The 57671-nt window shown below is 72.9% G+C and carries 42 protein-coding genes (2 of these 42 running past the window's edge); 19 read left to right on the top strand and 23 right to left on the bottom strand.

Translation table 11 applies throughout. The features are described 5' to 3' along the window. Positions 1 to 304: the final stretch of an alpha/beta hydrolase gene (locus tag FGE12_RS20755; protein ID WP_194798114.1), read on the top strand. Its footprint begins 578 nt before the window's first position; 304 of the gene's 882 nt are visible here — the last part of the coding sequence; its start codon lies off the left edge, out of view; its stop codon occupies positions 302 to 304. Here the strand turns inward: FGE12_RS20755 and FGE12_RS20760 are convergent. From FGE12_RS20760 to fusA, 6 genes are all read right to left on the bottom strand, one after another. Next, positions 237 to 3344 (bottom strand): serine/threonine-protein kinase, encoded by a 3108-nt coding sequence (locus tag FGE12_RS20760; protein ID WP_153868270.1) that lies wholly within the window; start codon positions 3342 to 3344, stop codon positions 237 to 239. The genes FGE12_RS20755 and FGE12_RS20760 overlap by 68 nt on opposite strands. Before the next feature lie 108 nt (positions 3345 to 3452). Then, positions 3453 to 5387, bottom strand: a complete 1935-nt coding sequence (locus tag FGE12_RS20765; RefSeq protein ID WP_153868271.1) for a M57 family metalloprotease — start codon at positions 5385 to 5387, stop codon at positions 3453 to 3455. Positions 5388 to 5616: 229 nt separating this feature from the next. Next, a complete protein-coding gene (locus tag FGE12_RS20770; protein WP_153868272.1) occupies positions 5617 to 7239 on the bottom strand; it encodes an ABC-F family ATP-binding cassette domain-containing protein in 1623 nt (540 codons plus the stop codon). Next, on the bottom strand, positions 7236 to 9170 hold the full coding sequence (locus tag FGE12_RS20775) for an ABC-F family ATP-binding cassette domain-containing protein (protein WP_194798115.1): 1935 nt from the start codon (positions 9168 to 9170) through the stop codon (positions 7236 to 7238). The genes FGE12_RS20770 and FGE12_RS20775 overlap by 4 nt, the downstream gene beginning before the upstream one ends. 113 nt (positions 9171 to 9283) lie before the next feature. After that, a complete protein-coding gene (locus FGE12_RS20780) occupies positions 9284 to 10723 on the bottom strand; it encodes a DEAD/DEAH box helicase (protein WP_153868273.1) in 1440 nt (479 codons plus the stop codon). A gap of 212 nt (positions 10724 to 10935) precedes the next feature. Next, complete coding sequence (gene fusA / locus FGE12_RS20785; RefSeq protein WP_194798116.1) at positions 10936 to 13050, bottom strand: elongation factor G; 2115 nt, start codon at positions 13048 to 13050, stop codon at positions 10936 to 10938. Between the two features lie 183 nt (positions 13051 to 13233). Here fusA and FGE12_RS20790 point away from each other — a divergent pair, with 183 nt between their 5' ends. Both FGE12_RS20790 and FGE12_RS20795 read left to right on the top strand, forming a co-directional pair. Beyond that, the gene (locus tag FGE12_RS20790) at positions 13234 to 13626 is read left to right on the top strand and encodes a nuclear transport factor 2 family protein (RefSeq protein WP_153868275.1); all 393 of its coding nucleotides are present in this window, start codon (positions 13234 to 13236) and stop codon (positions 13624 to 13626) included. A gap of 99 nt (positions 13627 to 13725) precedes the next feature. Continuing rightward, positions 13726 to 14049, top strand: a complete 324-nt coding sequence (locus FGE12_RS20795; protein ID WP_153868276.1) for a hypothetical protein — start codon at positions 13726 to 13728, stop codon at positions 14047 to 14049. Here the strand turns inward: FGE12_RS20795 and sthA are convergent. The 3 genes from sthA to FGE12_RS20810 are packed head-to-tail and all read right to left on the bottom strand — an operon-like array spanning position 14033 to position 16538. Beyond that, positions 14033 to 15475 carry a Si-specific NAD(P)(+) transhydrogenase gene (sthA, locus tag FGE12_RS20800; protein WP_153868277.1) on the bottom strand — a complete coding sequence of 481 codons (1443 nt, stop codon included), beginning with the start codon at positions 15473 to 15475 and terminating at the stop codon, positions 14033 to 14035. The two genes, FGE12_RS20795 and sthA, sit on opposite strands and share 17 nt — an antisense overlap. 34 nt (positions 15476 to 15509) lie before the next feature. Further along, on the bottom strand, positions 15510 to 16310 hold the full coding sequence (locus tag FGE12_RS20805) for a pseudouridine synthase (protein ID WP_194798117.1): 801 nt from the start codon (positions 16308 to 16310) through the stop codon (positions 15510 to 15512). 36 nt (positions 16311 to 16346) lie between these two features. Then, on the bottom strand, positions 16347 to 16538 hold the full coding sequence (locus tag FGE12_RS20810) for a hypothetical protein (RefSeq protein ID WP_153868391.1): 192 nt from the start codon (positions 16536 to 16538) through the stop codon (positions 16347 to 16349). A gap of 179 nt (positions 16539 to 16717) precedes the next feature. On the opposite strand from FGE12_RS20810, the gene FGE12_RS20815 reads away from it, so the two are divergent. After that, positions 16718 to 17386, top strand: coding sequence for a hypothetical protein (locus FGE12_RS20815; protein WP_153868278.1), 669 nt, complete (start codon positions 16718 to 16720; stop codon positions 17384 to 17386). A 72-nt stretch (positions 17387 to 17458) separates the two neighbouring features. On the opposite strand, the gene FGE12_RS20820 is transcribed toward FGE12_RS20815, so the two are convergent. Then, positions 17459 to 18172 carry an RNA methyltransferase gene (locus FGE12_RS20820; protein WP_153868279.1) on the bottom strand — a complete coding sequence of 238 codons (714 nt, stop codon included), beginning with the start codon at positions 18170 to 18172 and terminating at the stop codon, positions 17459 to 17461. 112 nt (positions 18173 to 18284) lie between these two features. Here FGE12_RS20820 and FGE12_RS20825 point away from each other — a divergent pair, with 112 nt between their 5' ends. The 7 genes from FGE12_RS20825 (at position 18285) to pbpC (ending at position 31242) form a co-directional block, all read left to right on the top strand. After that, complete coding sequence (locus FGE12_RS20825) at positions 18285 to 18878, top strand: GNAT family N-acetyltransferase (RefSeq protein ID WP_153868280.1); 594 nt, start codon at positions 18285 to 18287, stop codon at positions 18876 to 18878. Positions 18879 to 18890: 12 nt separating this feature from the next. Beyond that, entirely contained in the window at positions 18891 to 19253 is a 363-nt protein-coding gene (locus tag FGE12_RS20830; RefSeq protein WP_153868281.1) for a MazG nucleotide pyrophosphohydrolase domain-containing protein, read from the top strand. Positions 19254 to 19347: 94 nt separating this feature from the next. Beyond that, positions 19348 to 21036, top strand: coding sequence for a hypothetical protein (locus FGE12_RS20835; RefSeq protein ID WP_153868282.1), 1689 nt, complete (start codon positions 19348 to 19350; stop codon positions 21034 to 21036). A gap of 13 nt (positions 21037 to 21049) precedes the next feature. Next, a complete protein-coding gene (locus FGE12_RS20840) occupies positions 21050 to 22606 on the top strand; it encodes a hypothetical protein (RefSeq protein WP_153868283.1) in 1557 nt (518 codons plus the stop codon). Between the two features lie 110 nt (positions 22607 to 22716). Then, positions 22717 to 22890: a hypothetical protein gene (locus FGE12_RS20845; RefSeq protein WP_153868284.1), complete on the top strand. Its 174-nt coding sequence runs from the start codon at positions 22717 to 22719 to the stop codon at positions 22888 to 22890. 282 nt (positions 22891 to 23172) lie between these two features. Further along, a complete protein-coding gene (locus tag FGE12_RS20850) occupies positions 23173 to 28881 on the top strand; it encodes an alpha-2-macroglobulin (RefSeq protein WP_153868285.1) in 5709 nt (1902 codons plus the stop codon). 3 nt (positions 28882 to 28884) lie between these two features. Next, positions 28885 to 31242, top strand: coding sequence for a penicillin-binding protein 1C (gene pbpC / locus FGE12_RS20855; protein ID WP_153868286.1), 2358 nt, complete (start codon positions 28885 to 28887; stop codon positions 31240 to 31242). A gap of 1 nt (position 31243) precedes the next feature. Here the strand turns inward: pbpC and FGE12_RS20860 are convergent, their stop codons facing one another. Further along, positions 31244 to 33034, bottom strand: a complete 1791-nt coding sequence (locus FGE12_RS20860; RefSeq protein WP_228530959.1) for a CotH kinase family protein — start codon at positions 33032 to 33034, stop codon at positions 31244 to 31246. Between the two features lie 303 nt (positions 33035 to 33337). Between FGE12_RS20860 and FGE12_RS20865 the strand changes: the two genes are divergently transcribed. After that, positions 33338 to 33805, top strand: a complete 468-nt coding sequence (locus tag FGE12_RS20865; RefSeq protein WP_153868287.1) for a hypothetical protein — start codon at positions 33338 to 33340, stop codon at positions 33803 to 33805. Positions 33806 to 33871: 66 nt separating this feature from the next. On the opposite strand, the gene FGE12_RS20870 is transcribed toward FGE12_RS20865, so the two are convergent. Further along, positions 33872 to 37492 (bottom strand): PD40 domain-containing protein, encoded by a 3621-nt coding sequence (locus FGE12_RS20870; protein WP_153868288.1) that lies wholly within the window; start codon positions 37490 to 37492, stop codon positions 33872 to 33874. Positions 37493 to 37663: 171 nt separating this feature from the next. Here FGE12_RS20870 and FGE12_RS20875 point away from each other — a divergent pair, with 171 nt between their 5' ends. Next, positions 37664 to 39187 (top strand): LVIVD repeat-containing protein, encoded by a 1524-nt coding sequence (locus FGE12_RS20875; protein WP_194798118.1) that lies wholly within the window; start codon positions 37664 to 37666, stop codon positions 39185 to 39187. Continuing rightward, positions 39184 to 40272, top strand: coding sequence for an EAL domain-containing protein (locus tag FGE12_RS20880; RefSeq protein WP_194798119.1), 1089 nt, complete (start codon positions 39184 to 39186; stop codon positions 40270 to 40272). Before FGE12_RS20875 ends, FGE12_RS20880 begins: the two co-directional genes overlap by 4 nt. Here the strand turns inward: FGE12_RS20880 and FGE12_RS20885 are convergent. From FGE12_RS20885 to FGE12_RS20920, 8 genes are all read right to left on the bottom strand, one after another. After that, positions 40259 to 41353, bottom strand: a complete 1095-nt coding sequence (locus FGE12_RS20885; protein WP_153868290.1) for a hypothetical protein — start codon at positions 41351 to 41353, stop codon at positions 40259 to 40261. The two genes, FGE12_RS20880 and FGE12_RS20885, sit on opposite strands and share 14 nt — an antisense overlap. 83 nt (positions 41354 to 41436) lie before the next feature. Continuing rightward, positions 41437 to 42792, bottom strand: coding sequence for an NAD(P)/FAD-dependent oxidoreductase (locus tag FGE12_RS20890; protein WP_153868291.1), 1356 nt, complete (start codon positions 42790 to 42792; stop codon positions 41437 to 41439). A gap of 19 nt (positions 42793 to 42811) precedes the next feature. After that, a complete protein-coding gene (locus FGE12_RS20895; RefSeq protein WP_153868292.1) occupies positions 42812 to 44428 on the bottom strand; it encodes a hypothetical protein in 1617 nt (538 codons plus the stop codon). After that, positions 44425 to 45231 carry an outer membrane lipoprotein-sorting protein gene (locus FGE12_RS20900; RefSeq protein WP_153868293.1) on the bottom strand — a complete coding sequence of 269 codons (807 nt, stop codon included), beginning with the start codon at positions 45229 to 45231 and terminating at the stop codon, positions 44425 to 44427. The genes FGE12_RS20895 and FGE12_RS20900 overlap by 4 nt, the downstream gene beginning before the upstream one ends. A gap of 14 nt (positions 45232 to 45245) precedes the next feature. Next, the gene (locus FGE12_RS20905; protein ID WP_153868294.1) at positions 45246 to 46547 is read right to left on the bottom strand and encodes an FtsX-like permease family protein; all 1302 of its coding nucleotides are present in this window, start codon (positions 46545 to 46547) and stop codon (positions 45246 to 45248) included. Positions 46548 to 46551: 4 nt separating this feature from the next. Then, positions 46552 to 48672 carry an ABC transporter permease gene (locus tag FGE12_RS20910; protein WP_153868295.1) on the bottom strand — a complete coding sequence of 707 codons (2121 nt, stop codon included), beginning with the start codon at positions 48670 to 48672 and terminating at the stop codon, positions 46552 to 46554. Beyond that, positions 48672 to 49397 (bottom strand): ABC transporter ATP-binding protein, encoded by a 726-nt coding sequence (locus FGE12_RS20915; protein ID WP_153868296.1) that lies wholly within the window; start codon positions 49395 to 49397, stop codon positions 48672 to 48674. The genes FGE12_RS20910 and FGE12_RS20915 overlap by 1 nt, the downstream gene beginning before the upstream one ends. A gap of 248 nt (positions 49398 to 49645) precedes the next feature. Continuing rightward, positions 49646 to 50395, bottom strand: coding sequence for a hypothetical protein (locus FGE12_RS20920; protein ID WP_153868297.1), 750 nt, complete (start codon positions 50393 to 50395; stop codon positions 49646 to 49648). 186 nt (positions 50396 to 50581) lie between these two features. On the opposite strand from FGE12_RS20920, the gene sctL reads away from it, so the two are divergent. Genes sctL through FGE12_RS20935 form a run of 3 tightly spaced genes read left to right on the top strand, consistent with a single transcriptional unit; the run spans position 50582 to position 52998 of the window. Beyond that, positions 50582 to 51196, top strand: coding sequence for a type III secretion system stator protein SctL (sctL, locus tag FGE12_RS20925; RefSeq protein ID WP_194798120.1), 615 nt, complete (start codon positions 50582 to 50584; stop codon positions 51194 to 51196). A 3-nt stretch (positions 51197 to 51199) separates the two neighbouring features. Next, positions 51200 to 52513: a type III secretion system ATPase SctN gene (sctN, locus tag FGE12_RS20930; RefSeq protein ID WP_153868299.1), complete on the top strand. Its 1314-nt coding sequence runs from the start codon at positions 51200 to 51202 to the stop codon at positions 52511 to 52513. Next, complete coding sequence (locus FGE12_RS20935) at positions 52510 to 52998, top strand: flagellar assembly protein FliH (RefSeq protein ID WP_153868300.1); 489 nt, start codon at positions 52510 to 52512, stop codon at positions 52996 to 52998. The genes sctN and FGE12_RS20935 overlap by 4 nt, the downstream gene beginning before the upstream one ends. A gap of 65 nt (positions 52999 to 53063) precedes the next feature. On the opposite strand, the gene FGE12_RS20940 is transcribed toward FGE12_RS20935, so the two are convergent. From FGE12_RS20940 to FGE12_RS20950, 3 genes are all read right to left on the bottom strand, one after another. After that, entirely contained in the window at positions 53064 to 53456 is a 393-nt protein-coding gene (locus tag FGE12_RS20940; RefSeq protein ID WP_153868301.1) for a hypothetical protein, read from the bottom strand. A 196-nt stretch (positions 53457 to 53652) separates the two neighbouring features. Then, complete coding sequence (locus FGE12_RS20945) at positions 53653 to 53850, bottom strand: hypothetical protein (protein ID WP_153868302.1); 198 nt, start codon at positions 53848 to 53850, stop codon at positions 53653 to 53655. Positions 53851 to 54077: 227 nt separating this feature from the next. Next, entirely contained in the window at positions 54078 to 56168 is a 2091-nt protein-coding gene (locus FGE12_RS20950; protein WP_153868303.1) for a sodium-translocating pyrophosphatase, read from the bottom strand. Between the two features lie 327 nt (positions 56169 to 56495). Between FGE12_RS20950 and FGE12_RS30075 the strand changes: the two genes are divergently transcribed. Continuing rightward, a complete protein-coding gene (locus FGE12_RS30075; protein ID WP_194798121.1) occupies positions 56496 to 56858 on the top strand; it encodes a response regulator in 363 nt (120 codons plus the stop codon). A gap of 86 nt (positions 56859 to 56944) precedes the next feature. Further along, positions 56945 to 57671, top strand: the 5' portion of a protein-coding gene (locus FGE12_RS20960) for a 2-oxoglutarate and iron-dependent oxygenase domain-containing protein (RefSeq protein ID WP_153868305.1). Its footprint extends 377 nt past the window's final position; the window shows 727 of its 1104 coding nt (coding positions 1-727); the start codon lies at positions 56945 to 56947; its stop codon lies off the right edge, out of view.

Consider the following 57671-nt stretch of genomic DNA (forward strand, 5'->3'; position numbering starts at 1 on the left):
CCCCTCGCCCCTCGCGCGCCTGCTGCCCGGAGACCGCTACGACGCGCGCCCCGCGCTCGCCCGCGTGCTGAGCCCCGCGCTCGTCGTGCACGGGGACGCGGATGCCTCGCTGCCGGTGCAGATGGGGCGCGCGGTGCACGCGGCGCTGGGCCCCACGGCGCGCTACCTCGAGCTGCCGGGGGCGGGCCACGTGGCGCTGCTCTCCGACCCGCGCGCGCTGCAGGCCGTGCGCGACTTCATCGGGGAGGCCCACGTGAAGGCTCGGGCGGGGGCCCGGACCCGCGCGGCGGCGGCGTCACCCTAGGGCTCGGCACCGCGCCGCTTCCCTGCGGCGCAGGAGCGGGCGTGGGCGCAGCGCCGTCGGGCGGCGGCTGCTTGCGGCCGTGGGCCACCGCGGGCGCCGGGTGCTGGGCGAGCCAGTGCTCCGCCTCCGCGTGCAGCGCCTCCCCGCCGGGACGCGAGAGTTCCGCGCGCGCCTGCAGCGCGAGCGCCTGCGCCCGGGCCCGCTGGCGGCCCACCTGCCACAGGGCCTCGGCGAGCAGGAGGTGCGTCTGCGCCGTCTCCAGCGTGGCCACGTTGGCGTCCGCGCGGATGCGCGCCGCGCGCTCGAGCAGGGGCAGGGCCTGCTCGGGGTGGCCCTGCTGCAGGTGGGCCTCGCCCAGCGCGGTGAGGGCGTCCGCGGCGAGCGGGTGGTCCGCCTTGTGGGCGCGCGCGTAGAGCGCGAGCGCGCGCTCCAGGTGCGGCCGGGCCTCGGCCGGCCGGTGCATCGCGAGCAGCGTGCGCCCCATGTTGGTGCTGGGCGTGGCGGTGTCCGGGTGCTCGGGGCCCAGCGCGGCCTCCACTTGGCGCAGGGCGCGGCGGTAGGTGTCCAGCGCCTCGTCGTAGCGGTGCAGCCGGCGCAGCGCGCTGCCCAGGTTGTTGAGCCCCATGGCCACGTGCGGGTGCGTGGGAGGCAGGGCGCGCACGAGGATGGCGTAGCCGCGCTGCGCGTCCGCGAGCGACTCCTCGAGCCGGCCCACCTCGCCCAGGGTGGGCGCCATGTTGAGCAGGATGATGCCGACGCGCGGGTGCTCCGGGCCGAGGGTGCGCTCGAGCAGGGCGAGCGCCTGCGCGTTGGTGGCGAGCGAGTCCTCGTACTTGCCCTGCCGGGCGAGCGCGTTGGACAGGCGCTGCAGGATGAAGGCCTCGAGCTCCGGCGAGGGCGCCGGGGCGCCGCGCGCGAGCGCGAGGGCGCGGCGCGCCTGGGCCTCGGCCTCCACGAAGTTGCCCTCGGTGGTGAACGCCGTGGCGTGCGCGCTGTGCAGGCGCGCCGCGACGGCGCCGTCCGGGGGCAGGCGCGGGATGAGCGCGCGGCCGAACTCGAACCAGTCGTGGGCCTCGGCCGTGCGCTCGGTGTCCGAGCCCGTGAGCAGGGTGAGGGCGGTGAAGGCGGCGACCTGCAGCTCGGTGCGGCCCGCGCTCAGGGCGCTCCACGCCGCCTGCTTGTCGCTGCGCTCGGCGCGCGCCGCCTCCCCGAGCCCCTGCTGCGCCTCGCCCAGGCGCAGCAGCGCCTCGGCCTGCAGCGCCTCGTCTCCCAGCTGCACTGCCTCGGCCCGCGCCGCGTCCACCGGCGCCAGGGCCTCGCGGAACTTGCCGGACTCGATCAGCGCCTTGCCCTGCAGCAGCTTCCCGCGCGCGTCCTCGTGGCGGCGCGACTCCTCCTCCGAGGTGGGCGCCCAGACGCCCGCGCTCGCCCCCTCCGCGGTCGCGCAGTCCTCGGGCGGGGAGAGCGCCAGCGCGGCGGACACGGAGCGCTCCACCACCTGCGCGTCCGCGTGCATCAGCACGTCGCCGAGCGCGCGCACCTCGTCGCGGCGGCGCTCGAGGCAGGCGGTGCGCAGCGCGAGCGCCCGCTCCGTGCTCTGCGCGCGCACCCGCGTGGCGAGGCACACCTCCTCGCGCTGCTCCGCCCAGCGCTCGCGGTAGCGCTCGAGCGCGGCGTGCACCCCCGTCCACGCGTCGCGCGCGAAGGGGGCGCGCGTGGCGAGGAGGGCCCGCTGAACCTCCGCCTGCCGCGCGGCACTCCACACCTGGCCGAAGTCCTGCGCCTCCTCGCGGCAGGCGAGCTGCCGGCGCGACGCCGCGTACAGCGCTGCCACCACGCCGCCCACCAGCAGCAGCGCGAGCGCGGCGCCCACCGCGATGCGGCGGTGGCGCGCGGTGGGGTTGTCCTCGAGCACCGCGAGCAGCGCGTCCATGTCCGCGAAGCGCTCGTCCGGCAGGGGGCTGAGGCCGCGCAGCACCGCGCGCTCGAGCCAGCCCGGCACCCGGCGCTCGCGAGGCGGTGGGGTGACGCGTCCCGCGGCCGCCGCGCGCAGGAGCGCCCGGGGGCTCGCACCCCGGAAGGGGCGCTGCCCGTAGAGCGCGGTGTAGAGCGTGGCGCAGAAGGCGAACTGGTCCGCGCGCGCGTCCACCGGACCCGCCTCGTACTGCTCGGGGGCCATGAAGCCGGGCGTGCCCACCAGTCTCCCGTCCAGGGTGAGCGAGGCGTGGAGCAGGTCCTCCGCCTCACTCCCGAAGGACCCGTCGAAGGGCTCTTCGGAGGGAAGCGCCGCGTCCAGCAGCGCCGCGGGCAGCGCGGGCGCGCTCTCGCCTGCGCGCGCGAGCCCGAAGTCGGTGACGAACACCCGGCCGTCGTCGCGCACCAGCACGTTGTCCGGCTTGAAGTCGCGGTGCACGAGGCCCGCCGCGTGCGCCGCCGCGAGCCCCCGTCCCGCCGCCACCAGCACCCGCAGCACCTCGGGCCAGCGCCGCTCGCGCACGCGCAGCCAGCGCCCGAGCGTGGCGCCGCGCTCCACCAGCTCCATGGCCACGAAGATGCGTCCCTGGGCCTCGCCCACGTCGTGCACGGGCAGCACGTTGGGGTGGGAGAGTTGGGCCATCGCCTGCGCCTCGCGCAGGAGGCGCGCGCGGCCGTCCGCCCCGTCCGCGTGCGGCAGCAGCAGCTTGAGGGCCACCTTGCGGTTGAGCTGCGGGTCGAAGGCCGCGTACACCTCGCCCATCCCGCCGAAGCCCAGCCGCTCCACCACGAGGTAGCGGCCCACGGGCGTGCCGCGCGGCAGAACCTCGTGCACCGTGCGCGAGCGCAGCTCTCCCAGCTCCGGCGCCCGCTCCTCCGCAGAGACGGCGGAAGGGCGGAGGCCCGTCAGGCCCTGTGAGGTGGGAGTGGGCTCCTGGGCGAGCGACTCGAGCTCGCGGCTGCACTTCGGACAGCCCTCGAGGTGGCGGCGCGCCTGCTCCGTGAGCGCGGGAGGCAGTGCTCCCCGGAGCCATGCGCGCAGCGTCTCCTCGCCAAGGCAGTCCATGCGGCCCGCGCCCGGTGGGCGCGCGCCGCCCTCCCGGCCCGCGCGCCCCTCACCCCTCTGGGATGGGGACGGGGCCGGGAGAAGGCAAGCGGGCTTGCGGTGCAGGGCTCAGCGCCCGAAGTCCTGCGTCCAGTACACGCGGTAGGTGGAGGCGCTGTTCGCGCCGTAGCCCACGCCGATGAGGCGGTAGTTGGGGTTCATGATGTTGGTGCAGTGGCCGGCGCTGGCCATCCACCCCTGCATCACGGACTCGGGCGTGGTCTGGCCCGCGGCGATGTTCTCGCCCCAGGTGCCACCCGTGTAGCCCGCGGCCGCCATGCGATCCCCGGGGCTGCGCCCGTCCAGGCTGGTGTGCGAGAAGTAGTTCTGGTCCGCCATGTCCTGGCTGTGCAGGCGCGCCGCGGTGCGCAGGCGCGCGTCCAGGGCGAGCGCCGGCGCGGGCGCGTAGGCGGTGGTGCCGCAGGTGGCGCCCGCGGCACGCGCCTGGTTCACCAGCTCCAGCACGCGGTCCTCGAAGGCCGCGTTCGGGTCCGTGGGCGTCGGCGTCGGCTGCGCGGTGGTGGCGCTGCGCACCACGGTGTTCGCGTCGCGGTTGCCCGCGGCGTCGCGCGCACGCACCACGAAGGAGTAGGCCGTGCCGGGGCTGAGGCCGGTCACCTGGGCGGAGGTGGCCCCGGGGGCGGTGCTGAAGGTAGGCGGGGTGGTGGGCACCGTGCTCGAGGTGGACACGTACACGTCATAGACGAGCGCTCCTTGCGCGCTGAGGTCGTCCGTCGCGGCGGCCCAGGCGAGGTTCACCTGGCTGCTGCCCACCGCCGTGGCCGAGGCGAGGCCCGCGAAGGTGGGCGCCTGCGTGTCCGCGGTGGAGGTGCCCGGCCGCGTGTAGCGCACGGTGAGGGCGTAGGTGCCGGACGCGTAGCCGTTCACCATCACGTACGCGCTGCTCTGGCCCGAGGGGACGGTGAGGCTGCAGGTCTCCGAGGCGCCGGTCTTGTAGGGGCGGCACGCGTAGCTGGTGAGCGTGGGCGCGGCGCCGAAGCGCACGTAGAGGTCCGGGTCACCCGAGCCCGTCATCACCACCTCGAAGGTCGTGCCGGCCACCACGCTGAAGGGGCCGTGGGCCGCCTGCTGGCCGCGTGCGAGGCTGCCGGAGAAGGTCTCGGTCTGCGCAGTGCCGGGAGCAGGCGCAGGCGTGGGGGCGGGGGCCGTGCCGGGGGCGCCGTAGAGCGAGCGCGCGCCGTCCACGTCCTTCTGGGTCAGCTCCAGCGTGTTCGCGGTGCCGTTGCACTGCGGGTAGTGCATGACGGAGGCGGAGTCGTAGGGCGTGAGGCCGCGCCAGTTGTTGTCCTCGAAGCAGGTGGCGGCCTCGGGGCGGGTGTGCTCGTGGCGAAAGCCCAGCGTGTGGCCGAGCTCGTGGCGCAGGATGCCGGTGAGGGTGGGGCGCGTGGAGGCGAAGGCGCTCGCGTCGATGAGCACGTTGCGCGCGGAGCGCGAGGTGCTGGGGAAGAAGGAGCGCGCCGCGTACTGGCCGTTCGCGTTGACGGGGTTCACGTCGAAGAGGACGGCCGTGTTGCTCGCCGTGCAGCCCGCGTCCTGCGCGGGCACGTAGGTGAACTTCACGTTCGCCGCCGCCGCCCACGCCGCCGCGGCGCTCGCCATCGCGTTCACCACCGCGGCCTTGTTCGTGCCGAAGGTGTTGGACACGCAGTAGGTGAGGTTCAGCTTCTGCGCGTCCGACCAGCGGTCGTCCCCCGAGTAGATGCGGTTGACGATGAGCTGCCCCTCGCGCACGTACGTCCCGTAGAGCTCCTGCAGGTGCTTCTCGTCGCAGTCCACCATCGGCTCGTCGCCGTTGAGGATGCAGAGGCCCGAGTCCGGCTCCCGGTAGACCTGGGCGAGGAAGGCCTCGTAGCTCATCCCCGTGCCCGTCCGGACGGCGTCCTGCTCGGGCCCGGTCGTCGAGCTGCCGCCCTCCGGCGCTCCGCACGCCGAGCCGAGCACTGCGAGTCCCACCGCGAGCACACCGCGCTTCTTCCGTTGCATGTGTCGTCGTCTCCAGAGGTGTTGCTGCGGCGGAGACGATAGCGGAGGGCGCTGGAGACCGTTTGAGCGCCAACTAACAAAGCGACCGCGCGGTGTAGAGGTGCGCTGGGCTTGCTCGGACGCGGCTGCGGCACGCACCGGCGCGCTGGTGCTCGCACATGAAAAAAGCCGCTCGCGTTGGGGGCGAGCGGCTTCGTTCCGGGGCACGGACCCTCTGAGGGGGAGGGTGTTAGCTGCGCAGGCCGGGGGCCTCGTGACCGCTGCGGGCCACGTACTCGGTGTAGCCGCCGCCGTACTGGTGCAGCCCCTCGGGGGTGAGCTCGAGCACGCGGTTGCTCAGGGCGGCGAGGAAGTGCCGGTCGTGGCTCACGAAGAGCATGGTGCCCTCGTAGTTGCGCAGCGCCTGGATGAGCATCTCCTTCGTCGCCATGTCCAGGTGGTTCGTCGGCTCGTCCAGCACGAGGAAGTTGGGCGGGTCGTAGAGCATCTGCGCGAGCACGAGCCGCGCCTTCTCTCCACCGGAGAGCACGCGCACCTTCTTCTCGATCTCGTCGCCGGAGAAGCCGAAGCAGCCCGCGAGCGCGCGAAGGCTTCCCACGGAGGCGCGCGGGAAGCGGTCCTGCAGGCTCTCGAACACGGTGCGCTCGCCGTCCAGCAGCTCCATCGCGTGCTGGGCGAAGTAGCCCATCTTCACGCTGCCGCCCACGACCACGTTGCCCGCGTCCGGCTGGCTCTCGCCCGAGATCAGCTTGAGCAGGGTGCTCTTGCCCGCGCCGTTCACGCCCATCACGCACCAGCGCTCGCCGCGTCGCACGAGGAAGTCCAGCCCGTCGTAGATGCGGCGCTTGCCATAGCCCTTCACCACGTTGGTGAGCTTGGCCACGTCGTCACCCGAGCGCGGGGGCGGCTGGAACTCGAACACCTGCGTCACGCGGCGCTTGGGCGGCTCCACCTTCTCGATCTTCTCGAGCTTCTTCACCCGGCTCTGCACCTGGGCGGCGTGGCTCGCGCGCGCCTTGAACCGCGCGATGAAGGCCTCCTCCTTGGCGAGCATGGCCTGCTGGCGCTCGTACTGCGCCTGCTGCTGCTTCTCGTTCTGCGCGCGCTGCTTCTCGTAGAACTCGAAGTCGCCCGAGTAGGTGGTGAGCGTGCCGCCGTCGATCTCGATGATCTTGGTCACGATGCGGTTCATGAACTCGCGGTCGTGGCTGGTCATCAGGATGGCGCCCTCGTAGCCCTTGAGGAAGCCCTCGAGCCAGATGAGCGACTCCAGGTCCAGGTGGTTGCTCGGCTCGTCCAGGAGCATGGCGTCCGGGCGCATGAGCAGGATGCGCCCCAGCGCCACGCGCATCTTCCAGCCGCCGGACAGGGCGCCCACGTCCCCGTCCATCATCTCCTCGCTGAAGCCGAGGCCCGCGAGGATCTCCCGCGCGCGGCCCTCGAGCGCGTAGCCGCCCAGCTCCTCGTAGCGGCCCTGCACCACGCCGAAGCGCTCCACCAGCTTGTCGATCTCGTCCAGGCGCTCGGGGTCCGCCATGGCGGCCTCCAGCTGCTTGAGCTCGGCGGCCACGGTGGACACCGGGCCCGCGCCGTCCATGACCGCGGCGACCGCGCTCTGGCCGTGCATCTCGCCCACGTCCTGGTCGAAGTAGCCGATGGTCACGCCGCGGTCGACGGAGACCTGGCCTTCATCGGCCGTCTCGCGGCCGGTGATCATCCGGAACACGGTGGACTTGCCGGCGCCGTTGGGGCCCACGAGCCCCACCTTCTCGCCCTTGTTCAGGGCGGCGGAGGCTTCCACGAAGAGGATCTGCTGGCCGTGCTGCTTGCTGACGTTGTCGAGACGGATCATGCGCTTTGGGGGGCTGCGAGGTTCTGGAGCTCCTGCCAACGGGCATAGAGCCGCTCTACTTCCCGGGACGCAGGCTCCAGCTGCTGCTGCAGCTCCTGCACCTTCGAGGGACTGCTGAAGACGGCGGGGTCGGCGAGCTGCGCCTCCAGCTCGCTCTTTCGGGCCTCGGCCGCCTCGATGGCGGCCTCCATCCCGTCCAGCTCGCGCTGGTCCTTGTAGCTGAGCTTCGTCGCCGGCTTCCGGGGCGGGGCGGCCGGCACCGGCACCGAGGCGGCGGGCCGGGACTCGCTCTTCGCCGGCGCGGGGGGCTCGCCCGCCTTGCGCGCGGTCTGCTCCTTGAGGCGGCGGTAGAACTCGAAGTTGCCCGGGTAGCGGGTCGCCTTGCCCTCGCCCTCGAAGGCGAGGATGGAGGTCGCGACCTTGTCGAGGAAGTAGCGGTCGTGGGTGACGAGCAGCACGCTGCCGCCGAAGCCCAGCAGCAGCCCCTCGAGCACGTTGAGGGTGACGATGTCCAGGTCGTTGGTGGGCTCGTCCAGCACCAGCACGTTCGCGCCCTCGAGGAAGAGCCGCGCGAGCAGCAGGCGGTTGCGCTCGCCGCCGGACAGCGCCTTCACCTTCATGCGCTGCATGGGCACGGGGAAGAGCAGGTCGTCCAGGTAGTCGCGCAGGGCGATCTTCTGCCCGCCGATCTCCACCCAGTCCTCGCCCCAGCTCGCCGCGTCGTACACCGTGAGCTCGGGGTCCAGCTGGGCGCGGTTCTGGTCGTAGTAGGCGACCTTGGTGTTCTTGCCGATGATCACCTCGCCGGAGTCCGGCGGCAGCTCACCGAGCAGGGTGCGCAGGAAGGTGGTCTTCCCCACGCCGTTGGGCCCCACGATGCCCACGCGCTCTCCGCGCTGCAGCAGGAAGTCCACGCCGCGCAGCACCTCGCGGTCGCCGAAGCGCTTGTGCACCTTCTTGGCCTCCGCGATCGTGTGGCCCAGGCGCGGGGCGCTCACGGTCTGCAGGGCGGCCACCTTGGGGCGCTGGAAGGCCTTCTCGGCCATCAGCTTGCGCGCGCGCTCGATGCGCGCCTTGCTCTTGGTGCGCCGCGCCTCGGGGCCGCGCCGCAGCCACGCGACCTCCTGGGAGATCCACCGCTCGCGCTTGTGCTGCGCGACGGCGCCCTCCTCCTCGGCCACCAGCTTCTGCTCCACGTAGGCCTGGTAGTTGCCCGGGTAGCTCTTCACGCCCGCGCCCGGGTTGATCTCCACGATGCGGTCCACGAGCCCGTCGAGGAAGTAGCGATCGTGCGTGACGAGCAGGAGCGCGCCCGGGAGCTTGTCCAGCTCGTCCTCGAGCCACTCGGTGGTGTCCGCGTCCAGGTGGTTGGTCGGCTCGTCGAGCAGGAGCAGGTCGGGGCGGGTGAGCAGCGCGCGCGCGATGGACACGCGCTTGCGCAGGCCACCGGAGAGCTCCGCGACCGGGCGGTCCCAGTCCTTCACCCCGAGCCGGTCCAGCAGCGTCTTCGCGTGGTGCTCCGTGTCCCAGCCGCCCAGCTGCTCGATGCGATCCGAGAGCTGCGACATCTGCTCGAGCAGCTTGTCCGCGTTGCCCTCGCCCACCTCGAGCTTGCGGCCCAGCTCCGCCTGCAGCGCGAGCGCCTCGCGCAGCGGGGCCTGGGCCACGCTCAGCTCGCTCGCCACCGTGGCGCCGGGCGGGAACTCCGCCTCCTGGGGCAGGTAGGTGACGCGGGTGCCGCGGCGCAGCTGCAGCTCGCCCGCGTCCGCGGGCTGGGCGCCCGCGAGGATCTTCATCAGCGAGCTCTTGCCCGAGCCGTTCACCCCCACCAGGCCCACGCGCTCCCCCTCCTCGATGGTGAGGGTGAGGTCCTGGAACACGGTGCGGCTGCCGAAGGAGAGCTGGAGGTTGGCTGCGCGAAGGAGCGTCACGGGGACTCTCTTGGCCCAAAGGGCTCAGGGGGGCAAGAGTTGCAGCGGGGGAGGGAAGGGGAACAACCCGCTTCCCTCACCCCGACCCTCTCCCAGAGGGAGAGGGGACAGTTCTAGAACCACTTCGGGGACGGACGCGCCGGCCGGGGAGCCGCCGCGGGCGCCGGAGCGCCGCTGGCCGCCGCGGGGCGCGCACCGCCGCCGCCGTGGCCGCCGGAGCGACCGCCGCCGGAGCGGCCACCACCCCCGCCACCGCCACGACCGCCGCCGCCGTGGCGACGACCGCCGCCACCGCCACCGCCGCCGCGGCCCTCGTCACGGCGCGGGCCGTGCCCGCCGCCGCCGTGGCCACCCGAGCGCCCGTGGCGCTCGCCGCCGCCGCCGCCGTTGCCGCTCGCGGCGGGAGGCTTGGGCGGGGTCACGCCGGGACGGTAGGGGTGCTCCACCACCGGCACGCTGCGGCGGATGGTGCGCTCGATGTCCTTGAGGTACGCGCGCTCCTCGCCGTCGCAGAAGGACAGCGCGATGCCGCGTGCGCCCGCGCGCCCCGTGCGGCCGATGCGGTGCACGTAGGACTCGGGGATGTTGGGCAGGTCGAAGTTGATGACGTGCGTGACGCCGTCGATGTCGATGCCGCGCGCCGCGATGTCGGTGGCGACCAGGACGCGGCAGGTGCCGTCCTTGAAGGCCTCGAGCGCGCGCTCGCGGGCGTTCTGGCTCTTGTTGCCGTGGATGGCCTCGGCGACGACGCCGCCGTCCACCAGGTGCTTCGCCACGCGGTTCGCCCCGTGCTTCGTGCGGGTGAACACGATGGCGCGCTTGATGGCCGGCTCCTCCATCAGGTGGCTGAGCAGGTTGCGCTTCTGGTTGGTGTCCACGAAGTACATCTTCTGCTCCACCGTTTCGGCGGTGGTGGCCACGGGGGTGACCTCCACCTTCGCGGGGTTCGAGAGGATGCTGTTCGCGAGGCCGGTGATCTCCGCCGGCATGGTGGCGCTGAAGAACAGGGTCTGGCGCTTCTTGGGCAGCTTCGCGATGACGCGCTTCACGTCATGGATGAAGCCCATGTCGAGCATGCGGTCCGCCTCGTCGAGCACGAAGATCTCGAGCGAGTTGTAGGACACGTGGCCCTGGTTCATCAGGTCCAGGAGGCGGCCCGGGGTGGCCACCAGGATGTCGATGCCCCGGCGCAGCGCCTGCTCCTGCGCGTTCTGGCCCACCCCGCCGAAGATGACGGTGTGGGTGAGGCCGCTGAACTTGCCGTAGGTGGCGAAGCTCTCGCCGATCTGGTTCGCGAGCTCGCGGGTGGGGGTGAGCACGAGGCAGCGGATGGGGCGCGCGTTGCCGGCGGGCTTGCTCGCCATCAGGCGCTGCAGGATGGGCAGGCCGAAGGCGGCCGTCTTGCCGGTGCCCGTCTGGGCGCAGCCGAGCACGTCCCGGCCCGAGAGGGCGTAGGGGATGGCCTGCTGCTGGATGGGCGTGGGCGTGGTGTAGCCCTCGGCCTCGACGGCGCGCAGGAGGGGCTCGACCAGCTGGAGATCTTTGAAGTGCATGAATGCTTTCGTGAGGTGAAGCGTGCGCGGCGCCGACTGCGGGCGTGCTCGCGCGAGGAGGGGCCCGGGGGCCCTTGGGGGGACGCAGTCGCCCCAGAGTGTGAAAAGAGAAAAGGCGCCCCGAACATTTCCGGGGCGCCTTCCCGAACTTCTTGCCGCTGTCGCCCCGTGGAGGCTCCCGGCAAGCGGGAGCATCCGGGCGCGGTGCGGAACTACTTGCGGGCTGCCGCCTCGGCCGCCTGCTTCTCGCGGTACGCGGCCATCAGGGCCTCGGCCTCGCTCTTCGGCACCAGCGTGTACTTGGCGAACTCCATCGTGAACTCACCCTTGCCCTGGGTCGCGGAGCGCAGGTCGGTGGAGTAGCCGAACATCGCGTTGAGCGGCACCTCGGCCACGGCGACGAGGTAGCCGTCGCGGTTCTCGGTGCTCATGATCGTGCCGCGGCGCTGGTTGAGCTGACCCACCACCGAGCCCTGGAAGTCCTCGGGCGCCTGGACCTCGACCTTCATCATCGGCTCGAGGATGGCCGGCTTCGCCGCCGCGTAGCCCTCGCGGAAGCCCATGATGGCGGCCGTCTTGAACGCCATTTCGCTCGAGTCCACCGCGTGGAAGGCGCCGTCGTTGATCACCGCGCGCAGGCCCACCACCGGGAAGCCGATGAGGGTGCCCTTCTTGATCGCCTCCTGGAAGCCCTTCTCGCAGGCGGGGATGAACTCGCGGGGGATGGAGCCGCCCACGATGTCGTCCACGAACTCGAAGGTGCTGACGGCGTCGGCCGGCAGCGGCTCGAGGTAGCCGCACACGCGCGCGAACTGACCGGAACCACCGGTCTGCTTCTTGTGCGTGTAGGCGAACTCGCCCTTCTGCGTGATGGTCTCGCGGTACGCCACCTGGGGCTTACCGGCGACCACCTCGCACGCGTACTCGCGCTTCATGCGCTCGATGTAGATCTCCAGGTGCAGCTCGCCCATGCCGCTGATGATGGTCTGGGCGCTCTCCTCGTCGCGGTGCACGCGGAAGGTGGGGTCCTCCTTCGTGAAGCGGTTGAGGGCCTTGGAGAAGTTGGCGAGCGCGGTGCGGTCCTTGGGGGCCACCGCGAGGCTGATCACCGCGTCCGGCACGTGCATCGACGTCATGGTGACGTTGATGTCGCCGTTGGTGAACGTGTCGCCCGAGGCGCACTCCACCCCGAAGAGCGCCACGATGTCGCCCGCGGTCGCCTCCTGGATGTCGTTCATCTCGTTGGAGTGCATGCGCACGATGCGGGGAACCTTGACCTTCTTCTGGTTGGTCTGGTTGTAGATGAAGTCGCCCTTGGCGACCGTGCCCTGGTAGATGCGCATGTACGTCAGCTGCCCGTAGCGGCCGTCCTCGAGCTTGAACGCGAGGCCGACGAAGGGCTTGGACGGGTCGCTCTCGAGGACGATCTTCGCCTCGTTGTTCTTCTGGTCGAGCGCCTCGTTCACGACCTCCTTGGGAGACGGGAGGTAGTCGCGCACCGCGTTGAGCAGCAGCTGCACGCCCTTGTTCTTGTAGGCCGAGCCGCACATCACGGGGGTCATCTTGAGCGCGATGGTCGCGCGGCGGATGGCCGCCTTGATCTGGTCGTTGCTGATGGCGGCGTCGTTGAGGAAGAGCTCACCGAGCTCCTCGTCCACCTCGGCCACGCCCTCGATGATCGCCTGGCGCGCGGCCTTGGCCTCGTCGAGGTACTCGGCGGGGATCTCCTCCTCGCGCACGATCGCGCCGTCCGGCCCGTCGAAGTAGAAGGCCTTCATCAGCACGGGGTCCACGATGCCGGCGAAGCGGTCCTCGGCGCCCATGGGAACCTGGAGGTTCACCGCGTGGTGGCCGAGCTTCTCCTTCAGCTGCGCGGACACGCGCTGATAGTTCGCGCCGGCGCGGTCCATCTTGTTGACGAACGCGATGCGCGGAACCTTGTAGCGCTTCATCTGGCGGTCCACCGTGATGGACTGCGACTGCACGCCGGACACCGAGCAGAGCACCAGGATCGCGCCGTCGAGCACGCGCAGGGAGCGCTCCACCTCGATGGTGAAGTCCACGTGTCCCGGGGTGTCGATCAGGTTGATGTTGGTGTCGCCCCACATCGCGTACGTGGCGGCAGACTGGATCGTGATGCCCTTCTCACGCTCCAGGTCCATCGAGTCCATCTTCGCGCCCACGCCGTCCTTGCCGCGGACCTCGTGGATCTCGTGGATGCGCCCCGTATAGAAGAGGATGCGCTCCGACAGGGTCGTCTTGCCCGAGTCGATGTGGGCGCTGATGCCGATGTTGCGAATCTTGTCGATGGACTGGTTGGAAGCCACGAGTCGGTCCTTCTTGGTTTGAAATGCCTGATGGAACAGGGCGGGGCGGGCGCTTACTTCCCGCGGGGAAAGTTTTCCAGCCAAATCCGCGGACAGGGTGGGTGCTTATCCCACCCCGGCGTGCGGCCTGGCATGGCGTGAACTGCCTGGTTGCTGGGCCCGGGCGCGCTAGGCTGCCGCCCCATGTCTGCTGAATCCGCTTCTCACGATGATGGCGGTGCGCGCAACCGGGCCCTCGCGCGCGCTTGGCTCCGTGCCTTTAACACCTATGATGTCCCAGCGCTCGTTGCGTTGTACGCGGACGACTGCACGCACACCTCCCCGAAGATCCGCGCGCTGCACCCGGACACCGGCGGGAAGCTGGTGGGCAAGGAGGCGCTCGCCCGCTGGTGGAACGAGGCGAACGCCCGGCTCCCCGGCCTGCGCTACGAGGAGACGGCGCTCACGGCGGACGGCGAGCGCGTGTTCATGGAGTACCTGCGCCACGCGCCCGGGGGCGAGCCCCCCATGCCGGTGGCCGAGGTCCTCGAAATCCGCAACGGCCGCATCGTGGCGAGCCGCGTCTACCACGGCTAGCGCGCCGTCCTGCCGCGGACGCCCCCGCCCGCGCGGGCGCTCTCGCCTGCGCGCGGGCGTGCTACGCACGAAGCCCCGTCCCGACGGAGGAGCCCGGCCATGGCGAAGCGCAGCGAGCAGGGCAGTGCAGGCAGCAGCAGCAGCGGCTTCGATCGCGACTTCGGCTACCTCATGCCCTTCCTGGACCGCGTGGCCCAGGCCGCCGCGGGGCTGCAGGACCCGGCGGCGCGCGCGGAGCTGCAGCGGCTGATGGCGGAGGAGAAGGGGCGCTGGGCGCGCGTGCGGGAGCTGCTCGCGGGCGCGCAGGGCCGCGCGGGTGCGGCCGGAGCGTCGGCGCCCGGGCCACGCGCCCGCCCCGGTGCTCCCGCGCCGCGCCAGCCGGGCGCGCAGCTCACCGTGGGCAGCCTCAAGTCGCCGCGCTAGGGACCGCGCCAGGCCCCGGTGCGGGACCGACGACGAGCCCCTGGCGCAGGGCGTCCAGGGTGGCCGTCTGGTACGCCTCGCTCAGCGTGGGGTAGTTGAAGCAGGTCTCCAGGAAGAGGCGCGCGCTCGCGCCCTGGAGGATGGCGAGCAGCCCCACGTGGACGAGCTCCGAGGCCTGCTCGCCGAGGATGTGCACGCCGAGCAGCCGCGCGTCGTCCCGGGCGAAGAGCAGCTTCAAGAGGCCGTAGGTCTCGCCGATGATCTGCCCGCGCGCGTTGGTGGCGAAGGGGGCGCGCCCCACGACGTACGCGGTGCCCTTCTCGCGCAGGGTCTCCTCCGTCTCGCCCGCGGTGGAGACCTCGGGGATGGTGTAGATGCCGTAGGGCAGGGTGCGGCTGAGCGCGTACGTCGCCCCCTGGCCGCAGGCGTGCGTCATCGCGATGCGCGCCTGCTCCTGGGCGGTGGAGGCGAGCGCGGGAAAGCCGATCACGTCCCCCACGGCGTACAGGTTCGGTACGGCGGTCTGGTAGTGCGCGTTGACCTCCACCTGGCCGCGCTTGCCCAGCTTCACGCCCAGCGCCTCGAGCCCCAGCCCCGCGCTGTTCGCCGTGCGCCCGGCGGCCACCAGCACCATGTCCGTCTGCAGCTCCTCGCCGTCCTCCAGCGTGAGCCGCACGGGCTCGGCCCGGTCCGGAGGCGCGCTCGCGCTCACCACCTCCTGGCCCAGGACGAAGCGGATGCCGAGCGCCTGCATGCGCTGCACGAGCAGGTCGCCGATCTCCAGGTCGAGGAAGGGCAGGATGCGGTCCTTCTTCTCCAGCAGCACCACGGGGCAGCCCAGCGTGGCGAACATGCACGCGTACTCGCAGCCGATGACGCCGCCGCCCACCACCACCAGCGCGCGCGGCATCGCGTCCAGGCAGAGGATCTCGTCCGAGTCGTGGATGCGCGGGCTCTCGAAGGCGTAGACGGGCGGGCGGTAGGGGTGCGAGCCGGTGGCGAGCAGGAAGGTGTCCGCGCTCACGCGCAGCTCGGGCTGCCCCGCGCGTGCGATGGCCAGCGTGTGCGCGTCCACGAAGCGCGCCCGGCCCGGCAGCAGGGTCACCCCCGCGTGCTCGAGGCTGCGCGCGATGCGCGCGCGCTCGATGTGCTTCACCTGGCGCTCGCGGAAGAGGAAGTCGGTGACGGTCGCCTCGCGCTTGACCTCCACGTCCACGCCATACAGGCCGCGCTGGCGGAAGCCCGAGAGGTGCAGCGCCGTCTCGCGCAGCGTCTTGGAGGGCAGGGTGCCGGTGTTGGCCGCGGCGCCCCCGAGCACCGGCTCGCACTCCACCGCCGCCACGCGCCGGCCCATCAGCGCCGCCTGCACCGCCCCCTTCTCTCCCGCGGGGCCCGAGCCAATCACCACCAGATCGTAGTCCGGCATCGTCGCTCTCCGTGCGTGGCGGGGCCGCGCGCCCTCAGCCGGCGTCGCGCCCCGCGTACTGCAGCCCCTCGTGGATCTCCTCCAGCGTGAGCAGCCGGAAGCCGCCCTCGGGCAGGTCCAGCTGCACGCCGCCCACCGCCTCGCGGTGCAGCGCCTTCACCGGCAGCCCCACCGCGCCCAGCATGCGCTTGACCTGGTGGTGGCGCCCCTCGGTGACGGTGAGCTCCACGGTGTGCGCGTCGCGCAGCGCGACGGAGGCAGGGCGCGCGGGCCCGTCCTCCAGCTCCACTCCGCGCCGCAGCGGCGCGAGCTTCGCCTCGTCCGCCGTGCCCTGCACCTGCGCCACGTAGCGCTTGGTCAGGTGCGTCTCCGGCGAGGTGATGTGGGCGACGAGCTTCTCGTCGTTGGTGAAGAGCAGCAGCCCCGTCGTGTCGCGGTCCAGGCGCCCCGCCGCGTGCCAGCTGAAGCCCGCGAGCTCGCGCGGCAGCTGCGGCAGCAGCACCTCGAACACCGTGGGCACCCCGTGCTGGCTGCGCGTGCTGGTGAGCAGCTCCGCGGGCTTGTGGAAGGCGAGCACCCGCGTCTCGGGCGCGAGCGGCACCACCAGCCCGTCCAGCTTCACCACGGCGCCCGGGGGCAGCGGGGCCAGCGGCTGGCGCGTCACGCGCCCGTTGATGCTCACGCGCCCCGCCTGGATCGCCTCCTCGGCGTCCGGCAGGGGCAGCGCTCCGGCCCGCGCGAGCGCGCGCGAGAGCCAGTCGGGCTTGGCCCGGCCCTCCCAGCGGCGGGCGGGGGGAGGGGGCGGTGGACGGCGGTTCGGGCTCTTGCGGCTCACCGGGCGCACCTTACCCGCCGCAGGGCTGCGTCCCTACTAGTACGGCGGCCCCCGCAGCTCGCGCTCCTCGCCGCCCTCGCCCTCGGCGCTGCCGGGCGTCTTCCCCGGCTCGCCCGCGGGGACGCGGCGCTCGGCGCCATCCTCACCCTCGGCCTGGTGGGGCGTGCGGCCCGGGGCCTCGTCGTTCTCGCGGCGCGGCACTCCGACCTCGTTCTCCTCGTATGGCATGTGATTCACGGGTTGCCCTCCCAGGCGCTGGCGGTAGATGAAGACAGGCCAAAGGTAGGTCTGCGGGTGTGCGGGGCCTGCCCGGCCGCCCGTCCGGCACCCGTGTTCACTGGAGGCTTGCGGTCGGTCGTCCGCTCGCCCACCCTCGCCGCCCGCTTTCCCCGCAGGAGGTCCCCCGCGTGGCCACCCACGTCTTCGCCCGGCTCTCGGGCCACGGTCTCACCCTCGTCCCCATCAATCCCTACCGCTTCGAGCGCGCGGCGGGCGACGCCGTCGTGCTCACCCGCGCCACGCCCGGGGGGCCGCGCCAGGTGACGGTGACCCCGGCAGCCGGGGGCGGCGAGCCGCAGGTGGACTGCGCCCCGGGTACCGGCTCGCTCGACGAGGTGGGCGGGTTGCAGGACGGTCCGCGGCTCGACCACTGGCGCATCGAGACCGCGCTCTTCACGCTGGCCTGGCCGCGCGGGCTCGCGCTCCTCTCCGCGAAGGATGACCGCCGCCCGCCCGCCTTCGAGCTGCACGGCGAGGCCGGGGCCTTCATGTTCTTCCAGGGCCCCTTCTCGGAGCAGAAGCTCCCGCCGCTCGAGCGCATGGCGGGGCTGGGGCAGAGCGTCGCGCGCACCGGCGAGGGGCCGCGCCACCGCTGGGTGGAGCTCACCTACCGCCACGAGGGCGCGCCCTGGGTGCAGCGCCACGCGCTCATCGCGCTGCGCCCCGGACACACGCTGGTGCTCAGCGCACAGGCGCCCGCGCCGGTGGCCGAGGCCACCATGGCCCTGATGGAGGAGGTCGCGCGCTCGGTGCAGCCTGGACGCCCCGCGCCCGCGGGTGCCGGCGGCTGCCACTGACGGCGACGCCCGTCGGGTCCAGTGTGTAGGTCCGTGCGCCTCGGCGGCCTCGCGAGGCCGATCCTGTGCCGCTCAGGGCCCCGCGCGGCGGCGCAGCGTGTGCAGCGCCGCGAGCCAGAGGCGCGCCTCCTTGCGGCTGAGGCGCGCGCGGCGCAGGGGCGAGAAGAGATCCCTCAGGCCGTGGCGGCCCTCGTTCACGAGGAAGCCGGCGGCCTCGAGCGCCGCCTTGAGCGCACCCTCCACCTGCGCGAGCTCCGCGTCGGTGGCGGCAGCGGGCAGGGGCGCCGCAGGCGGGGCAGCGGCCGCGAGCTGCGCCATGCGCACCTCGTAGCTGTAGAGCAGCACCGCCTGCGCGAGGTTGATGGAGGGCTGCTCCGGGTCGGTGGGAACGGAGGAAAGGTCGTGGCAGCGCTCGACCTCGGCGTTCGTCATCCCGCTGCGCTCGTCGCCGAAGACGAGCGCCACCGGGCCCTGCTGCGCGCGCGCCACCAGCTCCTGCGCGGTCTCGCGCGCGTTGAGCCGCCGCTTGCCCTCCACCTTGCGCGAGCTGGTGCCCACCACCCAGACGCAGTCGGACACGGCGCTCTCCAGCGTGTCCGCGCGTGCGGCCTGCTCGAGCACGTCCTCCGCGTGCACGGCGAGCCTGCGCGCCGGCGCGAAGTCCTCCACTACGGGCGTCACCCACGTCCACTCGCGCAGGCCGCAGTTCTTCATCGCGCGCGCCGCCGCGCCGAGGTTCTCGGCATTGCGGGGGCGCAGCAGGACGAGGCGCAGGGGCAGGGGCATCGGCGGCGTCACCTTCCCGTCCCGCCCCGCCCCGGGCAAGCGCTTTGTGCCCCCACGCCGCGGCGCGGGCGCTAAGAAGCGCGGGCAGTCCGCCCCTCCGGAGGAACCCACGATGAGCGACTGGTCCCGCGTCCCCGTCCTCGAGGGCCGCCACGTGCGGCTCGAGCCGCTGCAGCCCTCGCACGTGCAGGGCCTGCAAACGGCCGTCTCGGACGGCGAGCTGTGGACGTGCTGGTACACGAAGGTGCCGCGGCCCGAGGCCATGGCGGCGTACGTGGAGAGCGCGCTCGGCATGCAGGCGCGCGGCGAGGCGCTGCCCTTCGTCGTCCGCGATGCGGGCGGCGCCGTCGTCGGCAGCACGCGCCTGTACGCGCTGGACCCGCGCACCCCGCGCCTCACCATCGGCTACACCTGGTACGCCCAGCGCGTGCAGCGCACCGGCCTCAACACCGAGGCGAAGCTGCTGCTGCTCGGCCATGCCTTCGAGGCGCTCGGCTGCATCGCGGTGGCCTTCGAGACGAGCTGGTTCAACCACGCCTCGCGCGCCGCCATCGAGCGGCTGGGCGCGAAGCAGGACGGGGTGCTGCGCAGCCACCAGCGCCACGACGACGGCAGCGTGCGTGACACCGTGGTCTTCTCCATCCTCGCGGCGGAGTGGCCCGCGGTGCGCAGCCACCTGCGCGCGAAGCTCGCAGCGCACGCCTGAGGTCCCGCACCCATGATCACCCTGCCCGAACGTGCCTCGATGAAGGACTACCAGCGCTACATCCACGACCTGGAGGCGCTGCACGGCTGGCTGAAGCTGGACCTGGTGCACAACTGCTTCCTCATGGGCGAGGAGGTGGGCGAGGTCTTCAAGGCCGTACGCCGCTACGAGCGGCTCGCCGAGGAGCGGTCCACCCCTGCGGAGTCCGCGGAGGCGCCGCAGGACCCGGAGCGCGCGCAGCTGCAGCACGCGCTGGGCGAGGAGCTCGTGGATGTGTTCAATTTCCTGCTCGCCATCGCCAACCGCGTGGGCGTGGACCTGGAGCAGGCCTTCCGCGAGAAGAACGCGCGCAACCAGCAGCGCAGCTGGGATTGACCGCTCGCGCAGGAGCGCGCCAGGATTTCCCGATACGCAGTGAGTCCGCGGACGTTGGACCGGTCAGCCATCCGCTCCTGGAAAGGGTGTCCCCATGACGTCGCTGCGCCGCGGCCTGCGCCTCGCGTTGCTCCTCGCTGTCCCGCTGGGCTGCGCCCACGCAGAGGCCCCTTCTGGCGGTGGCGGGGCTGCCGCCGCAGACCCCACGGCCGCCCCCTCCGCCAAGGCCCCGGGCGCGAAGGCCGTCGAGGAGCACGTCTTCCTCTACCCGCTGGACGAGGCGCTCGCGGCGGCGAGGGACGTGCTGGAGTCGCACGACTACGACGTGGGGCCCTTCGGGGACAACACCCAGCTGGTGACGCGCTGGCGGCACGACGGTCCGCGCGTCGCGGACCAGCCCTCCGTGCCGCTGCACCTGCGCCGCTACTACGTGCAGGGCCAGGCGCTCAGCCCCCGGCACTCGGTGGTGCGCATCTTCCGCATCGACCGCGAGGAGGCCAAGACGGAGCCTGGCACGCCGCGCGAGGAGCTGGACCTCGCCGCGGAGCTCGCCCCGCGCGACGCGCAGGAGGGCAACACCGGCGCAGGCGGGGACCCCGAGGGCTGGCGGCAGTTCGTGGCCTCGGGCATGGAGCTGTCCAACCGCGACCGCCCCCGCACCGAGCCGAACGAGCGCATCGGCATGAAGACCCAGACCCGGCTCAAGGACCCGAACGACCTGCGCCGGCAGCTCGGCGAGAGCCCGACCTTCGCGGGCCAGTACCGCATGCCCACCCAGGACGAGCTGCGCGGGCGCAACGAGCAGGGCCTGCGCGATGCGCCGTACGAGGCCGAGCTGGTGGCGCGGCTCGAGCAGTTCCCCTCGCTCGAGTTCGTGGGCGGTGCCGCGGACGTGCCGCCGCCGCCTGCGCCCGCCGGAGCGCCCCCTTACACGGAGGCGTGGCTGGCGGAGAGCGGCGGGATGCCCTTCACGAAGGGCGGGCCCTGCGGCGAGCCCGTGGCGGGGCTCGAGCCGCTCGCGCAGCCGGGTAGCAACATCCTGGTGGGCGAGCAGCTGGGCACGCGTGAGCTGCCCGCGGCGGTGGGCAACATGGCCTGCCAGCTCGCCACGGCGGGGCGCACGGTGCTGCTGGGGCTCTCGCTGCCCTCGGACGAGCAGGGCGCGGTGGATGCCTACGTGCGCAGCGCCGGCACGCGCCAGGACCAGGACGCGCTGCTCGCCCAGCGCTCGTGGCGCCAGGTGCCGCGCGACGGGCGCAGCAGCCGCGCGCTGCTGGTGCTGCTCGAGCGCGTGCGGCGCTGGCGCGCGGGCGGCCTCGCCATCCAGCCCATCGCCTTCGACGCGCGCGAGGAGCGCGGTAACGAGCGCGAAGCGGCCATGGCCGAGCGCCTCATCAAGCGCCGCCGCATGGAGCCCGAGACGGTGCTGCTGGTGCTCGGCGGCAACTACCACGCGAGCGCGGCCGGGGGCGTCCTCTGGAGCCGCAGCTTCGAGCCGCTGGGCCACCGCCTCGAGCGCGCGGGGCTCCAGCCGCGCAGCCTCGACACCGCCTTCGAGCGTGGCACCCGCTGGGCCTGCAACGTGAACCGCCACCGCGAGGCGGAGTGCCGCGTGTACGCCTCCAGCCCGAGCGCCGCGAGCGCCACGCCTCCGGGCACGCCTCTGGGCATCACGCTCTTCGCCTCCAAGTCCTCCGAGGGCTTCCACGGCCTGCTGCACGTGGGCCGCATCACGGCCTCGCTCCCGGCGCTGCCTCCGCGCTCGCCGGTGGCCTCGCGCTGAGAGGACGGCTCGCATGCGACGGCACGCAGGGCTGGGACTTGCCGCGCTGTGGCTGGGGCTCGCGGGCGGGTGCACGCGCGCCCTGGTGCCCAGCGCCCGCGATGTCGCCCGCGCCGAGCTGCAGCAGACGGCGGAGCGGGTGTACCCGGAGCCGCCCGCGGCGCTGTGGCCGCGGGTAGAGGCCTACTTCCGCGCGCAGGGCTACCAGGTGCGCGAGCCCGCGGACGCGGCGCACGCCTCGCCCTGGCTGCAGACGGACTACCGCGAGGTGCGCGTGGAGCGCACGTACCGGGCCCGCGCGCGCTACCACGCGCGGGTGCAGCCGCGCGAGGGCGGGGGCAGCGAGCTGCGCATCTACCGCCAGACGGTGACGGACAGCGACACCTGGCAGCTGCTGCTGCCCGCGCAGCAGCTCACCGTGGGAGAGCAGCCCGAGCAGAACGAGGCCGCGGACGCGCTGCTGCCTCCCGAGGACCCGCGCTTCGCGCAGAACTTCTTTCGCGACCTCTCCGCCGAGCGGGCCCTGCAGGCCTGGCTGCAGGGGGGCAGTGCGGCGGCGGCGCGCGGCGCGGGCGGCATGCCCCTCGCGGCGCCGCTGGTTCAGAGCGTCGCCGTGGAGCTCTCGTCGGACGCCTCCGCCCCGCGCGCCTTCGCCGCGGACGCGGTGGAGGCGCGCTGCGGCCCGGCCATCCCGGGCCTGGTGGACGGCTTCGACCACGCGCTGCGCCCCGGCGGCTTCCTCCTGCTCGGCCAGGTGCCCGGCACCCGCGAGGTGCCCGCCTTCGTGGGCCAGGCGGTGTGCCACATCCTGCACGCGGGCACGCCCGTGGTGCTCGCGCTGGAGCTGCCGGTGCGAGAGCAGCCCGCACTGGAGCGCTACCTCGCGAGCGAGGGCACGGACGCGGACCGGGCCGCGCTGGTGCACGGGCCCTTCTGGCGCCGCCCCGAGCAGGACGGGCGCTCGAGCGAGGCGCTCGTGGCGCTCGTCGAGCGCATGCGCCTGCTCAACCGGCAGGGCCTGCCGGTGACGCTGCTGGCCTTCTCCGTGGAGGGCCTGGAGGGCAACGCCTTCGAGGAGGCGATGGCCGCGGTGCTCGCGGCGCGCCGCAAGCTCGAGAGCGAGAGCAGCCTCGTGGTGCTGACGGGCAACGTGCACGCGAGCACCGAGCCCGGGGTGCCCTGGGACAAAGCCTTCGTGCCCATGGGCGCGCTGCTCGCGAAGTCCGGAGCGCCCCTGCGCAGCTTCGACCTGATGCACGGCGGCGGCAGCACGTGGGAGTGCCGGGTGGCAGGGGAGGGGGCGAAGCTCTCCTGCGGCACGCACCTCGTGCGCCCCATCGTCCTGTCCGAGGCCTACGGCGAGCAGACGCGCACCCAGTTCGGCGTGCAGCGCGACCACGAGCAGGTGCCGCGGCTCGCGTACCGCTGGCAGCAGCTGGTGCGCAAGTACGGGGACCAGCGGCCGCTCTTCGTCCACATGGCCCCGGACCGCTTCCCGCGCGGCTTCGACGGCTACTTCTACGTGCCGCACGTGAGTGCCTCCCCGCCTGCCCGGCACCCCGGGTCCTGAGACCCCGAAAAGGTCTCGAAAAAAGCAGGGTGTAAGTGCCCCGCGCGGGCTGCGTCCTCCTGGATGAAAGCGCGCAATGACGCACGCTTCCCACCCCGGAGCACGACGCCATGACCACCTTCCAGAACCAGAACCAGACCTCGAACCCCACCTCCACCGCGTGCGGCTGCGCGCAGTCCGGCTGCGGCTGCGGTCCCGTCAGCGCCTGCACCTGTGGCGCTTCCTGCGCGTGCCAGCGCGAGTGCCGCTGCGGCGCGGGCTGCAACTGCGCCCAGGCCCGCTAGGCCGCGGGTGGGAGGGCGCGCCGGGGGCCGCGCCCTCCCGCCTCGCGTTGACCCCGCGGGGCCGCCTGCCTAGGGTCCTGGCAGCCGGTCCCGCGCGGAGGGGGCGTGGGCTTCGATGAACGCTGCGGCTTCTCGACCACAGGGCGCAGGCGCGGTGTGGGCCGTCGGACGCGGGTGCTCCCGGGTCCGCGGCCTCCTGCGGCCGCAGCCTGCTCCGTCCACGCCCCGCTCGCGCCGGCACGCTCCGTGAAGTCTCCGCCGCCATCTCCCCCGGAGGACCCGATGCTCCGCCGCCTCTCCCCGACCCACCGCCCGCGGGCGCTGCTGCTGCGGCTCGCCGTCGGCGCCACGCTCGCCCTCGCCGCCTGCAAGGGCGAGAAGCCCTCCGCGCCGCCCTCCCAGCCCGCCTCGCCCGGGGCCGCGCGCCCGGCGCCCGGCGAGCACCCCGCGCCCGCGCCCGAGGACCTCACGCCCGCCATCCGCGAGCAGGGCCCGGAGGGAGGCCTGCCCACGCAGGTGGTGCTCGAGCTGCCGCGCGCCATCGCGCCCGCGAACGGCAAGGTGGGCGAGGGCACGCGCCTCGTCATCACGCCGGAGGTGAGGGGCCACCTCGAGTTCCGCGGCGCCTCCACGCTGGTGTTCACGGCGTTGCAGCCCCTCGCCTTCGACACCGCGTACAGCGTGGCGCTCTCGTCGCTGCAGGTGGGCGACCGCGTGGTCTCCGCCCCGGGCACGGACGCGTGGCACTACCGCTTCCGCACGCCTGCCTTCGCCTTCCAGCGCCTCGCCCTGCAGCGGGTGGACCTGAAGGGGGGCAAGGTGGAGGGGGAGCTGCGCTTCACCGGTCCCGTGGACTTCGCCCAGGTGCGCCGGCTCGGCGTCTTCGAGGTGGGGGGCGAGGCGCTCACGGCCGTCACCTACCGGGACACCCCGGGCCGTCCCTCCGTGGTGACGGTGAGCCTCACGGGCGCTCGTCTGCGCGCGGGGGCCACGCTGCGCTTCCGCCTGCGCGAGGGGCTGCGTCCCGCGAGCGCCGCCGGCGCGAGCCCGGCTCCCGCCGCACAGGACGAGGTGGCGCTGCGCGGAGGCAAGCGCCTGCAGATCTACAACGCCTACGTGCAGGAGGGACCCATGGGCCACTACGTGGAGGTGGCCTGCCGCAACGTCGACGACCACGGCAACGAGCAGGGCAAGACCGAGGACGAGGGGGCGATGCGCGGCTGCAGCCTGGGTGAGGAGGCCGCGGCGGAGGCCGTCCACTTCGATCCCCAGGTGAAGTTCTCCGTCGCGCCCAGCCGCTGGGGCTTCCGCATCTTCGGCGACTTCAAGCGCGGCACCTACGCGCTGCGCATCGACGCAGGCGCCACCTCCACGGCGGGCGGCGTGCTGCTCGCCACCTACGAGGAGTCCTTCTCCATCTCCGCGCGCGAGCCGCGCCTCTCCTTCTCCACCGGCGGCCGCTACCTGCCGCGCAGCGCGTGGCGCAACCTGCCCCTCAACCACCTCAACGTGGACACGGTGGAGCTCACCGTGCGCCAGGTGCCGCCGGAGAACCTCGTCTTCTGGATGAGCAACGACGAGCAGGAGACGGCCGACGAGCGCACGAGCAACGTGCTCACCCGCAAGACGCTCGCCGTGCGCGCGCCGGCGGACACGCAGGGCACCACCTACGTGGACGTGGCGGGCCTGGTACCCGCGAGCACCCGCGGCCTGGTGCAGCTCACCGCCACCCAGCTGCGCCCCAACGGGGAGCGGGGCGCCAGCGCCTCCAGCCGCATCCTGCTCACCGACCTGAGCCTCGTCGCCAAGCGCAGCGCGAGCGGGCAGAAGGGCGAAGGAGACGTGCAGGTGTGGGCGCTCGGCATGGAGAGCACCGAGCTGCTCTCCGGGGTGGAGGTGACGCTGGTGAAGAAGAGCGGGCAGAGCGTCGCGCGCTGCTCCACGAAGGGCGCGGAGGGCTGCCGGCTGCAGGTCCCCGCGCAGGGCGTGGACGACAGCGCGCCGTTCGCGCTCGTCGCGCGCCAGGGCGAGGAGCTCACCTACCTCAAGTACAGCGAGCTGAAGACGGAGGTGGCCGAGTCGGACGTGCAGGGCGTGGCCTGGCGCGCGGAGAGCCCCTACCGCGCCGCGCTCTACTCCGACCGCGGCGTGTACCGCCCCGGCGACACTGCGCACGTGGTGGCGCTCTTGCGCGGCGCGGACGACCGGGCGCCGCCCGCGGGCCTGCCGGTGGACCTGCGCATCGTGGATCCGCGCGAGCGCGAGGTGAAGAAGAGCGTGCTCGCGACGAACGCCGCGGGCCTGGTGTCGCTGGACCTGCGCTTCGAGCCCTACCAGGACACCGGGCGCTACAGCGCGGTGCTGCGCGTGGCGGACCGCGTGGTGGCGAAGTACCCGCTCAACGTGGAGGAGTTCGTCCCCGAGCGCATGAAGGTGAGCGCCACGGTGAGCGGCGCAGGCTACGGGCCGCAGGACGAGATTCCCGTGAGCGTGAGCGCGAGCTACCTCTTCGGCGGCAGCGCCGAGGGCAGCCCCGTGCAGCTCACCTGCCGGCTCGAGCCCTCGGTGTTCAAGCCCGCGCAGAACGCGCAGTACAGCTACGGGGTGTGGCGCCCCAGCGGCGCGGACGAGAAGGCGAGCGTGCTGGGTCAGCTGCAGGGCACCCTGGACGCGAAGGGGGAGGCGACCCTGAGCTGCCCTGCGCAGCGCGCGGCCGGCGGCTTCAAGGGCCCCGCGCGCCTCGTCGCCCAGGCCAGCGTCTTCGAGTCCGGCAGCGGCCGCTCCACCCTCGGCGAGGCGCGCGTGCCGGTGCACCCGGAGCGCTACTACGTCGGCCTGCTCTCGGGCGTGCAGAAGGTGGAGGGCGGCAAGCCCTTCGAGGTGAAGGGCCTCGTCGTGGACTGGAACGGCCAGCCCGTCACGGACGCGAAGGGCGTGAAGCCGCTGGAGGTGGAGTACCTGCGCCTCGAGGCCGAGTACGGCTACACCTTCGACGAGGAGGCCGGCGAGGAGCGCTACCAGCGCTTCCTGCGCCCGGTGCGCGAGGGGCGCGCGCAGGTGCAGCTGGAGAACGGCCGCTTCCGCCTGCAGGTGACGCCCGCGATGGATGCCGCGGGCTACCTCGTGCGGGTGACGAGCGGCGCCGCGCAGACCGACCTGCAGCTGGAGGGCAGCGGCGGCTACTACTGGTGGGAGGGGGAGAACGCGCGCGTGGACCAGACGCCGCGCCCGATGAAGCCCACCAGCCTCGGGCTCGAGGTGCCGGCGCTCGCGCGCGTGGGCGAGCCGCTGCAGCTTCGCTTCAAGGCGCCCTACCGCGGCCGCGTGCTGCTCACCGCGGAGACGGACCACCTGCTCGCCTCCGAGTGGCGCCAGGTGGAGCCCGGGGAGGTGACGTGGACCTTCACGCCCCAGGCCTTCGCGCCCAACGTGTACGTGAGCGCCTTCCTCGTGAAGGACCCGCACCTCGAGTCGAAGGAGGCCTTCCTGCCGGACCGCGCCTTCGGCGTGAGCAGCGTACCGGTGGAGCCCACCGCCTTCACCCAGCGCGTGAAGCTGCAGGTGCCCGCGGAGGTGCGCTCGGGGCAGGAGCTGGAGGTGGGACTCGAGCTGGGGCCGCAGGAGGGCCCCACGGTCGCGACGGTGGCGGTGGTGGACGAAGGCATCCTCTCGCTCACGCGCTTCCAGAGCCCCGACCCGCTCAAGGCGCTCTTCGCCAAGCGCGCGCTGGCGGTGGAGACCTACGAGACGCTGGGCTGGACGCTGCTCCTGCCCCCACAGGGCGCGAGCCGCAGCACCGGCGGTGACGAGGGCGGCGAGGGCGCGGGGGGCCGCGTGCAGCCGGTGAAGCCGGTGTCCCTGTGGAGCGGCGTGGTGGAGGTGCCCGCGAGCGGCAAGGCGCAGGTGCGCTTCAAGCTCCCGCAGTACCGCGGCCAGCTGCGGGTGATGGCCGTGACGGCGGGCCCGCAGCGCGTGGGGCGCGCGAGCGCGGCAGTGCGGGTGAGCGACCCGCTGGTGCTGCAGGCCACGCTGCCGCGCTTCCTCTCGCAGGGAGACCAGGTGCAGGTGCCGGTGTTCGTGACGAACCTGAGCGGCAAGGCGCAGGACGTCACCGTGCGCATCAGCGCGGAGAGCCTGGACACCCCGGGCCTGCAGCCGCTGGGCACCCGCGAGAGCCCGCTGCAGCTGGTGGGAAAGAGCGAGGGGCGCGTGCGGCTGGAGAACGGCAAGGCCGCGACGCTCGTCTTCCAGGCGCGCGCGGCGCAGGCGATGGGCGCGGCAAAGCTGCGCGTCACGGCGAGCGGCGGCGGCTTCACCTCACAGGAGGAGCTGGACGTGCCCTTCCTCCCCGCGGGGCCGCGCGAGCGGCGCGTGCAGCGCATCGAGCTCGCGGAAGGCACGCTGGAGCTCGCGCCCTCCCTGCAGGGCTGGCTGCCCACGAGCGAGCGCAGCACGCTGTGGGTGACCACCCACCCCTACGCCGAGAGCCTGCAGCACCTGAGCTACCTCGTGCACTACCCCTACGGCTGCATCGAGCAGACCACCAGCAGCACCCGGCCGCTGCTCTACGTCTCGGGGCTGCTGGACAGCATCGACCCCACGCTCACCGCGGGCCGCACGCTCGAGGAGATGGTGCAGGCGGGCCTCGCGCGCATCCTCTCCATGCAGACGCCCTCGGGCGGCTTCGGCTACTGGCCCGGCGACAGCGAGCCCGTCGCCTGGGGCAGCGCCTACGCGACGCACCTGCTGCTGGATGCGAAGGAGGCGGGCTACGCGGTGCCGCAGGAGCGCCTGGACGAGGCGCTCGCGTACCTCGGCCGCGAGCTCACGCGCGCCGAGTCGCGCCGCGGCGCGCTGCTGGACGGCCACTATGCCCAGGATGCCGAGCCCTACCTGCACTACGTGCTGAGCATGGCCGGCAAGGGGCGCAAGGCGCGCATCCAGAAGCTGGTGGAGGCGTACGCGCAGAAGCCCGCGGCGCACCCGGGGGAGGAGGGCGAGCGGCAGGAGCAGCTGTACATGCTCCAGGCGGCGCTCTACCGCGCCGGGGACAGGCGCTACGAGAGTGCGCTGCGCCACCCGGACGCGAGCCGCGTGACGGACGTGCGCAGCAACGGCTGGAGCTTCTACTCCGACCGGCGCCGCCGCGGCTTCATGCTCTCCACCTTCCACGACCTCTTCGGCAACGACCCCGGCGGCGAGCCGCTCGCGCGCAGCGTGGCGGAGGGACTCCAGGGCCAGCGCAGCGGCGGGTACACCACGCAGGAGCTGGTGTGGGGCGTCACCGGCCTGGGCAAGTGGGTGCAGAAGGGGGCCACGCACTTCACCCCGCCCGTGCTCAGCGCGGGGGGCAAGGCGCTCGCGCCGCAGGAGAACAAGCGCGCACGCAGCTCGGATCGCACGTGGTCGCTCGCCCGCGCGAGCGAGCGCCCCGAGCTGAAGCTGCAGGTGAAGGAGAAGGGGGAGGGTGCGCTCTACCTCGTGGTCGCGAGTGACGGCGTGCGCGCGGACGGCCAGTACCGCTACGGCGGCGAGGGGCTCAGCGTGCGGCGCACCTACCGCACCCTGAAGGGCGACGTGGTGCAGCCGACGAGCGGCGGCGTCGCACTCGCGGACCTGCTCTACGTGGAGGTGGAGCTGGAGAACCGCAGCGGCGAGCGCATCCAGAACATCGCGCTGGTGGACCGGCTGCCGGCCGGCTGGGAGCTCGAGAATGCCCGGCTGGGCCGCGGCGGCGGCGTGGAGTGGGCCCAGCCGGAGCAACAGTGGAAGGTGGACGCGCTGAACCTGCGCGACGACCGCGTGGAGGTGTTCGGCGCGCTCGAGGCCCGCGAGAAGCGCAAGGTCATCTACGCGGTGCGCGCCGTCACCGCCGGCCACTTCACCCTGCCGCCGGTGGAGGCCGAGGCCATGTACGACCCGCGCATCTGGGCGCGCGCGCCCGGCGGCGAGGTGGAGGTGACCGGGCCCTGGAAGGACTTCCTCCTCTAGGCCATGCGTCGCCCCCTTCGCACTGCGGCACTCGCACTCGGGGCGCTCCTGGCACTCGCCGGGAGCGCCGTGGCGCTGGCCTTCGCGCTGCCCCTGCCAGCGCGCCTCTCCGAGGCGCACTCGGTGGTGGTGGAGTACCGCGACGGCACGCCCGCGCACGTCTTCCTCGCACCGGACGGGCGCTGGCGGGTGCCCACCGAGCTCGCGCGGTTGGACCCCGCGTACGTGCCCGCGCTGCTCGCGCTGGAGGACGGGCGCTTCCGCCTCCACCCGGGGGTGGACCCGCTCGCCGTGGTGCGCGCCCTCTGGCTCAACGTCACGCGCGCCCGGCGCGTCTCGGGCGCCTCCACGCTCACCCTGCAGCTGGTGCGCGTGCTGGAGCCGCGCCCGCGCACCTTGCGCTCGAAGGCGGTGGAGGCGCTGCGCGCGCTGCAGCTGGAGCTGCGGCTCTCGAAGGACCAGCTGCTCGCCGCGTACCTGCAGTTCGTCCCCTACGGGCGCAACGTGGAGGGCGTCGAGGCGGCCTCGCTCGCCTACTTCGGCCACACCGCGCGCCACCTCAGTCCCGCCGAGATGGCCACGCTGCTCGCCGTGCCGCAGGCGCCTGCGCGCCGCTACCCGGCGCCCCCGAACGCGCAGCGCCTGCGCGCCGCGCGGGACGAGGTGGCGCGCCGTCTTCTCGAGGCGGGGGCGCTGCCCCTCGGGCCCCCGGGGCCTTCCGGTGTGATGGCCCGCGCGGACGTGATTCTCGCCGAGGTGAGGGCCACGCCGCTGCCCCCGCACCTCGCCCCCTTCCCGCGCGAGGCGCCGCACGCCGCCGCGTGGCTGCGCGCCGCGCACCCGGGCGTCACCCGCCTGCAGACCACGCTGGACGCGGGCAGCCAGCGCCTCGCCGAGCGCGCGCTGCAGGGCGCCGCAGCCGACCTGCACGCGCGCGGCATCCACAACGGAGCCGCCGTGGTGGTGGAGCACCGCACGGGCGAGGTGCGCGCGCTCGTCGGCAACTTCGACTTCTTCGACGCGCGCGGCGGACAGCTGCCGGGCTTCGCCACGCCCCGCTCGCCGGGCTCCACCCTCAAGCCCCTGCTCTACGCGCTGGCCATCGACGAGGGGCTCGCGAACCCCGAGCAGCTCGTGCCGGACGTGCCGGCCGCCTACGGCACCTACGCGCCGCGCAACTTCGACGGGCGCTTCCAGGGGCTGGTGCGCCTGGAGGAGGCGCTCTCGCAGTCCCTGAACCTGCCCTTCGTGCGGCTGCTGCAGCGGCTCGGCGTGGAGCCCTTCCTCGGCGTGCTGCGGCGCGCGGGCGTGGAGAGCCTCGTGCCCGAGCCGGGGCACTACGGCCTCTCGGCCGCGGTGGGCGGGCTCGCGCTCACGCCGCTGGAGCTCGCCGGCCTCTACGCCGCGCTCGCCGAGGACGGGCGCGCGCGCCCCCTGCGCGTGCTGGCCGGAGCGCCTGCCGGGCGCACCGAGGCGCTGTTCAGCCCCGGCGCGGCCTGGCTCACCCGGCGCGCGCTCTCGCTCAAGGACCGGCCGGACTTCCCCGCGCGCGGGCGCTTCACCGGCCTTCCGCCCCAGGTGCACTGGAAGACGGGCACCAGCTTCGGGCACCGCGACGCGTGGGCCGCGGGCTCCGGGCCCGAGCACTCGGTGGTGGTGTGGCTGGGCAACTTCGACAACGCCCCCAGCAGCCACCTGGTGGGCGCGGACGCCGCGGGCCCGCTGCTCTTCGAGCTGCTCGAGGCGCTGGGGCCCCGCGGGCGCACCGCAGCGCCGCCCGCGCCCCGGGACCTGGTCCAGGTAGAGGTGTGCGCGTACTCGGGCTACGTGCCGGGGCCTGGCTGCCGCGAGCGCAAGGGCGTGCTCGCGCTCGCGAGCCACGTGCCCACCGAGCGCTGCCCCTACCACCGCGAGGTGGAGGTGGACCGCGCGAGCGGGCTCGCGCTCACGCCCGCCTGCCGCGTGGGCCGCGAGACGGAGGCGCGCGTGTACCTCACCTGGCCCGCGAGCATCCGGCGCTGGCTCGCCGAGCAGCACCGGCTGCTGCCCGAGCCGCCCGCCTGGGCCGCGGGGTGCGCGCCGGGCGCGGGCCGGCCGCCGGAGATCGTCTCTCCCGCGGCAGGGCAGGTGGCGCTGCTGCTTCCCGGCGTCCCGGCGGACGCGCAGGAGCTCCCGCTGGAGGCCGAGGTGGAGGGAGGCACCGGCGAGCTCACCTGGTTCGTGGACGGCGCGCGGGTGGGCTCGGCGCCCGCGGACGAGCGGCTGTGGTGGCGCCCCTCGCCCGGGAGCCACGAGGTGCTGGTGACGGACGCGCGCGGCCAGAGCGCGCGCCGCCTCCTGGTGGTGCGCGAGCGGCGCTGAGCTACTGCAGCTCCCAGAGCGTGGGGTCCGCGTCGCTGCGCACGTAGCGCTGGCCCGCGGGGAGCGGGCCGTAGAAGAGGCAGTCCTTCATCCCGGCGGCGCTGGTGCCGGTGAACAGGCCCAGCTCACCGCCCCCGGGCGCGAGCGTGATGCCCAGCTCCGCGGCGCCGAGGCGCAGCTTCTCACCGGGCGCGAGCGTGCGCTCGGGGAGGTTCGCGCCGAAGGGGTCGCGCAGGCGCGAGGTGACCTTCATCCCGGCGAGCGAGGCGGGCGCGCTGCCGCGGTTCATCAGCTCCACCCAGCCGGCCGCGGGGTCCACGGCCTCCAGGGTGAGGCCCAGCGGATAGCCGCGGTAGCGCGCGAGCTCCTGCTGGATGAAGGTGCGGCGCTTGGCCACGTAGCGCTGCAGCTGGTCCTGCCCCGCCACGAACTTGCGGTAGCCGTGGTGCAGCACGCGGTTGGGGGCCTCGCCGGAGCCGGCGTTGAGGTCGATGAGGAAGTCCTCGGCCATGTACGGGTCCGCCTTCATGTGCGGGTCCAGCAGCTGGTGGATGGCGGCGATGCGCGCGTTCATCACCTCGGGGGTGAAGACCTCGGCGAGCGCCTTGTCCAGCAGCGCGATGAGCCGGGCGCGCAGCGTGGGGTTCATCACCACGCGGGTGGCGAGGTTGCTGAAGTTGGGGCCGTAGCCGGGGTAGTCGTACTTCGCGCGCTCGAGGTAGCGGCTCTGCACCACCGGATCCAGCGGGGTGTGGTTGAAGAGCGGGTGCTTGTAGTACGGGTCCTCGCCGTCCTGCTCGATGCCCACGGTGTACCACCAGCGCGAGTCCGCGTTGTTCAGGTCCCAGGGCACGTAGCTCCAGCGCTTCGTGCGCGCGTCGTAGACGAAGTAGCTCTCCGAGTCCTCGATGTAGTCGTTGGAGACGAGCACGTCGTTGACGAGCACGCGCAGGTAGCTCTCGAGCTCCAGCTGCTGGGCGAGCGCGTCGGGGAAGCCCGGCTCGGGCGCACGGTTGATGGTGTGCAGCACGCGGTCCAGCTCGGGGATGACCTCGTTGATGCTGCCGGTGACGTTGGTCTTCTTCACCCACTGGCCCTGGTACGCGGCCTTGTCCTCGGGGAGCTTGAACTCGCAGTCGCGCCAGCCGCAGCGGTAGATGGTCGCGTCCGTGTCCGCGAAGGCGTGGGCCTTGAGGAAGGCTTTGCTCACCTGCTCGATGTCCAGGTACACGCCCTCGTACTGGCCGTTGATCTTCAGCCGCACGTACTTCGCCCGGCTCGCGGGCACCCGCATCGCGGCGAGCAGGTCGAAGGCGAGCTTCTCCGCGAGCATCGTCGCGTCCTGGAACTCGGCCACCAGGTTGAGGCTGCCGCGCCCCTCGAACTTCGTGTCGCTGAAGGACACGTTCCAGCTCTTCTTCTCCAGGTAGCGCGCCGAGGCGCCGCGCAGGCGGATCATCACCGGGTAGCTCACGCCGCCGGCGCGGAAGACGGCCGGCTGCTCCGGCGTGCTCGTGTCGTCCTTGAAGCGCTGCAGCAGCTCCGGCGGCATCTCCAGCTCGTACTCCTGCACCTCCGTCTGCAGCGGCGGCAGCACGAAGGGGCGCTGCGCCTCCGGGAGCTCGGGCTGCGTGGGCTGGGTGGGATCGGCCGGCGTGGGCTGCGCCGGCGTGGGGTGCGCGGGGTCGTTCGGAGAGGGCGCGGGCACGGAGGGCGCCGGCGCAGGCGCGTCCGGACCGCACGCAGCGAGCAGCGCGCAGAGCGCGGCGACGGTGAAGAGGCGAGAGGACATGCCGGGCCGTGGAGCAAACGGGGTGCCGAGCCCCAGGGTCAGCCCAGTGCCCGCTGCAGGACAACGGCGCGCGTCCCGGTGGGCAAAGCTTTTCCCACCCTGAGCGGTGGGCGGGCCACCGGATCACATCGGGTCGCGATCCCGGGCGGGAGCAGGGGGCGCGGGCGTGGCCGGCGGCAGGGCAGGGGGGAGCGCGGGCGCCCCGGCTCCCGGCGCAACAGGGGGCGAGGGGCGAGCGCGCCGCGCGCCAGCCTCGCGCCCCGGCCCTACCCTTGCCTCGGACCCCGAACCCTGGAGAGCCCGATGGAGTCGTGGAACCACATGTCCGCGGATGCGGTCCGCACCCATACGCCCGACGAGGTGAACCGGCGCATCGACGAGCGGGTGGAGCGCTGCGTGCGCTACATGGCCCAGCAGGAGCGCTCGGAGATCGGCCACTACCTCAATCAGCTCGAGGGAGAGTGGGATCTCAACCGCACGCTCGCGGTGAGCTGCTCGGTGGCGAGCCTCGGGGGGCTGCTGCTCGCGCGCGGCCTGGGACGAGGGTGGCTCTCCCTGAGCGCGCTCGCCTCGGCGCTGCTGCTGCACCAGGGGCTCGCGGGCCACGGCCCGCTCGCGGCGCTGGTGCGCGGGCTCGGGGTGCGCACCCGCCGCGAGATCGACCTGGAGAAGTTCGCCCTCAAGGCGCTGCGCGGCGACTTCGAGCGCATCCCCACCGAGGGCGGCCCGCTCGCCCGCGCCAACGCGGCGCTCGTGGCCGCGCAGTCCTAGGAGCACGCGCCGAAGCACGCGCCGCGAGCGGCCCCGGACCTGCGCCGGGGCCGCGCCGCGTGCTGGCTAGCGCCAGGCGCCTGCGCTGCCGGTGTAGCCGGACATCGGAGAGCCCGCCGGCGCGCCCTGGGCGCCCGGAGGCGCCGGCGCGTGCGCGTTGGCCGACTGGTCGCCGAAGAAGCCGTTGAGGCCGAGGATGCCGATGGAGAAGTTCGTCACCCACCCCGTGTCGGGCTTTCCGAAGGGCGAGTTGATGTCCAGCGGCCGGGCGAAGTGCAGGCGCATCAGCAGGGGTCCGAGGCCCACGTTGAAGCCGATGGCGTAGTCCAGCACGCGCCGGTCCCACAGCTCGTGGGTGCCATCGCCCACGGCGCCGAAGTCCAGGCCCGCCACGCCCTTGATGTTGTTGAGGAAGGCCACCTGCACCAGGCCGCCGAGCGGGATCTGCAGCTCCATGGTGCTGAAGAGGAACTTCTGGCCCAGGAGCCAGCGGTCGTCTCCGAAGTTCACGCCGCGCAGCGTGTCGAAGCTGGAGAGGAAGTAGGGCTGGGCGAAGCGGCCGCCGAAGGAGGTGCCCACGCCGCCGCGCAGCTGCAGCGCCGTGGGCCCGGCGATGTGCAGGTAGTGCTGCCCGTCCAGGCGGATGCTCGTGTACGTCTCGCCCTCGAAGGGCTGCACGCCGCCCACCACCTCGGCGAGCGCCGAGCTGCCGTCGATGGGGCTGATGGTGGCGTAGTCGTAGCGCACGGTGTTGTAGCCGGCGCGCAGCGTGAGCTCGGTCTGGGCGCGCGTGCCGCGGTTCGCCACGCGCCAGGCGCCCAGCAGGTCGTCACCCGCGCAGACCACCGTGGGGTCCGCGCAGTTGCCGCTGCCGTAGCGCAGGAAGAACTCGTCCGAGGGGTCGAGCTTGTAGTTGGCGCCACCCACCGCGAGGTCCGCGCCCACGTACGTGAAGGTGCTCAGCGGGTGCTGGATGGTCCCGAGCAGGCCGAAGAAGCGCTCCACCGAGCGGAACAGGATGTTCTGGTTCTGGAAGGTCTTGTCGAAGCGGAAGCGCACCGACTGGAAGGGACCGCCGCCCCAGGGGTTGCGGCCCGCCTGGTTGAGGTAGAGCAGGTAGCCGTCGGTGAAGTCGAAGGAGCCGTACACGGCCACGCTCAAGAGCAGGCCCTGGTTGCGCAGCCGGTCCGTCGCCGAGGCGAAGAGCTGGCCCACGAAGCCGCCGCTGCCGCCGCCGGCGAAGCCGTAGATGGGCCCCATCTCGAAGTTCTCGCGCGCCCAGGGGTTGTAGTCCACCGCCCCCTTGAGGGTGCTCACCGCGAGCGGCGGCGCCGGCTGACCCGCGCCCGCGGCGGGCACCGGCTGGTCCAGGAAGCGGTCCTTGCGCAGCTGGGACGGCACGCGCTCGCCGGACAGGTGCATGAGCACCCAGACGCTGCCCTCGGTGCCCGGGCTCACCTCGAACACGCCCGTGGTCACGTCCGTGCGCCGCACGATGGCGCCGCCCTTCTGCAGCTCGAAGAGGTCCGAGCGCCCGTTCTCGTACGAGACGAACATGATGCGCCCGTCCGGCAGCACCTCGGGGTCCTGCTGGTCGCGCGCGTCCGTGGTGAGGCGCGTCACCTCGCTGGGGCGGTCCGGGTTCACCCGGAAGAGGTTGTAGAAGCGGTGGCTCGTGGCATCCGAGCTGTAGACGATGCCCTCCTTGCCCCAGCTCAGCTGGCGCTCGGCGTACACGTCATTCGTGATGCGCACCGGCTTCGCGTCCTCGTTGCCGTCCACGCGCAGCACGAAGATGTCGCGCGTGCCCGCGTCGTCCGTGCCGATGAAGGCCACGCGCCGGCCGTCCGGCGAGAAGCTGAGCGAGCCGGCCGCGACCAGGCCGTGGGGCGCGAGCCGGAAGGTGCGGCGCTTGCCCAGGTCGAACTGCACCGCGATGTAGGGCTTCATCGGCTGCGGCGGGCCGGCCGGGGCCACGGCCGGCTGGGACGGGCGGCCGTAGGGGCCCGGCGGCGGCATCGCGCCGTAGCCCGGGGCGAGCGGCGCGCGCTGCTGCTCCTCGGCCCGGTGCGCGTAGCGCTGCACGTAGATGACGTCGCGCGCGTTGACCTCGGCCACGTACGCGAGCGTGTCGTCGGTGAGGTCGAAGTTGCGGCCGAACACCGGGTGCAGGCTCTCCACGCTGGGCCGGCCGTCGCCGGTGACCAGCCGGGTGCGGGCCGGAGCGCGCGGGTCCGCGAGCACCAGCCGGCTCTCGCCCGTGTTGGGCTGGATGCTGCGGTACAGGAGCACGTCGCCGCTGGGCGCCGCGTTGAGCGCGGTGACGTAGCCGTCCGTCTCCTTCAGCGGCTCGAGCGCCGGCGCGTCCTGCTCCGCGCCCAGGTAGCTGCGGAAGGCGCGGCGCTTGATCCAGGTCTCGAAGCGCGCCGAGATCTTCTTCGGCTCGTCGCCGGTGAGCCGCTGCAGCAGGTCCTCGAACTTCATCCCCGGGGCGCTGCGCCCGTTGCCCACCAGCCTCGGCGACTCCTCGAGGATCTGCTGCAGGATGCCCGCGCCGTACACGTCCTCGAGGAAGGCGCAGCGCGCCTGGCCGAACTTGTAGATCCAGAGGTAGCCGTAGGGCCCGGGGCTGAAGAAGTCCAGGAAGGCGTAGCCCTTGCGCACGTCCGGGTTGGTGATGAGGTCGCGCACCAGCATCTCGGCCTCGTCGTCCAGGCCGCGCTTCGCGTAGAACTCGGCGAGCCCCTCGATGAACCACAGGGGCATCCCGCCCAGCGGCTCGCCGCTCACCTTCGCGCGCTCCGCCATGGTGCGCACCTTCTGGATGGTGAACTCGTGCGCGAGCTCGTGCGTGCCCACCTCCTCGAAGAGCCGGTGATCCCCCAGGTAGGGCAGGGTGAGCTTGAGGTCCTCGGGGCTGGTGAAGCCCAGCGTGCCCTCGGACACGGGCGAGAGGTTGGTCTGCAGGAACTCCTGGTAGGTGCTGTAGAGGATGTACGGGAAGGTCTTGGTGGGCACGTAGTGGAACTGGTCCACCAGGTAGCGGTACGCGTCCTCGATGATCGGCGCGGCGCGCTGGGCCACCTCGCGCTCGCGCTCGTAGAAGTACAGGCGCACGCCGCCGGTCGCCGCGCCCAGGTCGCGCGCGTAGCCGCCGTCCGCGGTGCTCGCGCTGCCGCCGTCCAGCTGCGAGAGGCTCGCCACCGGGCCCGCGCCGCCGTCGGGCCTGCCGCCGTCCGGAGACATGCCGAGCGCGATCGCCTCCGCGCCCGCATCCACGCCCTCGCCCAGCGTCACCACCCCCGCGTCCTCGCGCGGCGTGCCGCCGTCCAGCAGCTCACCGCCCGCCTCGCCCTTGCCCACGCCGATGGGGGTGGCGGCGTTGCCGCCCGGGGTCACCGGGGAGGGGCCGCTCGGAGCCGTGGTGCCTGCCACCGCCTGGCCCGGCGTGGCCCCGCTGCCGCTGGGCACGTGCCCGAGCCGATCGAGCGGCGCCGCCTCGCCTTCCGAGCGCGGGCCGACGAGCACGTCCACGTGCTTCCAGTCGAAGCGGAAGTTGCGCACGGCTGACCGGTCGGCTGCGCGCGGCTGGACGTAGATGCCCTGGGCGCGTGCGGTGGCAGGCAGCAGCAGGGGAAGGACGGCGAGGACGGCGAGGAGGAGGAGGGCGAACGGGCGGCGATTCACAAGCGACCTCGGCAGGCGGGAGGGGGACTCCGGCACCCGGGAGGCTTGCCGCAAACGCAGGCCGGTACAAGCAGGGACAGGGGGTGATGCCCATCTTCGCACGGATGGGCCCGACCCCGGGGGATGGCTTCGGGCCTTCCTCCGCGAGCCAAGCCCCGGTATGGAGAGGGTATGAGACTCCCTATCGCCCTGGTGGCGCTGGCCCTCCTCCCGGCCTGCAGCTCGGACAAGAACAGCGGCGGCGACGACCTGGCCGCCTGTGAGCAGTCGGAGTTCGACCTGAAGGGCTGCAACGTCGCCTCGCTGGATGCGTTCGCGAGCGGCGGCCCCTTCAACCTGCAGCTGACCAACACGGACGGCACCCCCGCGGGCGTCGCCGGCATGGCGCTGGACCCCACCGGCGCCCACTCCACGTTCTTCGGGCAGCAGCAGGACGTGCAGGTCAAGCTGGGTGGCGGCACCTTCTTCGCCAGCGCGCCCTTCAATATCAACGGCACTGACGGCCAGGTGAGCATCGCCGGTTGCGAGGCCACGAGCGGGCGGCAGCTGCGCGGCTTCTTCCGCCGCTGCAACGTGGGCTTCAACTCCGTGGAGGGCACCTTCGTCGCGGAGCAGCTCGTGCGCCGCGACGGCGAGGCCGAGTCCTCCGGCAACCTGCAGCTGGTGGCGGAGCGGCCCCTGTCGGGCGCGCTCGCCACCTCGCTCTACGTGAGCGGCAACACGGCCTACGTCATCGCCGAGAACACCGGCATCTTCCGCTACGACATCACGGATCCCACCAACCCCACCTCCCTGGACTCGGTGACCATCGCCGCGCGCAAGGACCTGGTGGGCACCACCGACCGCTGGGCCTCGGTGGCCGTGGTGGGGGACAACCTCTTCGTCACCAGCGACGTGCGCGGCCTGCTCGTCTTCAACCTCAAGAACCTGGCCTCCGCCGCCCTCGTGCTCCCGGCGAGCATCGCGGACGCGCGCGCCCTCAACAACCTGCACTACGACGCCGCGAAGGACCACCTCTACGGCTTCAGCCAGGAGAGCGGCGGCGTGCTGGCGTACGGCACGCCGGGCGCCACGCCCACGCTGCTCGGCAACTACCTGTCCGGCGCCTCCCCCTCCACCGGCGATGCGCCCCTGGACGGCGCGGCGCGCGGCGACTTCCTCTACCTGAGCCACGGCACGGCCGGCCTCGTGGTGCTCAACGTGAGCAAGCCCGAGGCGCCCGTCCGGGTGGGCGTGCTGCCGGCCGCCAACAACAGCCGCACCCTCGTCCTCGGCGACTACCCCTCGAACAAGGTCTACGCCTTCGAGACGGGCGCGTTCTGGGGCTCGAAGGTGCGCGTGCTGGACGTGACCAACCCGCTCAACATGTCCGCCGTGGGCCCGGGCTATGCCACGCGCGACGCCGTGCCGGTGAGCCGCATGGCCTTCGCCAACAACAGCCTCTACGTCGCGTACGCGCAGGACGGCCTGCGCGTGCTGGACGTGAGCAACCCCGCGAGCCCCGTGCAGAAGGCCTACTTCAACACCTGGCGCGCGAGCGACCCGGGCCACGGCCTGCGCTTCACCGAGGGCGCCACGGGCGTGGCGCTGGGCAGCAACGGCTACGTCTACGTGGCGGACACCACGCGCGGCCTGATGGTCTTCCGCGAGGGCGCGGGCGCCGCGGGCAGCGCCCAGGGGGGCGCTGCGCGGTGAACGAGGGGCCTCCCTGCGGACGCTGCCAGAGCGTCCCCCACCGCCTGGAGGGGGCAGGGCACCTCTTCGTCTGGTCGCCCATCGGGCACAGCTTCGGCAAGCTGGTGGCCTACCTGCGCGCCACCGGCCGCGCCTTCGACCTGCGCCCCGAGGCGCAGTGCGTGGTCGTCCACTTGAGCGCCGCGGAGCTGCTGCCCTTCGCGGTGGGCGCCGCCGGCGCCACCACGGGCGAGGAGGCGCGCGGCATGCGCGTGCTCTTCAAGAGCGAGGGCGGCGAGCCCGAGCTCAGCGACATCCCCAAGGTGGGCAGCCTCCAGCAGTTCATCACCATGAGCCAGAGCGGCTGGCTCGTGGACATGCTCTCGGAGGGCCGGCTCACCAGCCACTTCCAGCCCATCGTCAGCGCGCAGGACACGCGCCAGGTGTACGCGCACGAGGCGCTGCTGCGCGGGCGCGAGCGCGACGGCACCACCGTGGCCCCGGGGCGCATGCTGCAGCTGGCGCGCGAGGCGGACCTGCTCTTCCAGCTGGATCTCGCGGCCCGCACCTCGGCCATCCGCGAGGCGGCGCGCTACCACCTGGACACGCCGGTGTTCATCAACTTCAGCCCGGCGGCCATCTACGATCCCAACTTCTGCCTGCGCTCCACGGTGAACGCCATCACCGAGGCGGGCATCGCGCCGCACAACGTGGTCTTCGAGATCATCGAGTCCGACCACAGCTCGGACGTCTACCACCTGCGCGGCATCATCCACTTCTACCGGCAGGCCGGCTTCCGCGTGGCGCTGGACGACCTGGGCGCGGGCTACTCCTCGCTCAACCTCATCCACCAGCTGCGCCCGGACATCGTGAAGCTGGACATGGAGCTCATCCGCCACATCGACGCGGACCCCTACAAGGCCTTCATCACCCAGAAGCTGGTGGAGATCGCCCAGAAGCTGCGCATCCAGACCGTGGCCGAGGGCATCGAGACCCCCGAGGAGCTGCGCTGGGCGCGCGCGCACGGCGTGGACTTCGTGCAGGGCTACCTCGTGGCCCGGCCCCAGAGCCCGCCGGCCGGCACCACGCCCTTCATCGCGGTGTGAGCAGCGCGCCGCCCTGGGCGTTGAGCGAGTCGAGCCGCGCGCCGCGCAGGTGCGCCGCGGCCTCCTGCAGCGCCACCCGCGCGAAGTAGTAGTCGCGCCGGCCCACCGCCTCGGAGACGCCCTCGAGCAGGGCGCGCGCCTGGTCGGCCCCGAGCGCCGCGTTGCCCTGCCCGGACGCGTCCGCGCTGCCCACCACCTGGTCCAGCGCCGAGAGCACCTGCGCCATCTGCCCGTCCACCGCCGTGGTGTCGCCCACCGCGAGCGCCGCATCCAGCCCCACCAGCGTGTCCGTCACGCCCTCCATCGTGGCGAGGCGCTCCGTGCGCGCCGCCTCGAGCTCCTCGGCGCGTGCGTGCGCCTCGTCGACCTCGGCGCGCAGGCGCTGCGTCTCCTGCACCAGCGCCTCCTGCTGCTCGCGCATCTGCTGGTCCTGCGCCTGCAGCGCCTGCACCTGCGCGCGCAGCGCGGCCTCCGACTCCTGCGGGCTCGCCGCGGACGCGGGGCCGTCGATCTCCATGGCGTCCATTGCCACCGTGCCCGCCGGGTCCGCCTCGGGTCCTTGCGCCGGCGCCTGCGCCTGCGTGTCCCGGCCGGTGTCGCGGGGCGTGGTCGTGCCTGAAGTCGCCGCTCCGGTCGAGGTGGCGCCTGAAGACGTGGCTCCGGTCGACGGGGCGCCGGAGCCGCCCGTCGCGCCGCCCGAGCCGCCCGTGCCCGGCGCGGTGCCGGTGCTGCCCGGCGCGGTGCTGCCCGCCCCCGGGGCGAACTGGGGCGTGGTGCCGCCATCCCCGCTGCCGCCCGTGCCGGGGAAGGGCGAGGGCACGGTGTACGGGGAGCCGCTGCCCGCATCGGCCGCGTCCGGCAGGGTCACCGAGCCCGAGCCGCCCGTGCCGACGTTGGCGCTGCCCTGCGCGGAGTCGGGCGCCCCCGTAGGCGTGCCCACCCCGCCGTCCAGCGTCCCCGCCGCGGACTGCGCCTGGCCCTGGCGCTGCTCCTGCGCGCTCTGGGCAGCGCTCTGCGTGCCGCTCTGGGAGGTGGCCGGGTACTGCGCGAGGGTGAGGGAGAGGAGGAACCAGGGAGCCATGCCCCGCAAGATGTTCACGCGTGCACACCCGGGCCACGAGGCCACCGGGCCCGCGCCCGGGCGGCCTGCAGGCGGGCGGGCGCTCAGCGCGCCTGCCGCCCCCGGGCGCGCAGCAGCGCCTCCGCCACCTGCGTGCCCGAGGCGAGCGCGCCTGCGACGGTGCCCTCCTGGCCACGGGGGGCGAGCGCCTCGCCCGCGAAGTAGAGCGTGTCCTCCACGGGCTCTCCGAGGGCGGCGCGCGCCGGCAGCGCCCCGGTGGGGATCACGCAGTAGCCGCCGCGGGTGAAGGGCTCCTCCTGCCAGTCCTGGACGCGCCAGCTCTCCAGCTCGGCCCGCAGCGCCGGGCGCGGGCGCGAGAAGAGCCGCGCGAGCGTGCCCAGCGCCGCCTCCAGCACCGCCCCCGGAGGCTCGCCCCCCAGCGCGAGCGCCCCCGAGTCGCCCACCCAGCCCACCAGGTGCGCGGTGCGCTGCGGCGCGAGCGTCCACCAGGTGGGGAAGGGCTGGCCCGGCGCGTGGAAGAAGTCGTAGGGGGCGCTCGCCGCGTGCTCGCGCCAGAAGGCGTGGCGAAAGCGCAGGAGCACCTTCACCAGCGGCCCCATCTCGAGCGCCCCCGCCGCGCGCTCCTTCTCGGGCAGGGCGGGGCGAAAGCGCAGGGCACCCGCCGCGTCCGGCGGCGCGCGCAGCACGCCCACCGGCAGCGTCACCAGCAGCCGCTCGGCCTCGAAGAGCCCCAGCGCCGCGCCCTCCTGGGTGGCCGCGAGCACCTGCACCCGCCCGCGCTCCCAGCGCACCTCGCTCGCCACCGCGTTGAGCACCAGCGCTCCGGGCGCGAGCCCGCGCGCGAGCGGCGCGAGCACCCGCGCGTAGCCCTCCACGGCACGCGAGGGCGCGATGCCGCCGGTGGCCCCCACGCCCCGCTCCATCTGCGCGATGGCGCGCGCGCTCGCGCGCTCGTAGGGCGCCGCGTAGAAGCCCTCCACGTAGGTGCGCGCGAGGGCCCGCCTCTTCGCGGGCCAGCCCTCCGCGCGCGCGCGGGCCGTGAGCACCTCGCCGATGGCGCGGTCCTCTCCGGCCTCGAGGTCGCTCGAGGCACGGGTGAACGTGTCCCCGAAGTCGAAGGCCGCGTCCCCGTCCTCCAGCTCGCCTCGCCACCACAGGCCGTGGTGGTCCGGCATCTGCCGCAGCCGCACGCCGGCCGCGCGCGCCAGGCGCAGCACCTCGCGGGGGCGCCCGTGCACGAACTCCGCCCCCAGCTCCAGGGCGAGCCCCGTGCCGTCCTCGTACACGGTGGCCACGCGGCCGCCCACCCGGTCGCGCGCCTCCAGCACGCGCACCGTGAGCCCTGCGCGCTGCAGCCGCACGGCCGCCGCGAGCCCCGCCGCCCCCGCCCCCAGCACCAGCACGTCCGAGCGCCGCTCCATGGCGCTCAGGGTGGGCACGGGGCGGGGCGGCCGCCAGCTAGATGCTGATGCGTAACCCCATGCCCACCTGCACGGTGGGCGCGGGGATGGGCGGTACGAAGCCTTTGCTGAGGTCGGCCGGGTTCAGCGGGATGGTGTCCGGGTCCAGTGCGAAGCGGAACTCTCCGCCCCGGGTCCCGTAGCTGTAGGCCGCGAAGGCGTTGACCGAGAGGTAGCGCAGCACGCGCTGGGTCATGTCCAGCCGGCTGATGTACGAGCGGTCCGAGAGGTTGCCCAGCGTGGAGAGCGTGAAGGTGCTGTCCTCCAGCTTCCCCGGGGCGAGCAGCACCAGGTAGATGCCCGCGTAGTGCCGCCCCAGGTAGAAGGGCGTGAACTGGTTCTTGAAGATGAGCAGCGGGTAGACGTCCTCACTGGGGTAGCCGGTGGCGTTGTAGAAGTACTCCACGCCCACCGTGGCCTGGTCGGTGTCGGTGTAGGCGAAGTCGTAGCTCGCCCCCACGGTGCCCTGGGGCGTGAGCCCGTGGGGCCGGTGGCCGTCCACGAGTGCCGGGTCCTCGAGGACGTCCTGGAGCGTGGTGCCCTCGGGCACGTTGTACACGTCCGCGTCCGAGCGCGTCTTGAGCGCGAGCTCGCCGTATACGTCGAAGGGGCCCACCGCGGACGAGACGTCCAGCCCCAGGCGCGGCCGGCGCGTGCGCTGCAGCACGCCGCTCACCCCCAGCTCCGCGGGCCCCAGCACGATCTCGGCGCGCAGCGCGCCGCCCACCTGGTTCACGGTGCTCGCGGGCCCCGCGTTGTCCAAGAGCCCGATGGCGTAGAAGTTCCAGCCCTTCGCCTCCCAGGGCACGTGCAGCTTCACCATGGAGGCGCCCGTGCGGGCGTCGAACACGGCGAGCGGATCCAGCCGCTGCGGGGTGAGAAAGTCGGTGGGGTTCCAGAAGCGGCCCGTGCCCCACTTCACGTGCTGCTTGCCGAGCGTGAGGAACACCTTGCGCGCGATGTCGAAGCGCAGCCACGCCTGATCCAGGGCCACCTGCGCCTGGGCCGTGGTGGGGGCTCCCGCGGTCGTGATGACCCCGCTCGAGGCGGTGGTGCGCGCGTTCGTGGAGTCGAAGGTGAGGCGGGGCGCCACGAAGCCGCGGATGCGGTCCGTGGGGCGCGCATCGAAGTAGCCGTCCACCAGCGTGGGCGCGGCGATGGGTGTCTCGCCGAAGGAGGCCCCCTCCACGCCGCGCATCTCCGCGCGCAGGTAGAAGAAGCCGCCCAGCTTGAGCGGGTCGTCCGCCGTCTCCTCGGTCTCGAAGGTGTTGGGCCCGGTGGGCCCACTCAGCGCCTCCTCGTCGCGGCGCTTCTCGCGCCCGCTCTCGTCCACATTGGGAGGCTGGTCCGGCTTGGCGTTGGGAGCGGGCGTGGGCTTCGCCTCCGGCTCCTGGCCTCCGCCGAAGAGGCTGTCTTCTGAAGGCCGCTCGGGCGTTCCCGCGTCCGCGGGCGAGGCGGGAGCCTGCGCCGGGGCCTGCGGCTGCGCGGCCAGGGGCGTGCCCGCATCGGGCGCCGAGGGGCCCCCGAACAGCGCGTCCTCGTCCGGCCGGCTCTGGGCGGCTGCGGGCAGCGCGAGCAGCGCCGCCAGCAGCAGGGCAGGGCGCAGGGGGCTCATCGGCTCTTACTCTCGAGCCAGGCCTTAGTGAAGATGTTGGCCTCGAGCGGGCGCAGGTCCACGGTCTTGATCAGCACGATGGTGCTGTTGGCCTTCTCCACCTCGTCGAAGAAGCGCATCTCCTGCGGGTACCACACGTCCGCCTTCTTCGACTCGCTGTAGAGCTTCTGCCACTTCGGGTAGTACGCCGTGCGCAGCAGCCGCCCGCTCAGCGCGAACTCCTGGCGCTTGAGCACGTTGCTCGTGTCCGCGTCCACCCACAGCTTCACCACGGGGTAGGCCACGTCGATGCCCGGCTTCGCGCTGAGCGTGAGCATGTGCACCTTGAACTTGCCCAGGGTGCCGTCGCCCTCGAACTTGGGCGTGTACTCCTCGGCGAGCCGGCTCTCGTCGAAGTCCGCGCGCCGGCTGTCCGTGCCCGCGATGCGCTCGCGCTCGGTGCGCCGCTCCCACTTGCCCACGTTGGGATCGTAGCTCCAGAGGTTCTTGTCCAGGCGCAGGTAGCCCTTGCCGCTCTCGCCCTTGGGCTTGGTGAAGAGAATCATCAGCTTGTCGTCCGCGTCGCGGCGGAAGACCAGCGCCTCGCGCGCCGTGTCGAGCTTGTCCTTCTCTTTCTGCTCCAGGTACACGAGCGAGCGGTAGTCGCCGCTGTTGCGCTGCCGGTCGTCGATGGTCTTGAGCAGCTGCAGCATCTGCGCGTCGTCCAGCGCGTGCGCGGCCAGGGGCGCGAGCAGGCACACGGCCATCACCGCGGCGAGCAGGGGCAGCTTCGGGGTCTTCAGGGCATTGCCGTAGGAGCGCATGGTGCTCGGAGTCCTCAACCGATGTGGTGCATCGCCGTGACCGGCTTCATCCGGGCGGCGAGGAAGGAGGGGATGAGGCTGATCAGCGTGGTGCACAGGGTGATGAAGAGCACGCTGCGCGCGACCGAGGCGGGCACGACCGCCAGGTGCAGCTTCTCGGACATGATCAACAGCTGCACCCCCAGCGGCACCGAGACGTCCCACAGGTTCACCAGGCCGCAGATGCCCAGGCCGATGACCGCGCCCACGAGCGTGCTGAGCAGGCCCAGGGACAGCGCCTCGAGCAGGAACATCACCAGCACGCGGCTGCGCTGCATGCCGATGGCCCTCAGCGTGCCGATCTCCCGGGTGCGCTCGCGGATGGCGATCCACAGCGTGTTCATCACGCCCACCGCGATGATCACCAGCAGCACGAAGATGAGCGCGCCGGTGAGCGCGTCCAGCGCGGTGAGGGTCCACTTGATGAAGGAGATCTCGTCCTCCCAGTTGGTGATGTCCAGCTTCTGCCCCGTCCAGCCCTCGCGGTTCACCGTCTCGAACTTCATCCAGAAGGCCTTGGGGTCGTTGTCCATCACCTGGTAGCCGGCCTTGGGCAGCTCCTCGCGCAGCCGCGCCTGCACGCGCGGGATGTCGTCCATGTCCTTGAGGTAGAGCATCAGCGCGCCGGTGGAGTCGTCCTTGAGCTGGTACAGCGTGCGCAGCGTGCTGCTGGGCACGAAGATGTTGAACGAGCTCATCAGCCCCACGTTCGCGGCAATCGCCGCCACCCGCACGTCCAGGGTGTTGTTCACCCCGCGCAGGGTGGGCGCGGAGAGCGTGAGCGTGTCGCCCACCTTCACCTCGAGCTTCTTCGCCTGCTCCTCGAAGAGCAGCACGGTGCCGTCCTGCGCGAGGTCGTCCAGGCGGCCCTCGCGCACCTGGATGACCTTGCGGAAGCCCGGCTCCTTGTCCACGTCGATGCCGCCCATGCCCACCTGCAGGCTGCCGGTGTCGCTCACCGCCTTGGCCCAGCCGCGCCCGCGCTGCACCGCGTAGTCCAGCTCCGGCACCTCCTGGCGGATGAGCGCCATCAGCTTGGGGTAGCCCACCACCACGGGCGAGGACTGGCCGGCCGTCACCTTGTAGAAGCCGCCCACGTTCACGTGGCCGGTCATCAGGGTGGTGGCGCTCTCGAGCATGGTCGCGCGCATGCCGTTGCCCAGCCCCATCAGCACCACCAGCAGGGCGGTGACGCCCGCGATGGCACCTCCGAGCAAGAGGGTGCGGCGGCGGTGGGTGCCGAGGTTTCTCAGGGCGATGATCAGCAGTTGGAACATGGGCTCACTCGTCCGTCTGCATCGCCTTGAGGGGCGAGACCCGCGTCGCGAGGAACGCGGGGTAGAGGGTGGACAGCGCCGAGACCACCAGCACGATCACGAACGCGGCGACGATGTTGCTCGCGCTCAGGAAGGGGAAGAGCCGGGGGCCGGAGAAGAAGAAGTAGAGCGCCTCGTTGGGGGCGGGGATGCCCACGTGCCGCAGCCACAGCACCACCCCCGAGCCCAGCAGCGCCCCGCTGCCGCCGAAGAGCAGCCCCAGCGTGAGCGTCTCCACCAGCACCATGGCGAGCACGAAGCCGCGCTGGGCGCCGATGGCCCTGAGCGTGCCCACCTCGCGCGCACGCTGCAGCGTGGCCATCATCATGGCGTTGTTGATGATGACCAGCGCCACCACGAAGATGATCAGCACCGCGAAGTAGAGCACCAGCTTCGCCACCAGCACGAACTGGCCGATGAGCCCGCTGGCCTGCTGCCAGGACACCACCTTGAGCTTGAGGCCGGCCGCATCGGCGCGGGCCTGCAATGCGCGCAGGGACTCCTGCAGCTTGGACGGGTCCTTGAGCATCACCGCGGCGTTGAGCACCACGCCGTTCTCGATCTCGTCGCGCGAGTACACGCGCTTGGCCAGGTCCTCGTTGCGCAGCGCGCGCGTGTTGGAGCCCGGGGGGCCTCCCAGCGAGCTGCCCTCGTCGATGAGCCCCGGCGTCGCCTCGGCCACGAGCGTGCTGCCGCTGTCCGAGCCGAACAGCTCGTCCTCGGCCTTCGCGCGGTCCACCGCCTTGGCGCCGCTCGCCTTCTTCATCTCGGAGATCTCGGCCTTCTTCTCGTCCGTGAGGTAGCCGTACAGCTCGCGGAAGGAGACCAGGTCCATGAGGCTCAGGCCGCCCGCGAGCGCGCTCTTCTCCAGCCCCTTGAACTGGTAGGTGCCGTAGATCTTCACGTTCACGCTCTGCACGTAGCCCGTGCGGGTGAACGCGGTGATGGTGAGGCTGTCCCCCATGCGGATGCGGTAGAGGTCCAGCAGCGGGGCGAGCTCGGCGTAGAACTGCTGGTAGCGCTGGTCGAAGTTCTGGTCGTCCGTCTCGAGGAAGCGGGCGAGCAGCTTGCCCAGGTCCTGCTCCTGGCTTCCCAGCAGCTTCTGCAGCCGCTCGGTGGCGGTGCGGGTCTTGATGGGGTCCAGCTGGTAGAGGATCTCGCGCGTCTGGCTCGTGTTCTCCTTCACCCAGCGCTGCAGCTGCGGGTCCTTCGCGATGGTCTTCTTGTTCAGCGTGCGCGCCTCCTGGATCTGGTCCAGGCGCCGCGCCGTCTTGAGCTTCAGCTGGTCCTCGTAGAAGAACTTGGAGAGCAGCAGGCCGCGGTGCCCCGGGGGCACGGGCTGGCCGTCCACGACCTCCATGCGGTCGAAGGTCTTCTGGAACGCGTCCAGGTCCGTGCCCACGTAGCGGATGTAGAGCAGGTCCCCGTCGGCGGCCTGCGGCGCGATGCGGTTCTCGAGGAACTCCAGCGCGTCGAAGGGGGCGCGCTCGAAGCCCGCCCAGAAGTCCTCGCTCAGCGCGCGCTCGAGCGCCTTCGTGTTCTCCGGGTCGATGGACTCCTCGCGCGTGAGCGTGCGCAGGTTCTTCTGGTCCGCGAGCAGCAGCTGCACCATCTGGCGCACGTGCGCCTTCAGGCTGTCGATCTGCGCGCGCAGCTCCGGCGTCTCGCCCTGGCTCTGGCGCCGGTTGTACAGCTCGCGCAGCCGCGCCAGCGTCAGGTCGATGGTGTTGCCCGAGGTGATCAGCGCGCCGCTGGTCCCCATGGGCACCACGGTGGCCACGTTCGGGTCCTGCTCGAGCACCTTCTTGATGCGGGTGAAGCTGTCGATGGCCGCGAGGTCCGCCTCGCCGCCCATCTGCCCGTACAGCGCGAGCTCGTCCTTGCTCTGCGCGGAGTAGACCTGCAGGTGGCCTGCCACCGAGCCGATGATGCTGCGGCTCATGGCGCTGTCCATGCTGTCCAGCAGCGCGCCGCCCACCACCACCAGGCAGGTGCCCAGCAGGATGACGAAGCCGATGACCAGGTTGATCTTGCTCTTGAACAGGTTGCGCAGCGCGACCTGCAGGAGCAGCGCGAGCTGACCCATCAGTGCCCCCCTGCGGCCAGCGCCACGCCCGCCTCGGCGGGGGTCACCCGGTTCACGATCTTCCCGTCCGCCAGCAGCACCACCGCGTTCGCGTGGGTCATCACCTTGGCGTCGTGGGTGGAGAAGATGAAGGTGGTGCCGTCCTTCTCGTTCATCGCCTTCATCAGGTCGATGATGTTCTGGCCCGTCACCGAGTCCAGGTTCGCCGTGGGCTCGTCCGCGAGCACGATCTTGGGCCGCGTCACCAGCGCGCGCGCCACCGCCACGCGCTGGCGCTGGCCGCCCGACAGCTCGTTGGGCCGGTGCTTCGCGTGGTTCGCGAGCCCCACCTGCTCGAGCAGCCCCATCACGCGCTCGCGCCGCTCGGCCGCGTTGAGCTTGCGCTGCAGGAGCAGCGGGAACTCCACGTTCTGGAACACGCTGAGCACCGAGACCAGGTTGAAGCTCTGGAAGATGAAGCCCAGCGTGTGCAGGCGCAGGTTCGTGAGCTGGCGCTCGGTGAGCTGCTTCGTGTCCTGACCGTCCACCTGCACCACGCCCTCGGTCGCGGTGTCCACGCACCCGATGAGGTTGAGCAGCGTGGTCTTGCCCGAGCCCGAGGGCCCCGCGATGGAGATGAACTCGCCGTGCTGCACGTCGAGCGTGACGCCGCGCAGCGCGGGGACCTCCGTCTTGCCCAGGTGGTAGACCTTGGTGACGCCGGAGATGGACACGATGGGGGGCATGGACGGGGACCTTTCAGGGGGGCTCCAGAGTACGGCCTGCCCCCGACGCGCGACCGGATCGCGGCGCGACTTAATGGGCGCCTGCGCGCGGCGTCAATTCCGAATCCCCGCCTTCACACTTCTCCACGGAGGCGCTCTCGACGGCGGCACGCGCACGTGACGGACGGATGCAACGGTGCCCGCGGGTCTCGTACGGGGGTACGAGGCGCGCGGGCACGGAGGACTGCCTGCTGCCGTGAGGGTGGAAGCTAGTAGTCCGAGGGAGGCTTGCTGCTCGAGCCCGTGTTGCCCTCGGGCGAGGTGCCCTTGTCCGGGCCCGGCTCGGTGGCGCTGTCCTTCGTCGTGTTGCCGCCGGTGCCGCGCGTGTCGCTGCCGCTGCCGCCCGTGCCGTCCATGGTGCTGCCCGAGCCGTCCGAGCCGGCCGTGTCGCTGGTGCTGCTGCCGCTGCCGCCGGTGCCGCCCATGTCGCTGCCGGTGCCGCTGCTGCCGCTGCCCGGGCCCGGGGTGGGGGCGGGCGTGGCGGGCGGGTTGGCCGCGGGGCTGTTGCTGCCCGCGCCGCCCGTGCCGCTGCCGTTGGCCGAGCTGCTGGTGACGGAGATGGTCTGCGCCACGTTCTCGGTCTTCTTCACCTGGAAGCTCGCGCGGATCTCCTGGCCCTCCTTGAGGTCCTTGGCCTGGGTGAGGTTCGCGTCGGTGAAGCGGGTGTGCTTGTCCGTCTTGAGCGGGACGATCGCCCCCATGTGCTCCACGTGGATGGTCTTGCCGTCCACCTTCACGATGCGGCCGGTGAGCTCGCCGCCGGTGGCGCTGGCCGTGTTGCTCCCGCTCCCGCCGGTGCCCTGTGCAGTGTCACCCTGCGTCGTGCTGCTGCTGCTCTGCCCGGCGCTCGTGCCCGTGCCGGTCTGGGGCGGCGCCGTACTGCTCCCGCTCTGGGCGAGCGAGAGGCCAGAGCCCATGAGCGCGACCGAGGCGAGCAGACCGATGAGTTTCTTCGACATGGAGCTCCTCCTGGAAGGGACCAGCGTCAAAGGTAGGGACGGCGCGAGCGGGTGATACGTATCGCCCGCCCCGCGCCCCGTGGAGCAGGGGAGCCTCCGGGAATGGGCCCCGCCGGGCGCGTTCGCGGTAGCATCCGGACAGCCGAGCGCTGGCGGGAGCCCGCGCGGGACGCAGGAGGGGCGGCCGTGGCATCGGGCAAGGTCATCAAGGCAGAGGGCAGCGGGCGCGGCGGCGTGGTGAGCGCCGAGGTCTACGACGCGCACCAGGCGGCGCAGGCGCTGCTCGAGGAGGCGCGGCGCGAGCGCGAGCAGCTGCTCGCCCAGGCCCAGCGCGAGCGCGAGGCCGTGCTCGCCGAGGCGCGCGCCCAGGGCCGGCAGGAGGGGCTCGCGCAGGTGACCGAGGAGCGGCTGCGCGCGCGCGCCGAGGCCGCGGCGCTGCTGGCGCGAACCGAGCAGGACGCGGTGGCGCTCGCGCTGCGCATCGCCGCCCGGCTGCTCGGGCGCGACGTGGAGCGCTCGCCGGAGCTGCTGGTGGACCTGTGCGCGAGCGCGCTCGCGCAGCTGCGCGGCGAGCGCGCGGTGGTGCTGCGCGTGCACCCGGACGCGGCGGCCGAGCTGCGCCAGCGCCGCCCCGAGCTGCTCGCCCGGCTCGCGCCCGGCGTGGACGTGACGCTGAAGGAGGACCCCTCGGTGCAGCGGGTGGGGTGCATCCTGGAGACGGACTCCGGCACGCTGGATGCGCAGCTGGACACCCAGCTGCAGATGCTCGAGCGGGTGCTGCTGCCCGAGGGCGCGCGCTAGGCCATGGGACTGGATCTCTCGCGCTACCACGCCCTGGTGCAGAGCGCGCCGCTGCTGCGCGCGCGCGGCCGGGTGACGGAGCTCACCGGGCTGGTGGTGAAGGCGCGCGTGCCCGGCGTGCGCGTGGGCGAGCTCGTGTACGTGCAGGGCCGCGAGCGCGCCCGCGTGCGCGCGGAGGTGGTGGGCTTCCAGGGGGACGAGGTGATGCTCATGCCCCTGGGCGAGCTCGCGGGCCTGGGCCCCGACTGCGAGGTGCTGCCCACGGGCCGCCCGCTGTCCATCCTCTGCGGGGACGCGCTGCTCGGGCGGGTGCTGGACGGAGTGGGGGAGCCCATCGACGGGCGGCCCCTGCCGGAGGGGCTCACCCCCTGGTCCGTGGACCGTGACTGCCCGGACCCCTTCACCCGCCTGCGCATCGAGCGGCCGCTGCCCCTGGGGGTGCGCGCCATCGACGGGCTGCTCAGCGTGGGCGAGGGCCAGCGCGTGGGGCTCTTCGCGGGCTCCGGCGTGGGCAAGAGCACGCTGATGGGGCAGATCGCGCGCAACGCGGGCTCGCAGCTCAACGTCATCGCGCTCATCGGCGAGCGCGGCCGCGAGGTGCGCGAGTTCATCGAGGATGCGCTGGGCGAGGAAGGGCTGCGGCGCAGCGTGGTGGTGTGCGCCACCAGCGACCAGCCCGCGCTCGTGCGCCTGCGCGCGGCCTTCGTGGCCACCGCCATCGCCGAGTACTTCCGCGAGCGCGGCGGCAACGTGCTCTTCATGCTGGACACGGTGACGCGGCTCGCGCGCGCGCAGCGCGAGATCGGCCTCGCGGTGGGCGAGCCCCCGGCGCGCCAGGGCTATCCGCCCAGCGTGTTCTCCCTGCTGCCGCGCCTGCTCGAGCGCACCGGCAACAGTGCCCGCGGCCGCTGCACGGCCCTCTACACCTGCCTCGTGGCGGGCGGGGACATGGAGGAGCCCATCGCGGACGAGGTGCGCGGCATCCTCGATGGCCACCTGGTGCTCAGCCGCACGCTGGCCGAGCGCAACCAGTGGCCCGCCATCGACGTGCTGGCGAGCCTCAGCCGGGTGATGAACGGCATCGTCTCGCCCGAGCACCGGCGCGCGGCCGGCCGGCTGCGCGAGTCGCTCGCCACCTACGAGCGCCAGCGCGACCTCATCCTGCTGGGGGCCTACCGCAGGGGCAGCGACCCGCGCACGGACGCCGCCATCGACGTGCACGACGCGCTGCTCACCTTCCTGAAGCAGGACACCCACGCGAGCGTGCCCTTCGAGGAGACGGTGCGCGCGCTGCGCACGCTGTTCCCCGAGCCGTGAGCGCCTACCCGCTGCAGACCCTGCTCGAGCTGCGCGAGGGGGCGCAGGGCGAGGCCGAGCGCGCGCTCGCCGAGGCCGTGCGCGCGCTCGCGCTCCAGGAGGCGCGCGAGCGCGAGCTCTCCGAGGCGCTCGAGCGCGCGAGGGAGGCGCGCGCGCGGCGGGTGGAGGCGCAGCACGCGCAGGCCCTCGCCGGGGGCGCGGACGCCGGCGCGCTCTCGGCGATGAACGGCTACCTGCGGCAGCTCGCTTCGGAGGAGGCCGTCCAGGTGCAGGCCCTGCAGCGGCAGCGCGAGGCGGTGGCGCAGGCGCAGCAGGCCCTCGAGGCCCGGCGCGAGGCGCTCGCCGAGGCGGCGCGCGAGCACGAGGTGCTGCAGCGGCACCGCGAGCGCTGGGAGCTCGAGCGGCGCCGCGCGCGCGAGGCGCGCGAGGAGCAGGCGCAGGAGGAGGTGGGCAGCGCCCTCTTCCTCGCGCGCCGCCGCCCGTAGCCTCCTGGAGCCCGCTCCGGAGGCCCGGCGCGAGCGCGCTCGGGCCCCCGGCTGCACCGCCCGGACTACTGCTCCTTGCTCTGCTGGTACATCAGGGTGCAGGGACCCGAGCCACCGCCCACGGCGGCGCACAGGTGCTCGCCGGCCTTGAGCGAGAACTGGTTGGAGTGGGACGCGTCCTTCGCCCCCGAGGGCTTCGTGCCCGGACAGACGGCCGTGGTGCTCACGTACATGGTCAGAGAGCCCTCCTTGCAGCTCTGGCGCACGGCCGTGAGCGTGGCAGGGCCCTCGAGGATGTGATCCCACGTGGCGGCGGTGCTCGCCGTGGAGACCAGCCGCTCCTTCGCGTCTGGCGCGCTGCCGCTGCCAGACTTGGCCGACTGCTCCGCGGTCTTCGCGGCGGCACAGCCGGTGACGGCGAGAATGCAACCCAACAGCATCGACGTGACTTTGCGCATCGGGGTTTCCTCCGTGAGGGGTGACTGCGCGGAAATCTAGGGCCGCCCGGCCCCTGCGCAGCCGCCTGTCCTCGCGGAGATGAGGCGCACCGTTGGGTTATTCACCTGCGCGCCCGCAACCCGCCTGCTGAGCAGCCGGGCAGGGCTCGCGCGCTCGGCGCGAGCCCCCGGGCCCCGTCCTCAGGCCCCGCAGGCCCTACGCCGGTACCTGCTCGCGCGGCAGGAGGCTCTCCACCTGGCGCTGGATGCCCTGCAGCTGGTGCAGCTGCTCGCGCAGCTCCGCGCGCATCTCGTGCCCGTCGGTGTGGAGGACCTCGTCGTGCAGGTCCTCGATACTCTCGGCGAGGCACGCGTGGAGGAGCTGGACCTGCTGCGGGGAGAGCTCGAGGAGCATGGGACGCCTCACTGTCGGGACAGCGGTGACATTCCTCCCTCACACCGGAGGGAGCCGGTGCGCCGCGCGCGGAGGGCGGGTGCCAGCCGCGCAGACGGTCGCGGAACACCCGCAATGTAGCACGCGCCGAGGACGCAGGCCGGCGCCTGCCCCCGGCTGGGTGGGCAGGCGCCTGGCGTGCTGCGTCATCGGCGCGTGGGAGCTGCGGTGGAGCGCGTGCGCGCGGACTAGCGCAGCGCGATGAGCGAGGCGACGAGCAGGGACACCACGCTCATCACCTTGATGAGGATGGCCACGCCCGGGCCCGAGGTGTCCTTGAACGGGTCACCGACCATGTCGCCGACCACGGCGGCCTTGTGCACGTGCGAGCCCTTCGCGTGGCCGGGCAGCTTGCCCTTCTCGATGTACTTCTTGGCGTTGTCCCAGGCGCCGCCGGCGTTCGCCATGTAGAGCGCCATGGTGGCGCCCACCACGAGCGCGCCCGCCAGCAGGCCCGCGAGCGCCGCGGGGCCCAGGATGTAGCCCACCAGCGGCGGGGCCACCACGGCCACGAGGCCCGGGAAGATCATCTCGCGCAGCGCGCCCTTGGTCGCGATGTCCACGATCTTCTTCGGGTCGGGGTCCGCCTTGAGCTCCATCAGGCCGGGGATCTCGCGGAACTGGCGGCCGATCTCCTCGACGATGGCGCCCGCGGCCTTGCCCACCGCGAGCATCGTGGAGGCGCCCACCATGAAGGGCAGGATGGAGCCGAGCAGCAGGCCCACGATGACGCGCGGCTCGGTGAGCAGCAGCTGGATCTTCTCCATGCCCGCCGCCACGCGCACGTGGTTCACCTCGAGGTTGAACGCCGAGAACAGCGCGATGACCGTGAGGGTCGCCGAGCCGATGGCGAAGCCCTTGCCGATGGCCGCCGTGGTGTTGCCCACCGCGTCCAGCTCGTCCGTGATGGCGCGCACCTCGGGGCCGAGGCCGGACATCTCGCTGATGCCGCCCGCGTTGTCGGAGATGGGGCCGTACGCGTCCACCGTCATCACCACCGCCGTGCCGCCCAGCATGCCCACCGCCGAGAGCGCGATGCCGTACAGGCCCAGCGCGCGGTCCGCGATGTACGCCACCAGCGCGATGGTGGCCATGGAGATGCCCACGCTCTCCATGCCCACCGCGAGGCCGCGGATGAGGTTGGTGCCGGCGCCCGTGATGGACGCCTCCGCGATGCGCTGCACCGGCTTCGCCGAGGTGTAGTAGTCCGTCACCAGGCCGATGATCGCGCCGCCGAAGGCGCCCGCCGCGAGCGCCACCGTGATGGCCTGCGAGAGGCCGAACAGGTTCATCATCACGAACGAGAGCAGCACCAGGATGACCGGGGGCATGATCAGCGCGCTGCGCAGCACCTGCGCGGGGTTCATCTTCTTCAGCGCGCGCGCGATGAAGATGCTCAGCAGGCTGACCACCAGGCCCACCGCCGAGAGCACCAGCGGGAGCACCACGCCGGCCACCCGCGCGCCGCCCAGCGAGGCATCCGACGACGCGCCCTCGAGCGCGAGGCGCGAGAGCTGCTCGGAGTTCGCGGTGAGGGCAATCGCCATCGCCGCCACGATCGCCGCGACCATGGACTCGTAGATGTCCGCGCCCATGCCGGCCACGTCACCCACGTTGTCGCCCACGTTGTCCGCGATGACGCCGGGGTTGCGCGGGTCGTCCTCGGGGATGTTCTCGATCACCTTGCCCGCGATGTCCGAGCCCACGTCCGCGGCCTTGGTGTAGATGCCGCCGCCCACGCGCGCGAAGAGCGCGATGGAGCTCGCGCCCACCGCGAAGGAGTGCAGGATGGGGGAGAGGTGCTCGCTGCTGCGGAAGGCGTAGTACACCGCGCCCATCCCGAGCAGGCCCAGGCCCGCGACCGCGAGCCCCATCACCGCGCCGCCGTCCAGCGCCACCAGCAGCGCGTTGGGCTTGGAGCCGCCGCGCGCCGCCTGCGCCGTGCGCACGTTGGCGAAGGTCGCGGCCTTCATGCCGATGTAGCCCGCGAGCAGCGAGAGGAAGGCGCCCAGCACGAAGCACAGGCTCGCCGTCCAGCCCAGCGCGAGCCCGATGAGCACGGCCACCACGGCGCAGTACACCGCGAGCACCTTGTACTCGCGCACCAGGAACGCCATCGCGCCCTCGCGGATGTAGCCCGCGATGCGGTTCATGGTCTCGTTCCCGTCCGGCAGCGCCTTGACGCGGAAGTAGAAGAACGCAGCGAAGAGCAGCCCGACCGCACCGATCACCGCGGGCGCGACCGTCCAGAAATTCGAATCGAGACTCGAGAACTCCATTGATTTCTCCAGAGCGGCGCCGGGGGCCTTCCCACCGCTCCGCTCTCCTTCCTCACGATGTGGCGGGGCCCTATACGGGAATTCCGGCCATGTGGGGAGCCCGGTCGTGAACGGATCTCATCCGGCGGGAAAGGCGCGCGCGAGAGAGAGCCTGCGCGCCGGCAGGCGGTCGCTTCTGAGCCCATGCCGCCCGTGCGCTTCGCCGCCGCTGCGCGTGAAGCGCGCCGCCCCGGCCCCGGTTCGCCAGGAATCTGGAGCACCTACATTGTGCAGGCCTGGCAGAAGTTTACAGTGATGCCGTCTACCGCTGCCCCTCCGAGGACTCCCGTGAAGACCGTGCTCGTCGTGGATGACAGCGCCACCATCCGCTCGCTGATCAAGATCTACCTGATGAACCGCCGGGTTCAGTTCCTCGACGCCGCGACGGGCGTCGAGGCGCTCTCGCTGCTGGCCTCGCAGTCGGTGGACCTGGTGCTCAGCGACTTCAACATGCCCTCCATGGACGGGGTCGCCTTCACCGAGGCGGTGCGCCACAGCGGCCGGCGGGACACGCCGCTGGTGATGATGACCGCCAACACCGATCCCGCGCTGGAGGCGCGCGCGAGCGCGGCCGGGGCCAACGCCTTCCTGCGCAAGCCCCTCACGGTGCAGGCGCTGATGAGCGCGGTGGACCCCTTCCTGCCCGCCTGAGCGCGCGAGGGGCCCGAGCCCCGCTATACTGCCGCGCCCCGCGCGAGGCCGTGATGGCCGCGCCGGGCGAGGAGAGGTGCATCCGGATGAGCAGGGCAGGGACGCAGAGTGCAGGGGCGCAGGACGCCGTCGTCACGCTGGACTACGCGGCGCTTGCCGGCGGAGCCGACCTGAGCGAGCAGATCGCGCAGGCCTACGGCGCCGAGGGCATCGGGCTGCTGGTGGTGCGCGGGGTGCCGGGCTTCGCCGAGCTGCGCCAGGGGCTCCTGCCGCTGGGCTTCGAGTTCGCGGCGCTGCCCACGGCGGTGAAGGACCGCTACGTGCACCCGCAGAGCAGCTACTCCTTCGGCTGGAGCCACGGCAAGGAGCTGCTCAAGCCCGGCCAGTTCGACGAGTTCAAGGGCTCCTACTACAACAACCCCCAGTACGACGTGCCGAGCCAGGACGCCGAGCTCGTGCGCAAGTACCCGGAGAACTACCACCCCAACGTGTGGCCCTCCGGCGAGGACTTCCCCCGGCTGCGCCCCGCGTTCATGGCGCTGGGCCAGCGCATGGTGGACGTGGGGATGCTCGTCGCCGAGCAGTGCGACCGCTACGTGGCGGCGCGGCTCGGGGAGCGCTTCCCGGACGACCTGCGGCTCGCGCGGCTCGTGCGCGAGTCGCGGGCGTGCAAGGCGCGGCTGCTCTACTACTTCGCCATCAACGAGGACGCGACCCCGCGCACCCGCGACTCCTGGTGCGGCTGGCACAGCGACCACGGCTCGCTCACGGCGCTGTGCCCGGCCATGTACTTCGAGGCGGAGCCGGGCGCGC

Origin of the sequence: Aggregicoccus sp. 17bor-14, assembly GCF_009659535.1 — a bacterium.
Lineage (GTDB): Bacteria > Myxococcota > Myxococcia > Myxococcales > Myxococcaceae > Aggregicoccus.

What these genes read in the sequence shown, in the direction of transcription:
- FGE12_RS20790 (WP_153868275.1), top strand. Translation starts at nt 13,234, where the DNA reads ATGTCTGCTGAATCCGCTTCTCACGATGATGGCGGTGCGCGCAACCGG.
- FGE12_RS20900 (WP_153868293.1), bottom strand. Translation starts at nt 45,231, where the DNA reads ATGCGCTCCTACGGCAATGCCCTGAAGACCCCGAAGCTGCCCCTGCTC.
- FGE12_RS20910 (WP_153868295.1), bottom strand. Translation starts at nt 48,672, where the DNA reads ATGGGTCAGCTCGCGCTGCTCCTGCAGGTCGCGCTGCGCAACCTGTTC.
- FGE12_RS20830 (WP_153868281.1), top strand. Translation starts at nt 18,891, where the DNA reads ATGATCACCCTGCCCGAACGTGCCTCGATGAAGGACTACCAGCGCTAC.
- FGE12_RS20945 (WP_153868302.1), bottom strand. Translation starts at nt 53,850, where the DNA reads ATGCTCCTCGAGCTCTCCCCGCAGCAGGTCCAGCTCCTCCACGCGTGC.
- FGE12_RS20835 (WP_153868282.1), top strand. Translation starts at nt 19,348, where the DNA reads ATGACGTCGCTGCGCCGCGGCCTGCGCCTCGCGTTGCTCCTCGCTGTC.
- FGE12_RS20795 (WP_153868276.1), top strand. Translation starts at nt 13,726, where the DNA reads ATGGCGAAGCGCAGCGAGCAGGGCAGTGCAGGCAGCAGCAGCAGCGGC.
- FGE12_RS20895 (WP_153868292.1), bottom strand. Translation starts at nt 44,428, where the DNA reads ATGAGCCCCCTGCGCCCTGCCCTGCTGCTGGCGGCGCTGCTCGCGCTG.
- FGE12_RS20850 (WP_153868285.1), top strand. Translation starts at nt 23,173, where the DNA reads ATGCTCCGCCGCCTCTCCCCGACCCACCGCCCGCGGGCGCTGCTGCTG.
- FGE12_RS20920 (WP_153868297.1), bottom strand. Translation starts at nt 50,395, where the DNA reads ATGTCGAAGAAACTCATCGGTCTGCTCGCCTCGGTCGCGCTCATGGGC.
- FGE12_RS20810 (WP_153868391.1), bottom strand. Translation starts at nt 16,538, where the DNA reads ATGCCATACGAGGAGAACGAGGTCGGAGTGCCGCGCCGCGAGAACGAC.
- FGE12_RS20905 (WP_153868294.1), bottom strand. Translation starts at nt 46,547, where the DNA reads ATGTTCCAACTGCTGATCATCGCCCTGAGAAACCTCGGCACCCACCGC.
- FGE12_RS20940 (WP_153868301.1), bottom strand. Translation starts at nt 53,456, where the DNA reads ATGCGCAAAGTCACGTCGATGCTGTTGGGTTGCATTCTCGCCGTCACC.
- sctN (WP_153868299.1), top strand. Translation starts at nt 51,200, where the DNA reads ATGGGACTGGATCTCTCGCGCTACCACGCCCTGGTGCAGAGCGCGCCG.
- FGE12_RS20915 (WP_153868296.1), bottom strand. Translation starts at nt 49,397, where the DNA reads ATGCCCCCCATCGTGTCCATCTCCGGCGTCACCAAGGTCTACCACCTG.
- FGE12_RS20875 (WP_194798118.1), top strand. Translation starts at nt 37,664, where the DNA reads ATGAGACTCCCTATCGCCCTGGTGGCGCTGGCCCTCCTCCCGGCCTGC.
- FGE12_RS20950 (WP_153868303.1), bottom strand. Translation starts at nt 56,168, where the DNA reads ATGGAGTTCTCGAGTCTCGATTCGAATTTCTGGACGGTCGCGCCCGCG.
- FGE12_RS20780 (WP_153868273.1), bottom strand. Translation starts at nt 10,723, where the DNA reads ATGCACTTCAAAGATCTCCAGCTGGTCGAGCCCCTCCTGCGCGCCGTC.
- FGE12_RS20820 (WP_153868279.1), bottom strand. Translation starts at nt 18,172, where the DNA reads ATGCCCCTGCCCCTGCGCCTCGTCCTGCTGCGCCCCCGCAATGCCGAG.
- FGE12_RS20765 (WP_153868271.1), bottom strand. Translation starts at nt 5,387, where the DNA reads ATGCAACGGAAGAAGCGCGGTGTGCTCGCGGTGGGACTCGCAGTGCTC.
- FGE12_RS20825 (WP_153868280.1), top strand. Translation starts at nt 18,285, where the DNA reads ATGAGCGACTGGTCCCGCGTCCCCGTCCTCGAGGGCCGCCACGTGCGG.
- FGE12_RS20840 (WP_153868283.1), top strand. Translation starts at nt 21,050, where the DNA reads ATGCGACGGCACGCAGGGCTGGGACTTGCCGCGCTGTGGCTGGGGCTC.
- sthA (WP_153868277.1), bottom strand. Translation starts at nt 15,475, where the DNA reads ATGCCGGACTACGATCTGGTGGTGATTGGCTCGGGCCCCGCGGGAGAG.
- pbpC (WP_153868286.1), top strand. Translation starts at nt 28,885, where the DNA reads ATGCGTCGCCCCCTTCGCACTGCGGCACTCGCACTCGGGGCGCTCCTG.
- FGE12_RS20885 (WP_153868290.1), bottom strand. Translation starts at nt 41,353, where the DNA reads ATGGCTCCCTGGTTCCTCCTCTCCCTCACCCTCGCGCAGTACCCGGCC.
- FGE12_RS20845 (WP_153868284.1), top strand. Translation starts at nt 22,717, where the DNA reads ATGACCACCTTCCAGAACCAGAACCAGACCTCGAACCCCACCTCCACC.
- FGE12_RS20770 (WP_153868272.1), bottom strand. Translation starts at nt 7,239, where the DNA reads ATGATCCGTCTCGACAACGTCAGCAAGCAGCACGGCCAGCAGATCCTC.
- FGE12_RS20865 (WP_153868287.1), top strand. Translation starts at nt 33,338, where the DNA reads ATGGAGTCGTGGAACCACATGTCCGCGGATGCGGTCCGCACCCATACG.
- FGE12_RS20760 (WP_153868270.1), bottom strand. Translation starts at nt 3,344, where the DNA reads ATGGACTGCCTTGGCGAGGAGACGCTGCGCGCATGGCTCCGGGGAGCA.
- FGE12_RS20860 (WP_228530959.1), bottom strand. Translation starts at nt 33,034, where the DNA reads ATGTCCTCTCGCCTCTTCACCGTCGCCGCGCTCTGCGCGCTGCTCGCT.